Source organism: Staphylococcus sp. ACRSN, from assembly GCF_022346615.1.
GTDB lineage: Bacteria > Bacillota > Bacilli > Staphylococcales > Staphylococcaceae > Staphylococcus.
Genome location: NZ_JAKRNS010000008.1, coordinates 115,344 through 163,929, shown reverse-complemented (window position 1 = coordinate 163,929; position 48,586 = coordinate 115,344). Strand labels below are relative to the sequence as shown.

Below are 48,586 nucleotides of genomic sequence, written 5' to 3'. Positions count from 1 at the left end.
ATACTTCTCTGGATAGGTAACAATTAATTAAAATGTTATATAACTAAATTATGAAATTATATATGAAAAAAATTATTCATATTAATTGGTATTATGTTATTGATACCAGTCATATTCGTAGTTTATTCAATCTATAGTCTGAGTAAAGAAGAAGTATACTATGGTATCGTAAAAAATAATGGACTAATTAAGAAGTTGGTTAGTGAAGATAAAGAAGTGGTATATGATTATCAGTTGCCAAACGATGGCCGAAATATTAAAAAGAATGATTGGATAAAAATTACATTTACTGAGCGAAGACGTACTATTTTGAAGCAAGAAATAGTTAAAGAAGATGAAGTTCCAAATATGATAAAAAGAGATTAAACAGTAGTGTTGTAAAATTTTTAATATCATAACTATTATAATCAAGTTTAGTTAGTATAAATATAGTAGGTTAAAGATTGGAGTTTAATGTATGAAGAATAATGTAAAAGGTATCAATCATGTGGGGCTTACGGTTCCAAATATTGATCAAGCAACTGAATTTTTCAAAAATGCATTTGGTGCGAAGATTGCGTATGATGGTTTGAGTTATGATGATGATCCAAGACAAGGTTCAGAAGTAGAAAGAATGTTGGGATTATCGCAAGGCAGTAAAATTATAAAACAACGAATGATTGTAATTGGCAATAGTGCAAACATTGAAATGTTTGAAATCAAAAGTAACTCGCAAAGTGAACCATTAAGGTTAGAAGATTTAGGATTTAATCATATTTCACTGTTTGTTGAGAATATGGATCAGGCAATTAATGATGCAGTGGAAGCAGGTGCTATGCCTTTATCAGAAAAACATGATAATTCAAAGTATGAGGATAGTACGAATAGTAGTAGTGTATATTTAAAGACGAGTTGGAAATTACTGATAGAACTACAATCAATTCCAAATGGATACTATTATCCAAAGTATAGTGAACAAGATGTATTTATACCCAAAGATTAATTAAAGATATTTAAATTTTACAGCTAAAACTTACTTATTTATAAGTAAGTTTTTTATATTTAATAAAGAGATATTCTTTCTTGAAAATATATGAATTGGCTCATAAATAGAAATTAGTATTATGTTCAATAATTACATTTTTTGTTTAACTATAATATTTTGTTCACAGAATGTTCACTTACGAAGCAAAATTTCAATAACTATACTGAATACATGTGATTAAGAAAGGATGATAATTTTGCCAACTACAAAAAAAGAGAGTTTACAGTTTGGCTTTATAATGTGTTTTGGTATGGTTCTTGTGATGACAATTTATAATCTATGTCTAAATGGATCAATTACAGAAATTACTTTTATTGAAGGACTTTACAACTTTGTAATAGCTTTTGTGATAGCTTTTATATTAGATATGTTTATTGTGGGACCTAATGCAAAAAAAGTAGCTCTGAAAATAACAGCTAACACTGATAAAGGAATATATAAAATATTATCAATTTCAGTTTGCATGGTCTTCGGCATGGCATTTTGTATGTCAATTTATGGTTTAGTTTCTGGTTATTTGCATAATGGTTTTAATTCAAATTCACCGATTATCGATTTTTTAACAGTATTTGGAAAAAATATAATTGTTGCATTACCGCTACAAATTATAGTTATGGGGCCATTAGTGCGTTATATATTTATGAATTTTATTAAAATAGACAAAATGAGAACAGAGCAATAAGGGCTATTGATCCGACTTGGTAACGTACTGTCTCCCAGCAGATAGTAGGATTGAGAGACTACAGGATCGAAACATACCTCAGGCAAGCTTGAATATTCAAAATCGTAAGACTTACTTAAAAAAAAGAGAGTTAATCTTTTAAAGATTAACTCTCTTTTTTTTAAGTATAGAGATTTAGTTTGTTCAAGGTCATGAAAATAATAATTTCCTTCTTTAGCGGTTTATTTAAGCAAATATCACAAGTATAAAACCAATTGCAAATACTAAAAGGTTTAAATTTTTATTTTTTATTAATTCACTTAATAGTACCATTGCAGCACCTACAATTAACAATGGTTTATCATAGGGTGGCCAACCGAAATATTGCATTACCATACGTACAACACCTTGTATAAGTAAGCATGTTAAGGCTACAATCGCAATTCTTCTAATCCATAATCCGAATTTATCCATATTCACCAACCTTTATTACAATTAATCTTTAATATATGATAACACTTTTCTTTATGAATAGAAGAAATTATCCAAAAGTAAAAATACTTATTAATAGAAACAAATAGTGTAAGTATAAGTTTATTCACATTAAAATTATATAAAAAAATACTAGAGTAATTAACTCTAGCGATAATATTGATTATAAGGGTTGCCTCTAGATAAATACTAGAGGCAGGTGTTATGTTATAGGCTTTTGACGAGCCTAAATTTAATATATACCATGACATATTGATATGCAACTTAATTTTTCACAATATAAAAAATGTTATTAAAACACGTTGTTAGTTTATGTCTATAAAAGCATATTTAATGATTGTTTTGCATTTAAACATCAATTTGACAGTATGTTATTATATTTATAAAATAACTAAAATATTAGGGGCTTATAAACATGACAAAGGAAAATGTCTTTTCTAATACAATAGATACATTATATGAAACATCTAGACTACTAAATGAATATGAGAGTAAGCCTAGAAAATACGGCACGGAAGATGACCTATATATGGTTGAAGCGCATATCATAAATCTAATTGGTGATAAAAAGCATATTAATATATCAGATATTGCAAAATACATGAATCGGACAAAAAGCGCTGCTTCCCAAAATATTTCTCGATTGGTTAAGAAAGGTCTGGTTGAAAAACGAAAAAGTACTAATAGTTCAAGAGAAGTTGTAATCATGTTGAGCTCAAAAGGGTACACTGTTTATCAATATCACAAGAATTTAGATAAAACTGAATATGAAGCGTATTTAGCTAAATTAGAGCATTTTTCAACGGATGATTTTGAAAAAATAGAACAATTTCTATCTATTGTTAATGATAATTTAATGTATTTATTAAAAAATAATAATGATAAATAATGTAACTAAAGTATTTTGACTAAATTAAACCACTCTTGCCCGCCATGAGTTGATTCTGATAAACCATGATTTATATAACCATATTTTTCATAGAAAGCAATTAATGTAGCTTTGCAAGTTAAAGTAACGCCTAGACGTTTATTTTTTTTAGCTATAAGATCAAGTTGATTTAATAATTTTCCAGCTAAACCTTGGTTCCTGTGAGACTCGGAAACGACAAGTCCTAAAACTGCAATATAACCACCTTCTGTTCTATTCTTATCAATATTTTCAAATAAATCGTCTGTAATATACATTTGATTTATTACAGGTCCATTGATATATCCAGCAATTTCTCCATTATTTTCAGCTTCTGCCACTATAAATGTATCATTGATAGTGTTGATTCTATCAATCAGTGCATTTTTAGTTGCAGCTTCATCAGGTGTAAAACCATTATTCTCGATAATTAATAAATCATTTAAGTCGCTATTCTTAACATTTCTAAATTTATACACTTCAATCCCTCGCAGTTCATTATTATAATCGAAAATAGTTTAGCACCTTAACTATTTATGGTCAATATATTTAAGAATTAGATTAGTGTATTAAAGTAATTATTAGTAAAGCTGAAAAAATAATTTTAGACGTCAATATAGTGAATTAGGGTTATATAATATTTGGCTAATATAACTTCTGAAGTCACGTCTTCGTCTGAAATCAGAATAAATACAGTTACAATTATTAAGTTTCAATAATAAATAATATTAAAATGTAACAATAATTTAATTAAAGAATTTGTTTTTATAAATGTTTTTAATTATAAAAAAATCGGTATTGATTAGATAAAAAAATTAGTGTAATATTTGTATATATCATTTCAGGAGTAGAAACACATGAAGAAAAAATTTATTATTATTACAATGTTGATTGGATTAATTTTTACTATTGTTCCTAATGAAAGCCATAATGCTAAAGCGAGTGTGCAGCACAATCCAGTTGTCTTTGTACATGGAATTGGTGGTGGAGCTAATAATTTTAGTAAAATTGAAAATTATCTCATCGCTAATGGCTGGGATAGACATCAGTTTTATGGTATCAATTTTCAAAATAAGGAAGGATATATTTCTAAAGATAGTCCTCAGTTAAAGCAATATATAGATCAAGTATTACAAGAATCTGGATCACAAAAAGTAGATATTGTAGCCCATAGTATGGGTGGTGCGACAACGCTAAACTACATAAAGAATTTAGGCGGCGGGAGTAAAGTGAATAATGTAGTAACTTTAGGTGGTGCCAATGGTTTAACAACTAATACGGCATATACCGGAACAGATCCTAGTCATAAAATTTTATATACTTCTATTTATAGTTCGGAAGACTGTGTTGTTGATTCGCATTTATCATATTTAGCAGGTGGAAAAAATGTGCAAGTATCTGGTGTAAGTCATATAGGTTTACTCAATAATTATAAAGTTAAAAAATATATAAAGCGGGCACTAGATGGTGGTAGTTATAATACTAATCTAAAAGTGGATAGTAAAAGCACAAAGAAAAGTATAATTTCCTTTTTTAATTTTATTAGTTTTAATATAAGCACACATTAAGAACCTAAGTCTGAAAAATTTTGATTTTGTATGTTCCATGCTATTGATTCTTGGAGGATGAATAAAGTAGTTAAAACTGTTAAAAATATTTTTAGCTAGCGTATTTTTACTTATATAGTCCACTATGTAAGTACCTAAATTTTTATAAATTATTAATGCTTGCTCGATAAATGATTAGGTACTATACAAACAATATTCATAAAAGCGTGAATCTTTTAATATAAAAGGATTCGCGTTTTTATTTTTTTAGCTACTATTAATAATTAATCGTTAATAAGCATTGAAAAACAATAAATATAATTAATAGTATTTTACAAATTATATTACATTAATATAAAAATAATTAAAATTAAATTCATATCAATGTAATACTTTAGAAAAATACATATGATATATTATTGTCGGATTGAAAATATTATATTATCTAAGAATTTATAATGTTTTTGTGGTTATTAATACATTTTAATTTCTAATTATGAAAGGAAAACGGATGACAAAATATATTTTGAAATTTTTCACATTTTTTATTTTTGCGATGACGATATTTTTCTTACACAATATACATACAGTATCTGCAGCAACAACGATGTCACATGATGAATCAATGAACTTTACTTCATCTCTTGAAGGTAAAGGATGGGATTATGATAATGAATACGGTTGGCAATGTTTCGATTTAGTTAATGAGCAATGGGATTATTTGTTCGGACATGGATTGAAAGGGGATTACGCTAAGGATATACCAAAAGAAAATAATTTTGATGGTGAAGCAACAGTTTATAAAAATACTTATGATTTTAAGGCTAAACCAGGGGATATTGTTGTGTTTAATGAAAATTATGGTAATGGAGCAGGGCATACTGCGATTGTTACAGATGCAAATTACGATGGCAATTACACAGAATTTGAATCACTAGATCAAAATTGGGAAGGCGGCGGAGCTGAAAAGAAAGAAGTTGCGCATAAAGTAGTTCATAATTATGAATCTGAAATGTGGTTTATTAGGCCACATTATAAAAAATAATAAAGTAATTAAATACGTAATATATAAAAAAGAACCAAGTGAAATAATATAATTTCACTTGGTTTTTTTGAAATAAAATAATTAATCATGTTTTAATATACCTAGAAGGGGTATTTTATGTATTGTATATTAAGCGTATTATATAATAATTTTAAATAAAGAAGGTGGGATATTTTGGTAAAAAAATTAATAACAATAGCTATCACTTCAGGACTACTATTAACAGCATGTTCAAATGATAATGAGCAAATGAATGATTCACAACACCAATCACATAACGATAATCAAAGTACTATCCCAGAAGATATGCAAAAATCAACAAATGGTAAATTCCAAAAAGGGGATAAGATTCAAATTATCACTGATCATATGTCAGGCATGAAAAATGCAAAAGGAATCGTTAAACAAGCTTATAAAACACATGTTTACGAAGTGAACTATAAACCTAAAAATGGAGATAAAGAAGTTAAAAATCATAAATGGGTGGTAAATGAGGAAATTGAAAATGCAAAGCAACATGGTTTTGAAAAAGGAGATTCAGTAAAACTTGAAGCAGATCACATGCCAGGTATGAAAGGTGCTATTGCAGAGATTGATAAAGTGAAAGATACAACCGTATATGTTGTAGATTATAAAAATACTAAGAATGATAAATGGGTGAAAAATCATAAATGGATGACTGATGAGGAATTAAAGGATAGATAGTATAATATATACTATTAAAATTGAAATGAATTTTAAAAACTTTGCAAAAAATACAGACTAGGCATACATTATGTCTTAGTCTGTATTTTAATTTATTGCATTATTTTTATATTGGATTAATCCTGTAGTGTACTTGAATTTATGTGATTATCTATAAGTTAGTTTTTAATAAAATTGAATTGTTTTTTTCCAATTATAAGAAAGGGCAATAGCGATGTTCATAATAAGCAATGTGATTACAAATTCTGAAGCCATATATCCTTGTGATAAGTGAACTGTAAATAATGCACCTAACATAATTATAATAAATCCAAGTGCGATATAGTTTGTTAAGATTCCTAAAATCATTAAAATACCGCCTATAAATTCAAATAGTGCTAATAAAATACCTAAAAATGCTGGCATTCCTAAACTTTGCATCATATGCATTGGTTCACCAAAGCCGCTAAATACTTTTTGGCTTCCATGTATAATAAATGTTAATCCTAACATTAATCTAATTAATAACATACCAGTCCTCATTTTATATTTACCTCCTTTTTATAATTTATTATTATATGATAAATTATATAGAAATAGTAGGCTTTTGATTAATGAAAACGATTTTATTTATAAATTTTTATAATAAAAAACACAGGTTATGATGTTTATTGTGACTCAACCTGTGCTAATTTAAGTAATATATTTAATTTGAATTTCTATCAAGGTTACTATGCAATGCTTAGATTTAAATTTATTAAATAATTATTTCCAACCAATAAGTTGTGCGATGATTAATGTGATAATTGAAATGATGCCCCATATTATAAATAAAGGGAAAAAGAAACGAATCCATTTTGTGTAAGAAACGCCGCCTATTGCTAATGCAGCCATGAAATAACCACTAGTTGGATAAAATACATGCGTAAATCCATCTCCCAATTGAAAAGCTAACACGGCAGTTTGTCTTGTAATACCTAACATATCTGCAAGTGGTGCCATAATAGGCATCGTTACGAGTGCCTGGCCACTACCAGAGGAAATAATAAAGTTTATTGCAACTTGTACGGCATACATACCTACTACAGCAACTGTGGGTGTTGCACCGTCTATAGCTGAACCTAAACCGTGAACGATTGTATCCATTATCTTACCATCTTCAAGTACTACTGCGATAGAACGTGCTAATCCAACGATTATAGCACCCATTAAGACATCTTTGAATCCTTCATTGAAAGCTTCGCAGACTTCTTGAGTTGAGAGTCCTGTTACTAATCCGACAATAATTCCCATCAATATGAACAAGCCGGCCATTTCTACCATAAACCAACCTTGAGTTGTAACACCGTAAACTAAAATTATAAAAAATACAAGTACAATAGCAATACCCCATTTTTGTTTTTTAGTTGCTATTATAGGTGCTTGGTTTGTAATTTGTTGATAAAGTGCTCTTTTTTCTTGATCTTCTACATAAACAGAACTTAAAGTTGGATTTTTTTTAATTTTTTGTGCATAGCGCATGATGAAAATTATAGTGAAAATCAACACTATAATAAATAAAACAATACGTAAACCAATACCTGAAAAAACTTCGATTCCAGAAAGTTTTTGTGCTAATCCTGTATTAATTGGATTTAATACGCCGACAGTAAAACCAACAACTGTTCCACATAGTGCAATAGCAGTTGCCGTAATTGAATCATAACCAAGAGCAATAATCAGTGGTATGATGACTGGTATGTAAACAAGTGAGAGTTCAGCTGTTCCAATCAATGTAGCAACGATAGCAAATACTGTAGTAAGAACCGGGATTATAAAAATACTTTGATTGATAAATTGTCTTGCTAATTTATCTACAGCTATTTCTATAATGCCTGTTTTTCTAAGTACCATGAACATGCCACCAATAATTAATGTAAAAAATACAATTTCTCCAGCTTCAATCAGTCCCTTTGGTATTATTGATATAAAATCTACAATGCCAACAGGTGCAGATTTTATATAATGAAATGAATCTGCATCGACCATTTCTCTGCCTTCAGGACCTTTAATACGCTTAAATTCACCAGAAGGTATAAAGTATGTTGCTAGTGTAGCTATAGCCCCAAATATAAATAAAATGACATAAATATGTGGCATTTTAAATTTTTTCGCTTCATTTGGTGAACGTTTCTTATCATTAGTGGAATTAACCAATAAATACACAACCCCTTTGTATATATATATAAAATAAATTTATTGTAGCATGGAATAGAGTAAAATAAATTGTAAATTTCTGAAAATTTAGAATTATTTTTTGTATATATATACAATGTAATATAACAATATTAATTTTAATAAAATGAATATTAGTTTTTTGAGAAATGTAAGTTTCTGTAATTGTTGTAAGTTATAAAAAGAAGATTATTTAAGAGAGGGTGGTCATTTGAAAGTATACTGTATTCACTGAGGCCAATGAATACAGTATTTTTATAACAGTTTTACTGCCAACGTTCTAATTTTTTCATGAATTTTTTAGTATACATCTTATTAAGAATAAATTTTTGGAATTTATTCATGTCAGATTCCTGAAACTTTTTTAAGTTATGTGCATACATTTCATCAAAACTTAAATCTAAAGTCCATTCGCCATTTTGATAACAATGATAACAATATTTTTCTGACAAAGTACCATCTTTTTCTGTTCCTAAAGGTGTTTTATCATCTAAGGGTATACCACAACTTTGGCACAATTTAACTTTAGCCATTTTATCACTCCTTTTGAATTTTAAATTATTTTATTGTTATAAACCATATAAATATAGAAACTATTCAAAGTCAACTATTTATTAGGCTATGGTAAATATAAAAAAGGGTAATAGAAGAATAGTAAAGTTAAGGATTCATTATACTCAATTGAATGGAGTGATTTTATGAATTATATTAAATACTTGAAATCTCAAGATGGTACAAGTATATATACAAAAATTAATGATGTTGAAATAGCAAAAGCAAATATTATAATTGTTCATGGATTGGCGGAGCATTTAGACAGATATGATGTTTTAACAGAATTTTTAAATAGAAATTCATTTAATGTAATTCGTTATGATCAACGAGGTCATGGGAGATCCGGTGGCAAAACTACTTTTTTTAGTCGTATTGACGAAATTGTTGAAGATTTAATAGCAGTTATTGATTTTGTTCAACAAAATTTTCAAGGGAAAGTATATTTAATAGGCCATAGTATGGGCGGATATACCGTTACTTTATTTGGGAGTAAATTTGAAAATAGAGTTGATGGTATCATTACTTCTGGTGCTTTGACGTGGTATAATTTACCGCTTTTTGGTTATCCAAAACGGGATAGAGCATCAGATGTTTATATTGAAAATGAATTAGGAGAAGGTGTTTGTTCAGACGAAACAGTTATTAGAAAATATGAAGAAGATGATTTAAACGCTAAGCAAATTTCAATGGGGTTGATTTATACGTTGTTAGACGGTGTTACGTATTTGAAAGAAAATGCACATAAATTTAAATATCCAATATTAATTTTGCATGGAATGGAAGATGGTTTAGTTAGTTATAAAGATTCAATAGAATTGTTTGAAGAAATAGCATCAAAAGAAAAATCCCTTCATATTTATGAAGGGTTACAACACGAAATATTGAATGAAAGCAGTTATAATCAAAGTATATTTGCTGAAATTGATGCTTGGTTAAATAGTAAGTTATAAGCAATAATTGAAATGTGTAAAGGAGTCTATGAATATGAAAATTAAGACACTGTATAATCGATATGAGGAAAGCTTCGAAGTATTTGACGACCGCGTAAATCAATTTATGCAAGAAATCTTAGCAAAAGAAACTGGAGAAATCATAAGTGTGACTCCATTAGTGACAAACAGTGTTGAAGGCATAGATTATTTTATTAATATTGTATATAAATCATAAGTACAAGTTTTGAAAAGAGTTTATAAATTTTAAAAAAGATGACAATAGTATGTAGCTAAAATTGGCATATTGATCAATCATCAAAATATTGTTTATGATGTAAAGAATTTGAAGATAAAGATAATAGGAGGCGAATGAAAATGAAAATTATAGCAACAAGTATATTTGTTGAAGACCAAAATCACGCAAAAAATTTCTATACTGAAAAATTAGGATTTGAACTCGTACATGATATGGAAATAGGAGGAGGGTTTAGATGGTTAACTGTTAAAGAAGTTAATTCATCAAATCCAGTGGAGATTGTATTAGAGCCTAATGAAAGTCCTATTGCAAAGAATTATCAAGAAGGTTTATTTAATGCTGGTATACCAGTTACTATGTTTGGTGTTGATGATATAGAGGAAGCTCAAAAGAATTTGAAAGCGTCTGGAGTTGAATTTCATACGGATGTAAAAGAAGTAGATCACATAAAAATGGCTATTTTTAATGACACTTGTGGAAATCTGATTCAAATTGTTGAACAGTAAAAGAAAATGAAATGTTAATATGTAAGTAAAATATATTAAGCACACTAAGTTTATTTTTCTAGAATAAGCTTAGTGTGCTTTCATTAGGAGTACATATATGGAGTTTAAAATTGAAAAAACAAAAAATCTTTCCAATATCGAGCTAATTGATATTATGAGAGAAAGAATAAAAGTGTTTGTCGTTGAACAAAATTGTCCATATCAAGAAGTAGACACAGAAGATAATGATGCATTACATGTATTGATTAAAGAAGATAAGTCAATCGTAGCATATACCAGAATTATAGAAAAAGAAGACTATATCAGTTTTGGAAGAGTATTAGTAACGGAAACAAACCGTAATAAAAATTATGGGCGCAAGATCGTTCAAAAAACAATAGAAGTGATTAAAAATCAATATAATACCCGATTAATTAGGATCTCTGGACAATCGCATTTACAAGCTTTTTATGAGTCTTTCGGATTTGAATGTGTGTCTGAAGTATATTTAGAAGATAACATACCACATGTAACCTTAGATTTGAATTTATAAAATATAAAAAACCGCCTAGTATGATTTGCATAATTGATTAGCACTAGGTGGTTGCATTAAATATAGTTTTAAAATAAAAAACATATCATAGAAAAAATAGTAAGACTAAATTGTATATATATTTGATAAAGTAAAAACTTTATCCCCCTTAAATGTAAAAGACGCTGCTTGAGACGTATTATTTGTTCAGATTTATATGATTTAATAAATTGCAATATAATATAAGCAAGCTATTTAGTCATTTTATCAATGTCTTGAGAAACGAGCATTAATAACTCTTGAGTTTCTTCTTGTGTTAAATCATCTGAGCCCTTAATTCTAATTACAGATCCTTTATCTGTCTTAACGTGGTAAATTGGTTCTTCATCTTTATAAACTTTACGTAATATTTCCATTCCATCATCCCTTTTTTTATCGAAATCCTCAAGTATGTGAATAACACAAAGCTAAATGAGGATAGTAATACGAATTGCTTAAAGTATGCATTAAATAAAACAAATGATTAATGCCTCTCTTATAGGATAACTTTTTAGTAAATTGATTTCCAACAGTATGAATTGATTTATTTGTTTTTTTGAATAAAAAAATAAAAGCTTAACAAATTTAATGAAGTTTTAAACTTCTTTCAGATTTAAAAAATAATTATTAGAAGGTTAAATATATAAGTGTTTTTATAGAATGAAAAGGGGTAAATAATAATTAAGCACTAGAAGTCCTCCAAACTTTTGTGTGAATTATATTTTCTAGAAGCCACTTCTTTAAGAGGTTTTTTTGCTTTTGTAATAAGGTAATATTTGGTTAACACAGTACTGGGATTGTTAACAAGTAATATATTTAACAACTAGAGTCAGGACGTTAAAAATAGGTACGATAGACTTATTAATATAATAAAATATAATCTTACATATTATATAGTGTGAAATTACTATGATTTGCAAAATATTTTGAGTAAGTAATGACGGTCGAAGACCAAGGATGAAAAGGTATTCTGAGGTAACTAAGCAAATATATGTGAAGTTACGAAGTATTGTAAAAAATAGCAAGTAAATGAATTTAAAACTCATTTACTTGCTATTTTTCTAGGATTTATATCCCAAGACCTTCTGGTATCCATAAAGTTTATAATGAACTAATAATTATTATAATTAACTTTTAGTAAGTGACTTAAAAAATAAGTAAGTGATAATTACTCAATATTATTTTTTAATTTATCATCCATATTCAATGCTACATCTTCTAATAGTTTCTCTGTTTCTTCAGGCGTTAAATTAGTATGAGATTTAACTTTTATAATAAGACCTAAATCCGTTTGTATATAAAAAATTGGCGTTTCATCTTCATATATTTTTCTTAAAATATGCATAATATCACCTCATTTTACTTTCAAACTTCATACAAAACTTGGCGCAATAAGTGTTCTTTTGTCTAGTGTAAAATTTCATCTTTGTACTATTTTAAAGCATATTAATAAAAAATGATAATCATACGTTCTAACTGTTGGAAATATAAAGTGTGAAATGTAGATAGAATTAAGAGAAAATGGGCTATAAAGAAGTGAAAAATGGGGATAAAGTAATTTAAAAAGTAGTTAAAAAATAAAAAAACAAAGCACATGTAATAACATCATACAAAGCATAGCAATGAAAAATGGATTATATGGTGTTATTACATTTTAACTAAGTGATTTTTGGTTAATATTAATGTAAATAGATATAGTTAACTAAACAGATTATAAAATAAAATTTACAGATTAGTGTTGCTTTCGATTTCATCTTCCTCTAATTCCTCTTCTGATATGAAACTTATAGTGACTGATAATTTAATTAAAAATAGGATTAAACTGATACCAAATATAATAAATAAAAAGCGCTTCATGAAAGTAATCTCCTTTATTTCGTATGCGTTTACATAATTATATCAAAAAGATTGTAGTAGGTGTAATATTTTTGTATGAATATATAATAAATATTAAATGGTGTTTGCTAACGAATGAATTTCGGAATGAGTTTTATATATATGAGTTCTCCTAATAATTCAATTAGTGTTTGTGTAACAATTACGATTGCTGAAATTGCAGCTATTTTATCAGGTAATGCAAAAGTTATTGGTAAAACTACTAGTGCGTTTCTAGTACTAGTGCTAAAAGATAATGTTCGAATAGATGTGGTTTCTAAAGATAATAATTTACCACTAAAATAACCTATTATTGGTGCAATAATTAAATATATTATGTATAAAGGGATAACCATATAGACTAAAGACACATTAGAAATAACGTTGTGAATTTGTGATCCAACAACAGAAAATAAGACCAGTGCCATAAATAATTCAGGTAACCAAGTTGTGGCTTTTAATGTTGTTTTGGCAATTTTTGAGTTTTGGCTCATTGATTGTAAGAAAATGGCCAAAGTAAAAGGTATGATGATATATATTATAAAAGTTTGTATAAATGGTAATAGTTCTATTGTAGGTATATTCATATGTTGTAAAAATAAGGTTAAGTAAACTGGTAGTAAGACAATTTGTAAGAGTAATAATATAGGTGTAACCATTGCCATATATTGTGCATTGCCTTTTCCCATAGCAGTAAAAACAATGACATAATCAATACAAGGAGCTAGCAAAACAAGATAAACTCCAATAAGTATACCTGGATGTGAAATTTGGAAAATATGAACCAAAATATAGACAAATATTGGAATAAATATGAAATTGGATAGAATTAATCCCAGTATAAACTTCATAGAAATTATGGGGCTATTTTTTTGAAAAAAAGGTAGTTGTGAAAACATAATAAACATAAGAAATACCAATAGAACAGAAATTATATTTTCTAAAAAATGAGCTGATTTGGGTATAGTTAAACCAACGATTGTTGCCAATATGAGCGATATTAAGTAAATTGATATTTGATGATGTTCAATAAATTGTTTTTTCTTGTTCATGTAAACCTCCTTGTACGTTATTATCTTATACTATATAAATACACACAACTTTCTATATTAAGAAAATTGTGTGCGGTTAATTATTGTTTTTGTTTATCTTGAACCATAACTTTATTTTCAATTGAATCGTTATTTGAACTATCAATACTTAACAATAATGCTCGAATAATTAAAATACCTGTGAATAGTAAGAATAAATTTTTTAAGATTTTCATTATCATCACACACCTGTCTAAGTTATGGAACGAAAAATAAATTCTAAACAATATATTTTTGTGACTTTAACTAATTAAATAGGACTATCATTTCACTACTGATCGTTAATCGTAATTAATGCGTTTGCTTCATCTACACTAACATGAATTGCAGGACTATTGTTTTCAACAACAGCTTGTTTAACTTCTCCATTAATAATGGTAAATGTGACTTGGCTTAGAATTCCCATTGCATATTCATTGATAGGACTAACCAGTGAAACAGACTGTTCATCTTCTTGAATGACAAACTGCTTTGTACTATTGTTCTTAATTTGCCACTGTGGTAAGTAAGTTAATTTCAAGTAAATGCCTCCTTATCGACATTGATATGGCTTTAATTTTATTATAAACGAAATGATATTGATGTACGAATTTGCAGTCTTATTATTAGTGTTTTATAAGTTTTTAACTATAAAAAACGTTCCAAAGTATTTCATCTCAATATTGAAAAATAACAGAGACAATTACTTTAGAACGTTAATTTAACTTTGCATTAGTGACCAAAGATCAGTACAAATAAAATACCTACAACACCAAAAACAATTAGTATTACAGTCAATCCTAACAATGATTCTTTTGCTTGTTTAGAACCTCGAACTTTATAAGTAATAAGTGAAGCTACACCTGATACTAGGAAAATGATAGAAAGCCATAAAACAATCATGAAATGAAGACTCAAAACGAAAACCTCCTCTATTTATATTTATTTAAGTTTTGAAAGACGATGATAATTAAAATAAAAGCGACTAATAATAGATAATTAATAATTTTTAACAGATTTATCTTATCATTAAATAGGGCGTTACAATAGGGGGATTGTAAAATGTTCACTGTATTATAATATATAGATATGTTGAAAGTATATATGAACAATCAGCTTTATTTTTGTTTATAGAAAACAATCGTGAATTATATAATACGATGTTAAATATTTAATTAAATAAGCAGGATGATATATAATATGATTATAAAATATTATGATAGGAGCATTTATTATGAATGAAGTGAATAAAGTAATCTATATTGTATTGGCATTATTTCTAGGTGGATTCGGAGTTCATAAATTTTATGCTAGAAAAACAGGAATGGGTCTATTATTTTTAGTGTTTTGTTGGACAGGAGTTCCACATGTTCTTGCAATTATAGGAGCAATTATTACAGTGTTCAAGCCGGCAGACCAACATGGTAATGTCTTAGTATAAAAAATGATCACACCGAGAATATATAAATAATTAAAGTAGAGTTCGGAAGATAAATATCCATTCTCAAAATAAGCGAGCTAATTCATTATAGATTAGCTCGCTTTTATATTTAATATCCTATGATTTTGAACGTGTATACTTGCCTAAAATATTGTTCGAACTGGTAGTTTCTCACTCATTTACTGATTATTTTTCTAGGATTTATGTCCTAGGTTCTTAGTGTGATCAACGTCAGTAAAAATTTGATTAATCAAATTTGGATTAACTAAAATCATAAGTAAACTTAATAAAGTTAACAGTTGTTAAAATAATGCTGTCACAAAGGGATTTTAGAACGTTTAATTTATTAATATCTAATTTTTAGCACATAGACAAATATTTTCAATTTGTTATGATTAATAAAAGATTTATACAAAAGTGACAAACAAAATTTAAAGATTGATGAGGTAAAGCATATGACATTCTATGATTTTGTAATTAGTTTTGAAGAAGATAATACGCCATTAGGTTTTTTAGCACACAATATTATTGGAGATAAAAACTTTCCAAAACACGCGACTTGTTACAATGAATTGTATGCATATTTTTATCGTAACTATATCGATCAACAATTGTTAGCTTCTGCAAATCGAGCATTAAGTTTATATAATACTAATGCTAATCTAGCATAATCAATATTTAGTACACTGCATAATACCAATTTTGTTTATATAAAGCATCTTTGATATCAGTTGTTTTGAAATTTATTTCATTATTTCTAATAGAAAATGGTTTAATTATATTTTGTGCCATCCAACTGTTGATAAGTTCTTTAGGCAATCCGTCTAATTCCATATCACTTTTACTTAAAACAAAGCATTCCCAATCAAGTGAAATAGCAGAAGGGTTAATATAATTACATTCACCAAGCGGTTTCATAAATAAACACTCCTTAATAATGTAAATTGTACGTTAAGTTTTACCCATATGCTTACAAATTAAAACTGTTTTTATAATAGAATTATTATTAAAAGTATTTTTCATCCATATCATCAAACAATTATATTTTTATAGATAACACATTATCTTTATTAATTATATTTCCATAGATAACAAAACTAAAACCTGAAACAACTATTTAAAGTTGTTTCAGGTTTTTATATTTAAATTATTTTTTTATTTACCAAGGTATAATACCTAAAATACATGCAACTAGAATCATAAATAAACTAGAACCAATGGCCCATTTAATAACAATTCGTTGGTTTTGTCCATATTCAATATCTAACATACCAACAAGTAAATATCCTGCTGCGTATAATGGACTTAATACATGAAGCGGTTGGCCTAAAACGGATGCTCTTGCCATTGCTACTTTAGAAATACCAAATTGTTGTGCAGATTCTGCAAGTATTGGTAATACGCCATAATAGAATGGATCGTTGGCCATAAAGTATGTAAATGGCCCACTTAAGATTGCAGTGATAAGTGCAAAGTGATTGCCCATCGCATCAGGTATGATATGTACTAAAGCATTTGCCATTTCGTTTACCATTTTTGTACCATTCATGACACCTGTGAAAATACCTGAAGCAAAAACTAGACTGATTACGGCAAGCACATCACCAGCATGTTTTTTAACTACTGAATTTTGAATACTTAAATTTGGATAATTGATTAATAATGCTACGCCAAACCATAACATAAATAGTACTGGAATCGGTAATAAACCGATAATTAAACAGACAATTAATGAAATCGTTAGGATCGCATTTGGAATAATCATTTTTGGTCTTTTTAATAACGATTCTTCTTTAGTATCATTTTTAGTGACTTCATCTAAATCAATGTTTGTGTAAGATGTAATGTATTTTCTAGCACGCTTACCTAAAATATATGCGACAATAAATGCAAAGACAATGCCGGCTACCATCGCTGGTATGATAGGTATAAATACTTCTTCCGTAGTGACTTGTAATGATGAAATTGCTCTCGCGGTTGGTCCACCCCATGGCAACATATTCATTACACCAATAGAAAGTAGTGCTAAAGTAGAAAGTGTGTAGAGACTCATGCCAATTTTTTTATATAATGGCATCATTGCAGTTACCGTAATAATAAATGTTGTAGTACCATCTCCATCTAATGCAACCATGGAAGCAAGTATAACAGTTCCGAATGCAATTTTGACTGGATCCCCTTTAACAACTTTTATTATTTGATTAATCACAGGTTCGAACAAACCGGCATCAATCATAACACCAAAGTATAAAATCGCAAAAGTAAGCATAATACCAGTTGGTGCTACTGTTTCTATACCTTCAAGCATGAACTTGCCTATGCCCGCATAGAACCCACCTATAAGTGCAAAGATTGTCGGAATGACAATTAGAGCAATTAAGGCAGACATTTTACGTGTCATGATTAGAATCATAAAGATTACAATCATGATGAACCCTAAAATAGCTAAATTCATATTTTAATCCCCCTTATTTTTATTATTATAGCGCTTTCAGAATATTTTTAAAATTAAAAATAGTGTAAAAATGAAAAAATTTATTTTGCAAAAGCAAAAAGCCTAACATAATGATATCTTTGAATAAAATAAAAGCATGATAAAGAAAGCGAAATAATAGGGAAGGGGGGTTTTTAGGTATATGAAAAAGACGAATTGAAAAAAATTAAAGTTTTGTCAAAGAAAAATTAGGGTGATGAAAGCAAAATGTTCATAAAAAAGCCTAAATGAATTTTATATAATTCGTTTAGGCTTTTTAAAATCCATATCTCTGGTTTTGGGTATTGATTTTATACTAAGTATGTAACTGATTTAAATCATAAGGAGTCATGCTTTAAAGTAATGAATGCCATAGAGGAAATGATAATAAAATAAAAGAGAAAATACTTACGCACATAGCAAATATATTTGCTATTCGATCCCCGCGTAAACAAGCATATATATTAATTAGTAAAACACCTAATATAAATAATCCGCCAGCAAGAATTGCTATGTTTCCTTCTAAAATTTTATTAACTACTAATAGTGGTGTTGCAAGCGTAATAAGCGATAAAAACAAGGATAATAAGGTTGTTGCATATTTCAACTTGTTCAGTCCTCTCTGATTTTGAAAGATGAATTAAACTATCTACCAAGATATAACTTAAATAAATGTATTATACGTCTTTACTAAAATAATATTTGCTTCCAAATATTATTGCAAGTAATTAAAGGATTATTTATAAAAGTACTGTACTTCACTAATAGTAGATGAGTACTAATACATATTTTCAAACAAGCAGGTTAAAATTTATGTAATAACTAATTATAAAAGACTTTAACTTATGAAGTGATATTCTATAATTAACCTAAATCATTTTCCAAAAAATTATATATTAGCCAATGTTCATCAACGTAACGATCACCATATTTTCTGGCATGATGTTCTAACACAAGTGTTTCAAAGTTTAATTGACTGAAAAAGACCTTTCCGCTTATATTATTTGAGATTAAAGAAGTTAACAATATTTCAATTTCTTTTTCTTTACATATTTGAAATAAGCGTTGCATAAGCAAATTAGCAATTTGATCCCTTTCAGAATGATCTATGCCTTTAGCACATAAATTTTCAATAATTGCTTTGTGTGTTAATCCATAAGACTGATCATGAATTAAAGTGGCTGACCCTACTAATTCATTATTTTCAAAAACGCCGATTACAGTATAATGGTTGTTATGAATATCAAGAATGTATTTGATTAATTGTTGAGAAATACTTTGCTCATTTTGATATTTCCATGCGTATACTTCAAGTTTTTGTTGGACGCCTTGCAATAAAAGCGAATAATACATCGATAAATCTTCAACTGTTAAATAGCGAATATGTCTCATTAAAGGCCCCCTAAATATTTGAAGGAAAAATTATTATTAATATTTTGATAATTTTATTATAATATTAAAGGAAAAAATTTATTTGAGCAATACTATTTTTGATTTTTTATGAAAAGTTAGTAGTAGGTTTTATATGATAATGAAATTAATCTCGATTTATAAATTATATAATAATACTTAATTGAATTAATTTAGAACTTATTTAAATATGAATTACATGATATAATATAGTGGGATACATAATTGGAAGAGGGGGCAAACTTTGTGACTTTGTTTATCACAATTGTTGTTTCACTATTGGTTCTTGTCCTGATTGCTTTTTTAATTTTAATTACTTATTTTATCATTCAAGATAGTGATGAAAGGCAGTAAAATACATATCAAATATAAACGAAAAGACATCATGATTTGAACAGAAAATTAGAATTAAGTTTCTATGAAAAGTCCTTATAATGATTAATTGAATATATTATAAGGGCTTTTTCATGTATTGAGAATGTAACTTCAATCTTTCTACAGTGGAGTAAAAGATAATAACCAAACAGTTATTTATAATATCAAACATTTAGACGTACTATGATTTAAAATTATGTTTAACAAAAAAGGCAATTTCTGTAGTGTTTCAACAGAAATTGCCTTTTAATTTAACTATTAAGATTGATATCTCAATTTAGATATTTACTTACAATTTTTATTTTACAACTTCAACATTTAAGTCAACATCAATGTTGCCACGTGTTGCTTTTGAGTATGGGCAGAAGTCATGAGCATCTTGTAAATATTTTTCAGCTTCCTCTTGAGACAATACGTCTTTAACTTTTGCAGAGATAGATACACTTAATTTTGGGCTTTCTGCATCAGGATCATCTTCTAAACGGACTGTTAAAGTTACTTCGGGTTCTGCACCTCGAACTTTATTTTGTTTTAAAATTAAATCAAACGCACCATTAAAGCATGACGCATAACCAGCTGCAAATAATTGTTCTGGGTTTGTTCCTTTTTCAGCATCAGCTTGAGCTGGAGGAATAACTGCTACGTCAATTGCTTTGTCATCAGTTTGAACGTGTCCATTACGTCCACCTGTATTAGTTGCTTTAGTTTCATATTTTACTGCCATTTAAAATACCTCCTTAAGGTCTTTACTCATATGTCTACCCATTGTATAAAATTTAAATCATTGTAAATCGTTTTCATTTAAAAAATTCTTCTGATAGTTACAGAAAGTTTTTAACAGATTGATTTAAGTAATCGTATTTTATTAAATGGGAAAATTTAACATGTGATAAATATAATTTAATTTTAAATTATGAGAAAGTTAAGTAGATCATATTAAAAATAGTTACTTAAGGTAACTTCATATGATTAAAATGCGTTTTTAACATTGTGTTATTTTCAAATATTGTTATACAATAATTTTAATTATCTTATAAATAAAAGGAGTATAAAGGATGACAAAAGTCGATATTGCAGTGACGATAGCTCCAGAAAAAAATATAACAGATGAAACACTACAACAATTAACTAAATATAGTGATTCATTTGAACTGATCGAACTCAGAATTGATCAATGGTTAGACTATGATGAAAAGTTATTAAAGCAAGCGATTCAATCGATTAAATCAATCAATGTCAATAAGCGATTATTGGTAACTTATCGTACCGAATCACAAGGGGGGTTCGGTCCATTAAATTTTGATAAATATGCAGAATTGCTTTCAGAGATTGTGAAAAATGATGGTGTAGATATGATTGATATTGAATTTGATAAGACTAGAAATAGAGAAGATTTACAACAATTTATTAATGAGGCAAACAATAAGGCTGTAGAAGTTGTGCTTTCGTATCATGATTTTAAACAGACACCGGCTATAGAGGAATTAAAGCATTTGTACTTTAAGATGCATCAGTTATCACCAAGTTATATTAAAGTTGCAGTGATGCCACATGATAAATTGGATGTATTGAAATTATTAGAAGCTGTTTCGGAAACTGCAGATACTGTTTCCGAAAAAGTTATCGGTATATCTATGTCAAAATTAGGTATCGTTTCCCGTACAGCTCAAGGCATATTTGGTGGTACGGTTTCGTATGGTTGTTTAGATACTCCGAAAGCACCAGGACAAATTCATGTTGAGACGTTAAAAAAACAATTAAGTCTTTACGAGTAATTTGAAAATAAATACGTTCTATTTTATAATTGATAATAGTTATCATTAGAGGAAGGGCGATTTAATTATGGAACTGCAAGAAGCTATTTCACAACGTAGAAGTATAAAAGTCTTTAAAAGAGATATGAATATAGATGATGATGCATTATACAGTGCAATAAGAAAGGCTGCAGATGCGCCAAACCATGGACATAGGGAACCATGGAGAGTAATCCATGTTGCTAAAGATAGATTAGGCAATATGAGCAAACAATTAACGCAAATTGCATTTCATGACCAACCGAAAAAACAAAAAGAACATTACCAAGTGGTTACAAATCTTGGTGGTATGTTGATATTGATTTTAAAAGAAGATCCTAATCAATTAGAAGGATTAGAAGATCATTTAGCCTTCGGAGCATATATGCAAAATTTAATGCTATTATTGCATGAGGCTGGAATCGGTACTTGTTGGAAGACGCCACAATATATATTTAATGAGGAAATTCAAGCACTATTTAATATTCAAGAAAATGAAAGATTACTTGGTTTTCTATATTTAACAGATTTAGAAGATGAAATGAATTATAGACCACGACATACAGAGAATATGATTGAAACGTTTTAATGTTATAGAGATTAATAGTTTGATATGGAACTGGAAAATAATAGACCATTTAATGAATATTTTTAATTCATTAAATGGTCTATTTTAAAATGATATTTTCAATTTATAACATCAATTTACATTTGAGTTACATAAAATTGATACTTCTATAATTTACTTGTTAAAAGTGTCTGCTAAGAAGTTTTCAACTTGTTCAGGTGATTTAGCATTTGCTGAATGTAGATGAGCAAGTTTTTCGCCATTTTTGAATACTAATAAACTTGGAATTCCCATAACTTCATTATCAGCAGCAACGTCTTCTAATTCATCTCTATTAACAGTAAACCATTGATAGTCATTATATTTTTCAGTAATAGGATCAATCCACATATCCATAGCTTTACAGTCTGGGCACCAACCTGCTTCAAATTTCACGATAACGGGTTGGTCGCTTTGGATTGTGTCATTAAATTTATCTGTAGTACTAATTGGTTGCATAAATATTTCTCCTTTTTAGATATATTAGTAATACTATTATAGCGAAATTATAATTCTAATAAAAAAAATCAGCTTAATAATTAGAGCGTTTTCTTAATAAATTTGATATATTAGTGATAACTAGATATAGGAGGTACAGAATAATGATAAAATTTTACCAGTATCCTAATTGTACAACATGCAAAAAAGCTGCAAAATTTTTAAAAGATTACGGAGTTAGCTTTGAACCTATTGATATTGTGCAACATACACCTACTAAAAGTGAGTTCAAAGAGATTTTAGTAGGTACAGATATCGAAATTAACAAACTCTTTAATACACATGGCGCAAAGTATAGAGAGTTAAACCTTAAGGATAAATTGAATGACTTAACTGATGACGAAAAATTAGATTTACTTGCGGCGAATGGAATGTTAGTAAAAAGACCTCTTGCTGTTTCAGGCGATAAAGTAACGGTTGGATTTAAAGAAGAAGAGTATAAACAAGTCTGGCTATAATTTATAGAAGTGAGTGGGATTTTGAAAGTACAAGTATTTTATAAAAAATGAAAACGTTTTACAAATATGTTGGAAAAACGGTTCAAGGTGCAATCTTATCCCACTTTATAGTTGCCCTTATACCGTACATATGGCATCATAATTATGTAATAACATTTAGGAGGGGATACTCGTGGCAGTACCAAACGAATTAAAATATTCTAAAGAACATGAATGGGTAAAAATTGAAGGAAATACAGCAGTTATTGGCATTACAGAATATGCTCAAAACGAATTAGGAGACATCGTATTCGTAGAATTACCTGAGGTTGATGATGAAATCAATGAAGGTGATACTTTTGGAAGTGTTGAATCTGTAAAAACTGTTTCTGAATTATATGCACCATTAACTGGTAAAGTACTGAGCTCTAATGAAGAGTTAGAAGATAGCCCTGAGTTTGTAAATGAATCTCCATATGAAAAAGCTTGGATGATTAAAATTGAATTAAGTGATGAAAGCCAATTAGAAGATTTATTATCAGCAGAACAATATTCTGAAATGATTGGTGAATAATAATGATTTAAACTCCTTGATCGCATGTATCTGGGAGTTTTTATTATATATGTAAACAGATTGCAAAGCACAATAGGTAAACATTAATGTTTAAATAAACGTTTATCATATTTAAAATTGATATACAACAATAGGTAACAATGTTTTAAGTAAACTTCTAATATGAGTTAATCAGGAAAAATAAGTGAATGAATAATAAGCTTAAATTAGAAAAGTGTAAATAATGTTTATGATTGTGAACTAATGTGAAGAACTTAATAGAAGAGAATAACTATCAACTTTTTAGAGGTGGATATCATGACGATACTAAACCAAGTAATCATTGTCGAAGGAAAATCCGACAAGAAGAAGGTAAAGCAAGTTATTGATCAACCGATTGAAATTATTTGTACGAATGGTACAATGGGCGTTGATAAATTAGATGCCATGATTGAATCATTATACGGTAAACAAGTTCATATACTTGTTGATTCAGATAAAGAAGGTGAAAAAATCCGTAAATGGTTTAAACGTTATTTAAGTGAAAGTCATCATATTAGAATAGATAAACAATATTGTGAAGTGGCAAGATGTCCAAAACCATATCTTTCTAGAGTATTAGAAAAACATGGATTTCAAGTTAAAGATGAAGAAATTGTAGCGAAGGCACAAATAGATTATATAGCTGAAAGGGTAAGTTTATTAACATGAATGTAACAAAAGAAAGTCGTGTTGATGTACATGAACACGATGATAAAGAAAAAGCATTAATCTTTGGTTATACACCCACTTGTGGGACATGTAAAATATCTGAACGCATGTTAGATATAGCAAACGATATCTTACAATTGCCAATAATAAAAGTAGATTTAAATTTCCATCCTGAATATAGTCAGGAACATGAGATTCAGTCTGTACCAGTCCTATTAGTAATGTCTAAAGGTAAAGAAATAAAGCGTATTTATGCTTTTCAGTCAGTTCCTTATTTGTTAGAAAATTTAAAATAGTCATTGACGAAACTTTAGTGCAATGGTAGGATTATTGATAATTAAATAAATGATACTCTTATCATGAGAGGTGGAGGGATGTGCCCTACGAAGCCCGGCAACCGTCTGTAACAGAAATGGTGCCAATTCACAAAAAGTCATTTTTGACTTTTGGAGATGAGAGAAGCGGCAAATGCTTTCTCTATTCTTCGGTGAACATAGGGAAAGCATTTTTTAATTGATAGAGCAATACAAGGAGGCAACTATGATGATTGAGTTAAATCAAATAGTGAAAAGGTACAAAACTAAGAAACAAGACGTACTTGCAGTAGATCATGTTGATTTAAGCATACAATCAGGCTCAATCTTTGGAGTAGTTGGTTTTTCTGGTGCAGGAAAGAGTACTTTAATTAGGCTCTTGAATAATCTCGAACAGCCTACTTCAGGAGACGTTATTATTGATGGCGATACCATTGGGAATTTATCAAAATCAGAATTGAGAAAAAAACGTCAAAAAGTGAGCATGATATTTCAACATTTTAACTTACTATGGTCAAGGACAGTTTTAAATAATATTACATTTCCACTAGAAATTGCTGGTGTTTCTAAATCAGAAGCGAAGCAACGTGCACTAGAACTTGTGGAATTGGTTGGATTGAAAGGTAGAGAAGATGCTTATCCTTCAGAATTATCTGGTGGTCAAAAGCAACGTGTTGGAATAGCGCGTGCGTTAGCTAACGAACCACATGTTTTATTATGTGATGAAGCGACCAGTGCACTTGATCCACAGACTACAGATGAGATTCTAGATTTATTATTAAAAATCAAAGAACAACGTAATTTAACAATTGTTATTATTACTCATGAAATGCAAGTGATTCGACGCATATGTGATGAGGTTGCAGTAATGGAAAGTGGCCGTGTCATTGAACAAGGTGCGGTAACAAGCGTATTTGAAAATCCTCAACACGCCGTGACAAAACGATTTGTCAAAGATGATTTAAATGATGATTTTGATGAATCAATTACTGATTTAGTACATATTGATGATAAGTCTTATATCGTACGTTTAAACTTCACAGGAAATAATACGACTGAACCATTAATTTCCTATATTACAAAAACACATGATATTGATGTAAATATTTTGGAAGCCAATATTAAACATTCAAAAGATGGTTCTCTAGGTTTCTTAGTATTACATTTACCGGAATTAGATTCAGAAAAGTTTGAAAAGTTTAAAAATGATTTAGAAGCGCAACATGTTTCGTTGGAGGTGTTAAAGCATGGGTAATTCTTTTAGTGACATACTCCAAGAAATGATTACAATGCCAAATGTTCAGTGGAGTGAGGTTTGGATTGCAACATACGAGACATTGTACATGACGATTGTTTCGACAATATTTGCATTTGTTTTTGGATTAATCTTAGGTGTACTACTATTCTTATCTGCTAAAAGTGAATCAAAAGTAGCTAAAGTATTTTATAATATTGTGTCGTTCATTGTTAACTTATTCAGAGCGATACCATTTATCATCTTGATACTATTATTAATTCCGTTTACAAGTTTAGTGTTAGGTACAATTAGTGGTCCAACAGGTGCATTGCCAGCATTAATCATTGGTGCAGCACCGTTCTATGCTAGATTAGTAGAAATTGCATTTAAAGAAATTGATAAAGGTGTAATTGAAGCAGCATGGTCTATGGGAGCAAACACTTGGACTGTAGTGAAAAAAGTGTTGATTCCAGAAGCAATGCCAGCGCTAATATCAGGTATTACAGTTACTGCTATTGCATTAGTCGGTTCAACAGCAATTGCCGGTGTTATTGGTGCAGGCGGTTTGGGTAACTTAGCATATTTGACAGGTTTTACACGAAATCAAAATGATGTCATTTTAGTTTCAACTATTTTAATACTTATTATTGTCTTCATCATCCAATATATTGGTGATTGGGCTACAAATAAGATTGATAAGAGATAAAATTAATAAGGAGACTTAACGATATGAAAAAAATATTTAGTTTAGCTTCGGTTTTAGTTCTTGCACTAGTTTTAGCAGCTTGTGGTAATGGTGGCGGAAAAGATAAGACGATTACAGTCGGCGCATCTCCAGCACCACATGCAGAGATATTAGAAAAGGCTAAACCGTTACTTGAAGACAAAGGTTATAACTTGAAAATAAAAACAATTAATGATTATACAACGCCAAATAAATTGTTAAATAAAGGTGAATTGGATGCTAACTTTTTCCAACATACACCATATTTAAAAACAGATAAAAAGGATAAAGGATACAAAATCGAGTCAGCTGGTAATGTACACCTTGAACCAATGGCTGTATATTCTAAAAAATATAAAAGCTTAAAAGATTTACCAAAAGGTGCCACAGTTTACGTTTCAAACAACCCTGCTGAAGAAGGTAGATTCTTAAAATTCTTCGTAGATGAAGGTTTAATTAAACTTAAAAAAGGTGTGAAACCTGAAGACGCTACTTTCAAAGACATCGCAGAAAATAAAAAAGATATCAAATTTAACAATAAACAGTCAGCAGAATATTTACCTAAAATTTATCAAAACCAAAAAGCTGATGCTGTAATTATTAATTCAAACTTTGCTATCGATCAAAAACTAAGTCCACAAAAAGATTCAATTGTCGTTGAGAAAGCTAAGAATAATCCATATGCTAACTTGATTGCAGTTAAAGACGGACATAAAGATGATAAGAAAATCAAAGCTTTAATGGATGTATTACATTCTAAAGAAATCAAAGATTACATTAATAAAAAATATGATGGTGCCGTAGTACCAGCAAAATAACATCATATGTAGTTACCCCCTCTAACTGTAATAGTCAGAGGGGGTTTTTGAATGTATAAGTACATAAATACAAAAAGAGCAAACACTCAAAAAATGAGATGTTTGCTCCTTAAAAATAATATTCAATTACTTAAATAATTAATTAAACACGATCGTGTTCGTCTTTAATATCGCCGACGATTTTTTCTAAGATGTTTTCCATAGTTACGATACCAAGTGGCTGTTGATTATCATCTTCGATTAACGCAATATGAATTTGATGTGCTTTCATTTGTTCTAAAGCAAGGTGGGCCTTAGTTTCCGGTTTTAATTTAAGTATTGAGTTTGTAATTGTTTCAAGTGAAGTAATATTATCCTTTAATAAATCTTTAGCATGAATATAGCCTATAATATTACTTTTTTGTCCTTTATACACAGGGAATCTAGTGTAATGTGCATTGCTAATATAAGACTTTGTTTCATTATAACTATCTTCTACATTAATTAGTGCTACATCATTGATAGCAACAAAACCATCTTGAATTTTCATTTCGTCAAAAGCAAATGCTCTATTAATATGCGTTAACTCATTTTGCGAAATTTCTCCACCAGCATGACTCTCTTTCAAAAGTAATTTGATTTCTTCTTCTGAATGATAAATTTCACTTTCCTTTGCAGGTGTCATACCAAACAATTTTAGTATCAATGTCGCTGAACCATTAAGTATAAATATAAATGGATAAAATAATTTAGAAAACAAGATGATAGGTTTAGCGATGATCAATGTTATCTGTTCGGCCTTTTGAATGGCAATTGTTTTTGGTGCCATCTCACCAATAGCAACATGTAAATAGGTTGCAATGACAAAAGCACCTATAAGTGTGAAGACGTGAATCAATGTATCTGAAAGACCTATACTACTAAATAAAGGATGCAGTATAAATTCAAATGTCGATTCTCCGACCATACCAATTCCGAGCGCTGTTATGGTTATACCTAGCTGACAGGCAGCTAAATATTCATCGAGATTAGAAACAACTTTTTGCGCTGCAAGTGCGCGCTTGTTGTTTTGTTGAGCAAGGGTGTTAATGCGTGAAGTTCTCACTTTCACGATAGCGAATTCTGTTGCCACAAAAAATGCAGTTAATACTAGTAAAATAATAAAAGTCAATAAACTAAATAAGGTTCCCAATAAAGAATTAATTCCTCCTAAATGATCAAGTTCAATCAAATTGATTGAATCATTATTATAAATAATCAAAAATCAAATGTCGAATGTAAAGATTGAATTTTATAGTTAAAATACACATCATAAACCATATAAAAAGTAAAAGATATACTTGAAAGCTTGAATGAATCTTCTATGCTAGCAGCATATTTAATCGATATATGAATAAAAAATAGTATTGAGAACATTACTTCATATTTTATCAGTTAATCAATGCTTAGTATCATTATCAAAAATCATTGTGTTTTAAGAACTATTTTAATTTAGCGCTTGAAAAGGTTTATATTCGAATGTAACTACGTTATAATTATTAGTTGTAATATGATTTTAGTCTTTTGACTGTAGATTAAAATTATTATAAACTAGTAAGGAAAAACATATCATATATTACGGAGGGAATATGTATGCCATCTACATTAGAAATTAAAGACCTACATGTGTCTATTGAAGATAAAGAGATTTTAAAAGGTGTTAACTTAACAATCAACACTGGTGAAATACATGCGATTATGGGACCAAATGGTACTGGTAAATCAACGTTATCATCAGCTATTATGGGTCACCCAAGCTATGAAGTAACTCAAGGTGAAGTATTATTAGACGGCGTTAATATTTTAGAATTAGAAGTTGACGAGCGTGCGAAAGCTGGATTATTCCTAGCTATGCAATATCCATCTGAAATCACTGGTGTGACAAATGCAGATTTCATGCGTTCAGCAATTAATGCTAAACGTGAAGAAGGCGAAGAAATCAACTTAATGCAATTCATCAAGAAATTAGATAAAGAAATGGATTTCTTAGATATCGACCAAGATATGGCACAACGTTATCTTAATGAAGGTTTCTCTGGTGGGGAGAAAAAACGTAATGAAATCCTACAATTAATGATGTTAGAACCTAAATTTGCTATCTTAGATGAAATTGATTCAGGTTTAGATATCGATGCGCTTAAAGTTGTATCGAAAGGTATAAACCAAATGCGTGGAGATGAGTTTGGTTCATTAATTATCACTCACTATCAACGTCTATTAAACTACATCACACCTGATCACGTGCACGTTATGTTCGGTGGTAAAGTTGTAACTTCAGGCGGGCCAGAATTAGCGAAACGTCTTGAAGAAGAAGGCTATGAATGGGTTAAAGAAGAGTACGGTGCTACAGAATAAATCTGAACTTTTTGCAACATAAATAAGATGAAGATTTGAGGCAATTATTGTTGTCTAAAGATATAAATCATACGATCATCAAATGGGAGGAAAAATGTATGACGACTGAAACTTTAAACATTTCTGAAGCGCAACTTGTTGAGTATTCACAAGCCCATAATGAACCAGCTTGGATGACAGAATTACGTAAAGAAGCGTTGAAATTAACTGAAACTTTAGAAATGCCAAAACCAGATAAAACTAAAATAAATAGATGGGACTTCGACTCATTTAAACAACATGAAACTACTGGTAATGTATTCCAATCATTAGAGGAACTACCAGAAGCTGTTAAAGAAATTATCGATGTAGAAAACTCTGATAATTTAATTATTCAACATAACAACACGTTAGCTTTTTCAAAAGTATCTGATTCAGCTACAAAAGATGGTGTGATTGTTGAAGGTTTATCAGAAGCATTAATCAATCATCCAGAACTTGTTAAACAATATTTAATGACAGAAACAGTTGCTTTGGATGAACACAGATTAACTGCATTGCATACTGCATTAATCAACGGTGGTATATTTGTATATGTACCGAAAAATGTTGTAGTAGACAATCCAATTCAATACGTTGTATTACATGATGACGACAATACAAGTCTTTACAACCATGTAATTATTGCGACTGAAGAAAGTGCTGAAGTAACTTACGTAGAGAACTATTTATCTACTGCAAGTGGTGAAGGCAATCAAATCAACATTATATCTGAAGTGAATGCTGGAACAAATTCAACAATTACTTACGGTTCTGTTGATTATTTAGACAAGGGATTCACTGGTCACATTATTCGCCGTGGTATCACTGCTGAAGATGCGACAATTAATTGGGCACTAGGTTTGATGAATGAAGGTAGCCAAATTATAGATAATTCAACGAATTTAATTGGTGACCGTTCTGAAAGTGCCTTAAAATCAGTAGTTGTTGGTACAGGAGATCAAAAAATAAACTTAACTTCTAAAATTGTTCAATATGGTCAGGACACAAATGGTTATATCTTAAAACATGGTGTTATGAAAGAAAATGCTTCTACTGTATTTAATGGTATTGGCTATATCAAACATGGTGGAACAAGATCTATTGCTAACCAAGAGTCACGTGTATTAATGCTTTCAGAAAATGCACGCGGTGATGCAAATCCTATTCTATTAATTGATGAAGATGATGTAGAAGCAGGTCACGCAGCATCTGTTGGTAGAGTTGATCCTGAACAACTTTACTACTTAATGAGCCGTGGTATTTCAAAAGAAGAAGCTGAACGTTTAGTAATTCACGGTTTCTTAGACCCTGTAGTACGTGAATTACCTATCGAAGATGTTAAACGTCAATTACGTGAAGTTATTGAATTAAAAGTAAACAAATAATAAATTGTTATGAAATCTTTGAAAAGTTTGGACAATAGTAATTAAAGTGAAAACAAGTGTTGAGTGTACAACACTCATCACGTTGAAACTTTAACTAAGGTCTAATTATAGATTCTTAATAGAGAAAGGTCTGTGGGTAATTTGACCGAATTATTAAATGTGAATGAAATTATAAAAGACTTTCCAATTCTTGACCAACAAGTAAATGGTAAACGATTGGCCTACTTAGATTCTACAGCAACGAGCCAAACGCCAATTCAAGTCATTGAAGCGATAGATGATTACTATAAGCGTTATAATTCGAATGTACATCGTGGTGTTCATACACTAGGTTCATTAGCAACTGATGGATATGAAAATGCACGCGAAACAGTTAGAAATTTCATTAATGCAAAATATTTTGAGGAAATTATTTTTACAAGAGGTACAACTGCAAGTATTAACTTGGTAGCGCATAGTTACGGAGATGCCAATGTTTCTGAAGGCGATGAAATCGTTGTTACAGAAATGGAACACCATGCAAACATCGTACCATGGCAACAGTTGGCTAAACGTAAAAATGCTTCGTTAAAATTTATACCAATGACAGAAACTGGTGAATTAAACATTGAAGATGTTAAAGCTACAATTAATGACAATACTAAAATTGTAGCAATTGCTCATATTTCTAATGTTCTTGGTACGATTAATGATATTAAAGCAATCACTGAAGTAGCACATGCACATGGTGCAATTATTAGTGTAGATGGTGCACAAGCGGCACCGCATATGAATTTAGATATGCAAGACTTAGATGTTGATTTCTATAGCTTTAGTGGTCATAAGATGCTTGGTCCTACAGGTATAGGTGTACTGTATGGCAAAAGAAAATTATTAAACAACATGGAGCCTACTGAATTTGGCGGTGACATGATTGATTTCGTTAGTAAATATGATGCTTCTTGGGCGGATTTACCAACAAAATTTGAAGCAGGTACACCATTAATAGCTCAAGCAATTGGATTAGCTGAAGCAATTCGTTATATCGAAAGTATAGGTTTTGAGGCAATTCATCAACATGAAACAATGTTGACGCAATATGCATACGACAGAATGCTAGAAGTAGATAATATTGAAATTTACGGACCTCCCAAAGAACGTCGTGCCGGCGTGATTACGTTTAATATGCGTGATGTACATGCACATGATGTTGCTACAGCAGTAGATACGGAAGGTGTTGCAGTAAGAGCAGGACATCATTGTGCGCAACCATTAATGAAATGGTTGAATCAATCGTCAACTGCCCGTGCGAGTTTCTATATTTATAATACGAAAGAAGACGTTGATCAAATGGTTGAAGCTTTGAAACAGACGAAGGAGTTTTTCTCGTATGAATTTTAATAATTTAAATCAATTGTATCGTTCAGTAATAATGGATCATTATAAAAGTCCTAGAAATAAAGGGAAACTAGATAATGGTTCAATGACGGTAGATATGAATAATCCTACGTGTGGTGACCGTATTCATTTGACGTTTGATATTGAAGATGGCTTTATTAAAGATGCTAAATTCGATGGTGAAGGTTGTTCGATTTCAATGTCTAGTGCTTCGATGATGACTGAAGCTGTTAAAGGTCATTCATTGGCTGAAGCAATGAAGATGAGTCAAGAATTCACAAAGATGATGCTTGGTGAAGACTATGAAATTACAGAAGATATGGGAGACATTGAAGCGTTGCAAGGCGTGTCTCAATTCCCAGCAAGAATCAAATGTGCCACATTAGCTTGGAAAGCATTAGAAAAAGGTACAATTGAAAAAGAAGGTAATGAAGAATAAGTAAACACTACACATTGACATTGTGTAATTTTCCATTCACACTATAAGTACAACAAGATTCAAAATTAAACTTTTAACAGTTAAAATAGTAATAAATGGATTGAACAAAGAAGCGCTTGCAATAGAAGTCGTTTTAAATATATAAAAGGAGTGATTGAAATGGCTAAAAAAGCACCTGATGTTGGAGATTATCAATATGGTTTCCATGACGAAGATGTTTCCATTTTTAGATCAGAACGAGGATTAACAGAAAATATCGTTCGAGAAATCTCAAATATGAAAGATGAACCAGAATGGATGCTTAATTACAGATTGAAATCATTGAAACAATTCTATAAGATGCCAATGCCACAGTGGGGTGGAGATTTATCAGAATTAGACTTTGATGATATCACTTACTATGTTAAGCCATCAGAAAATACTGAGCGTTCTTGGGATGAAGTACCTGAAGAAATTAAACGTACGTTTGATAAATTAGGTATTCCTGAAGCAGAACAAAAGTATTTAGCTGGTGTATCTGCACAATATGAATCAGAAGTTGTTTACCACAATATGGAAAAAGAACTTGAAGATAAAGGAATTATTTTCAAAGATACTGACAGTGCATTAAGAGAAAATGAAGAATTATTTAGACAATATTTCTCAACAGTTGTACCTGCTGCAGATAATAAATTCTCTGCATTAAACTCTGCTGTATGGTCTGGTGGATCATTTATTTATGTACCAAAAAATATTAAATTGGATACACCGTTACAAGCTTATTTCCGTATTAATTCTGAAAATATGGGACAATTTGAACGTACTTTAATCATTGCGGATGAAGGTGCTTCAGTAAACTATGTTGAAGGTTGTACTGCACCTGTATATACAACGAGTTCATTACACTCAGCAGTTGTAGAAATCATTGTTCACAAAGATGCGCATGTTCGTTATACTACAATCCAAAACTGGGCAAACAATGTTTATAACCTAGTTACTAAACGTACACTAGTTTATGAAAACGGAAATATGGAATGGGTAGATGGTAACTTAGGTTCTAAGTTAACTATGAAATATCCAAACTGTGTATTGATGGGTGAAGGTGCAAAAGGTAGTACGTTATCTATCGCATTCGCTGGTAAAGGACAAGTTCAAGATGCCGGTGCGAAAATGATTCACAAAGCGCCTAATACTTCATCTACAATTGTTTCTAAATCCATCTCAAAAGATGGCGGTAAAGTTGTTTACAGAGGTATTGTTCACTTTGGTCGTAAAGCTAAAGGTGCACGTTCAAATATCGAATGTGACACATTAATCTTAGATAATGAATCAACATCTGATACAATTCCATATAATGAAGTATTTAACGATAATATTTCATTAGAACACGAAGCAAAAGTTTCTAAAGTTTCTGAAGAACAATTATTCTACCTAATGAGTAGAGGTATTTCAGAAGAAGAAGCTACAGAAATGATTGTAATGGGCTTCATAGAACCATTTACAAAAGAGCTTCCAATGGAATACGCAGTTGAAATGAACCGTCTAATCAAGTTCGAAATGGAAGGTTCAATTGGATAAGATAAAGTCTTGTCATTGAATTAATATAATATAATTTAAAGCACGGTCAATACGATTTTGATACCATTTTTAAAATGTTGTCAAAGATTGTATTAGACCGTGCTTTTTTTATGAGTAAACTTGAAAATTGGATATTTATTTATAGTTAAAAGTGATTGAAAAGGGCAATGAGACATCCGTTTATAAAAGTCATTTGTTGGGAATAAATGTTTAAACATGAATATATTTTTTGAAACCAAAAGGGGAAATTCAATGATGATTGTTGCTATAATCATACTTTTGTTTGCGTCCTTCTTCTTTTCAAACAGTGAAACAGCTTTATCTGCAGTGAACAGGATGAGATTACAAACAAAAGCTGAGCAAGGGGAAAGTAAAGCAAAGAAAATTTATGAATTTTTAAATAAACCGAGTGACTATCTTACATCTATTGTCATCGGAAAGAATATTACTAATATTATCTTAATAGCACTTATTACGCTATGGTCGGAAAATCGTGGTCTCAATATGTTTTTGGCTATAATTATAACAATTATAGGGGTTATTATAATATGTGAAATCATTCCCAGAGCTTTTGCAGAGGCATATCCAGAAAAAACAACGAATTGGATTTATCCAATTTTGCTTGGATTTATATTTATTATTAAACCTTGTATTATCATTCTAAATAAGCTAACAACATGGATTAAACATATCCTTCCAAACAGTAATCAAGAAGAACAACGTTTTTCTAAAGAAGAAATTAGACAGATTGTGACGATAGCTGAAAGCCAGGGTGCTTTTAATGAAATTGAAAAAAATCGTATTCAAGGTGTAATGAACTTTGAAAAACTTAAAATTACAGATATCGCTACAACACCGCGTATTAACGTAACAGCTTTCCCTTCAGATATTTCCTATTATGATGCATATGAGACTGTAGTATCTAAACCTTATACGCGTTATCCTGTTTATGACGAAGATATTGATCATATCATTGGTGTATTCCATTCTAAATATTTGCTAGCATGGAGTAGAAAGACAACAGATGATATTTCTAATTACATTTCAGAACCTTTATTTGTAAATGAACATAACAGAGCGGAATGGGTATTAAGGAAAATGACAGTTTCTCGAAAGCATTTAGCCATTGTGTTAGATGAATATGGTGGGACAGATGCAATAGTTTCACATGAAGACTTAATAGAAGAAATGTTGGGTATGGATATCGAAGATGAAATGGATGAAGAGGAAAGAGAAAAAGTACAACAACAACTTAAATCATTTTATAAGTCATAATGGTTTTTATATTATAATGTGGAAACATTTTAAAGGGGTGCTTTGAATGGATTTAACAAATGATGTTACGAAAACGTTGGGTATACGTTATCCAATTATTCAAGCGGGAATGGCTGGAAGTACGACACCAGAATTAGTGGCAACGGTAAGTAATTCTGGTGGTTTAGGTACGATTGGTGCTGGTTACTTTACAACAGAAAAATTAGATCAAGAAATAACTTTAGTCGAAGAATTGACAGATTTATCATTTGCAGTTAATTTATTTGTTCCGAGTGATAAGCTTTATTTACCTGAAAAAGTTGAAAAAATGAATGCGTGGTTAAGACCGTATCGTAGGGCCTTAAATTTGGAAGAGCCGACCGTAAATATAAGTGAAGAAGCACAATTTAATGCTGCGATTGATTTGTTAATTGAAAAGCAAATAGCAATCGTTTCTTTTACATTCGGTATACCAAATTATAAAGCGATAGATAAATTGAAAGCGAACGGTGTCACTTTGATTGGTACTGCAACTTCAGTTGAAGAAGCGATTGCAAATGAGCAAGCTGGTATGGATCTGATAATAGCACAAGGAAGTGAAGCAGGTGGGCACAGAGGTTCGTTTACATACGTCACGGGTTCTCAAGTGCCATTAGTTGGTACAATGTCATTAGTACCTCAAGTTGTAGACGCAGTTGATATACCAGTAATTGCAGCGGGAGGCATTATGGATGCTCGAGGTTTGATTGCAAGTATGGTCCTAGGTGCAAAAGGAGCACAATTGGGTACTGCGTTTTTAACAACTGAGGAAAGTGGAGCTTCAAAACTTTATAAAAGTGCAATTCAGGATAGTAAAGAAACTGATACGGTAGTTACCAAAGTGTTTAGCGGTAAGCCTGCACGTGGAATTGATAATGATTTTATTCATAATATGAACAGGTATGATGATGATATACCTGATTATCCAATTCAAAATCAGCTTACTAATTCTATTCGCAAAGCATCTGCGAAAAATGGTGATACGAAATGGACGCATCTATGGAGTGGACAGTCACCACGTTTGGCACAAAGTATTTCAGCAGCGACATTAATGCAACAAATTATTAATCAGACTAAAGCGTTAATTTAAGACAAATGATTAGATGTTGTAAAATGAAAACATTATTTGATAGAGCAATACACTATAATACGAGTTATGTTTTTAGAGTTAATATTATTATTTAATCAAAAGCTTTAAACTTCGTATGAAATGTTTAGAATGGTAGAGAGAACCTAAACTATGGTGTGTTGCTCTTTTTTGGTTTGAACTATCGACAATTGATATGAAATCTATAGTATAAAGTTTATTTTGTTTAGAATTTATCGAGTGAATACATGAATTCAGTTATGGTATCATTAATGTGGTGATATTATGATAAATATAGGTTTAACAGGATGGGGAGATCATGATTCACTATATGAAGATTTGCAAAGAAAATCAGATAAATTAATTACATATGCAAGTCATTTTCCTATAGTCGAATTAGATGCTTCCTATTACGCTATTCAACCCGAAAGAAATATTAATAAGTGGATTAGAGAAACGCCAAAACGATTTGAATTTATTGTTAAAATTCATCAAGCATTGACACTTCATGCTGATTATCATGAGTTTACTGAAACAAGACAAGAATTATTCGAACAGTTTACGGCTATGATTGAACCATTGCAAGCCGTAGGAAAATTAGCGATGGTTTTGGTCCAATTTCCACCATGGTTTGATTGTACTGCAAAGAATATTGCGTACATACGTTATGTTAGAGAACAACTTAAAGCTTTTCCAATGTGTGTAGAATTCAGACATCAGTCTTGGTTTAACGAGACATATAAAGAAGAAACCTTAAGGTTTTTAACAGCTCATCAAATCATACATGCAGTTTGCGATGAACCACAAGTAGGACAAGGTTCTATTCCGTTAGTTAATAGGATTACTAATGAAATAGCATTTGTACGTTACCATGGACGTAATACAAATGGTTGGACGAAAAAAGATATGACAGATGAAGCATGGAGAGATGTTAGGTATTTATATGATTATAATGATAGAGAATTAATGGATTTAGTAAATAAAGTAAAGATTCTAGAACATAAAGCTAAAAAGGTATATGTCGTTTTCAATAACAATTCGGGAGGGCATGCTGCAAAAAACGCAAAAACGTATCAACAAATGCTTGGTATTGATTATCAAGGATTAGCACCAAAACAGTTAAAATTATTTTAGGAGAGATTGGATGTTAACAATTATATTATTGGTTTTAATTGGTGCATTATCAGCCATTTTAGGTTCGCTTGTAGGAATCGGTGGCGGTATTATCATTGTTCCTACACTGGTTTATCTCGGTGTAGATAATGACATACTTCATGGTATAACACCGCAAATTGCAATCGGAACTTCTTCTGTTATTCTGATTGTAACTGGATTATCTTCTACGCTAGGATATCTAAAAACGAAGCAGGTTGATGTGAAAAATGGATCTATATTTTTATTTGGCTTATTACCTGGCTCATTAATTGGTTCAATTTTAAGTCGCTATTTAACATTAGAATCATTTAATTTGTATTTTGGTATATTTTTAATCTTTGTATCTATTTTGTTAATGATTCGAAATAAAATTAAACCATTAAAAATATTTAATAAACCGAAATATCAAAAGACTTATGTTGATGGAACTGGTAAAACTTATCATTACAGTGTGCCACCTTTCGTTGCATTTATTGCAACATTATTAATTGGTGTACTAACGGGGCTATTTGGAATCGGTGGTGGTGCATTGATGACACCATTAATGTTGATTGTATTTAGATTTCCACCCCATGTTGCTGTGGGTACAAGTATGATGATGATTTTCTTTTCTAGTGTAATGAGTTCAGCAGGGCATATCGCATTAGGACACGTTGCTTGGATATATTCCATTGTATTAATTATTTCTAGTTACTTTGGCGCTAAACTTGGTGTTAGAATTAACCACTCAATAAAATCGGATACAGTTGTGACATTATTGCGTACAGTTATGTTAATAATGGGTATATATTTAATAATTAAATCGTTTTTATAAAATTTGAGGAGGGAATTAACCAATGCAGTTAACAATTTATCATACAAATGATATACATAGTCACCTTCAAGAATACGCTAGAATTTCAGCTTATTTGAATGAAGAAAGACCTAAATTAAATCATCCCTCACTCTATCTAGATATTGGTGATCATGTTGATTTGTCTGCACCTGTTACTGAAGCTACAATGGGAACAAAAAATATTGAACTATTAAATCACGCACATTGTGATTTAGCTACTATTGGTAATAATGAAGGCATGACAATTTCACATGACGCGTTAAATCATTTATATAATAATGCTGATTTTCCAGTAACTTGTGCAAATGTTTTCGATGAAGAAGGTCATTTGCCTAACAAGATTAAGTCATCTTATATTAAAGAAATAGAAGGTGTGCGTATATTATTTGTTGCAGCAACTGCACAATTCACCCCATTTTATCGTGCGTTAGATTGGGTTGTAACTGATCCAATTGAAGCAATCAAAGATGAAATCAGTGCAAATGAAGGTGCCTATGATATACTTATAATTATGAGTCACGTTGGCGTGTTTTTTGATGAGAAATTATGCCAAGAAATACCGGAGATTGATTTAATTTTAGGTAGTCATACACATCATTTCTTTTTAAATGGAGAGATGAATAATGGTGTGTTGATGGCAGCAGCAGGTAAATATGGTTATTATCTCGGTGAGGTAACATTAGATATTCAAGATAAAAAAGTTGTAACTAAACAAGCAACATTATATCCAGTGACTCAACTACCGGAAGTTGATACGAATTTTGAAGAAGAAGGGCGCTTGTTATTAAGTGACCCTGTTGTCAATCATCCAGTCAAGCTACCGAGAAGAACAGATGTTATTACGCGGTCAGCATACTTATTAGCTGAAAGTGTGTTTGAGTTTACCAATGCAGATTGTACGATAATTAACGCAGGCTTAATAGTAAAAGGTTTAGAGGCTGATAAAGTAACTGAGTATGATATTCATCAAATGCTACCACATCCGATTAATCTTGTACGTATTAGGCTAACCGGTCAAGAATTAAAGCAAGTTATCATCAAGAGTCAAAAGCAAGAATATATTAATGAACATGCGCAAGGATTAGGTTTTAGAGGAGACATATTTGGAGGCTATATTTTATATAATATTGGACTAATTCAATCAGAATCTAAGTACTTTATAAATGGTGAAGCAATAGATGATGAATCTACGTATATATTAGGTACTGTAGATATGTATACATTTGGTCGATACTTCCCAACATTAAAGGAACATGCGATTGAATATTTAATGCCTGAGTTTTTACGAGATATTTTTAAAGAGAAACTACTAGAATATTAAAAGATGTCCAATATACATTTAAATTTGCCCCGAATTTCGTTATAATATATACAGATTTCAATTCAGGAGGATTGTGCGTTTATGGCTACTAAAAATGAAGAAATTTTACGTAAACCGGATTGGTTGAAGATAAAGTTAAACACTAACGAAAACTACACTGGTCTTAAAAAGATGATGCGTGAAAAGAATTTACACACAGTTTGCGAAGAAGCAAAATGTCCGAATATACATGAATGTTGGGGAGAAAGACGTACTGCTACTTTTATGATTTTAGGTGCAGTTTGTACACGAGCTTGTCGATTTTGTGCAGTTAAAACGGGTTTACCAAACGAACTAGATTTGGAAGAGCCAGAACGCGTGGCAGAATCAGTGGAATTAATGAACTTAAAACACGTTGTAATAACTGCAGTTGCGCGTGATGATTTAAGAGATGCTGGTTCAAATGTATATGCAGAAACAGTCCGTAAAGTTAGAGAACGTAACCCATTCACATCAATTGAAATATTACCTTCAGATATGGGTGGCGACTATGAGGCATTAGAAACACTTATGGCATCTAAGCCCGATATCTTAAACCATAATATCGAAACAGTCCGTCGTTTAACGCCAAGAGTTCGTGCACGTGCAACATATGATCGTACATTAGAATTCTTACGTCGTTCTAAGGAATTACAACCAGAAATTCCTACAAAATCAAGTTTAATGGTAGGTTTAGGTGAAACGCATGAAGAAATACTTGAAACGATGGATGATTTACGTGCAAATGATGTAGATATCTTAACAATTGGTCAATATTTACAACCTTCACGTAAACATTTGAAAGTTGAAAAGTATTACACACCATTAGAATTTGGTAAATTAAGAAAAATTGCAATGGATAAAGGCTTTAAGCATTGTCAGGCTGGTCCGCTTGTACGTAGTTCTTATCATGCTGATGAACAAGTAAATGAAGCAGCAAAAGAAAGACAACGTTTAGGTGAAGAACAGCTTAAACAAGATACAACTACAAATTAATTAAATATTTAAGATAAAGACTTAGTTCAAGTTTAATAATTTATTAAATGGGCTAGGTCTTTATTAAAACTTAAATTCTTCCTGTATAATGATTTTGCTCAGTTGATTCTGTAGGAAGAAATATAGATTAGGTGAGCGTAATGATAAAAGTAAACGAACAATATTTTGAAATAGTAGAGGATTATAGAGAATGTTTTGACGAGGAACTATTTGCAAATCGTTATTCAGATATTTTAGATAAATATGATTATGTTGTAGGAGACTTTGGTTATGAACAATTAAGACTAAAAGGTTTTTATAGTGATCATAATAAAAAAGCTGAATTAAGCAAACGATTTTCTACAATTCAAGACTATTTATTAGAATATTGTAATTTTGGTTGTCCATATTTTATATTAAGACATCTGTCTGAACAAGAAGTTAAAAAACAAATAAGTGAACTACAAAGTGAAGCAGATATTATTGAAGGCAATAAATTACAAGATGTAAAAATTCAACCAAGTATCCAACAATCTGAAAATGAATAAAACTCAAAGCAATGATTTTGGCAAATAAAAAGCGGCAATTCTATTAGTTTAAATAGAGTTACCGCTTTTTTGTCGTCACACAACTTATTATATATTATTGAATGACTTCATTTAAATATTCGGATATTTCATTACCTTCATCTTCTGAAACACCAAGGATGTGTGCAATATAGCCGGGTTCCTCGATATCGTCTGAACCTATAATACCAAATTTATTTGTTTGCATATTTAAAACAATAGTCTTTCCATAATGGCGATCTGTTTGTACTAGCATTAGATCATAACGACTATGTTCGCCAACAAAGCCAACAAATTGGACTTGTGCTGATTCATCATCATCATATAAATACATATCTATCATTTTTGAAAAACGCTCCCTAGTTCATTTTTATTAATTACCTATTTTTTAAGTTAACTAAAGTGTTAATAATTAGTATAACTGGAAATGAATTAGACTGTAAAGTTATGGTATGATGAATTAGATAGGGGTGACTAAAATGTATTTCGTAAATAAAGAACAGTTAAATGCAAAATTAAATTACTTACAACAATTACTTGCAGACTATCCTCAACAAAAGCAGAATCATTACGCATTTGAACGTATTGCTCAAATGTTAATTGAATCATCGGTAGACATAGGGAATATGATAATTGATGGTTTTATTTTGAGGGATCCCGGAAATTATAAAGATGTCATTGATATCCTAGAATTGGAAGGTGTTATTTCTAAAGAAACACAAGAAAACATCAATGAAACAGTAGACGTTAGAAAACAATTTGTGCATTACTATGATGAACTTAATACGATAGAACTTATTCCAATTTTTGATAAGTCAGTACAATACTATCAGCAATTTATAACTGAAGTATTACAATTTTTAAAGAATGAGAATGTGCCAATTACTGCGTTTGGTCAAAAAGGAGAATAATAAATGATGAAAAACTACAAAGCTTACCTTATCGACTTAGACGGTACTTTATACAAAGGTAATGAAACGATTGACGGGGCAAAGAATTTTATTTCGTATCTGAATCAAAATCAAATTGCTCATTTATATGTAACAAATAACTCAACAAAAGAACCAGAAGAGGTTGCGACAAAATTGACTTCAATGGAATTAGATGCAAAAGCGAGTGAAGTAGTGACTTCTGCGCTTGCAACAGCAGAGTATATTTCTGAAGCATCTCCAGGTGCAACTGTATATATGTTAGGTGGCACAGGATTAGCAAAAGCATTGACGAGTCATGGCTTACAATTGAAGAACGATGAATTTGTAGATTATGTAGTTATTGGATTAGACGAAGCTGTTACATATGAAAAATTAGCGACTGCAACATTAGCTGTACGAAATGGTGCAACATTTATTTCGACAAATAAAGATGTGTCTATTCCTAAAGAAAGAGGATTTCTACCAGGTAATGGAGCAATAACAAGTGTAGTATCGGTGTCGACAGGCGTACAACCAACATTTATTGGTAAACCAGAACCAATTATTATGACGAAAGCATTGGAGCAATTGCAACAAATGGGTATTAAACCGTCAGAAGTTGCCATGGTTGGTGATTTATATGATACAGATATATTATCCGGAATTAATGTAAATATTGATACACTCCATGTTCAAACAGGAGTTACTACTAAAGATGAAATTGAACTCAAAGACGTTCCACCAACACATAGCTTTAAAGATTTAAATGAGGTTATTACAGAGCTAGAAAAATAGGAGTGATTGAATGGAAAAAGTAATCGTAACTAGAAAGATACCGCAACCATTTATTGATCAATTAGAACTATTTGCAGAAGTAGAAGTTTGGAATGAATCATTTACGCCAATGCCAAGAGATAAGTTTTTGAATGCATTGAAAGACGCGTCGGCATGCTTTATAACATTAAGTGAAACGATAGACGAAGAAGTTGTAGCGCATGCACCAAATTTAAAGGTAATTGCAAATATGGCAGTTGGTTTTGATAATATAGATGTGAAACTTGTTCAAAGTAAAGGAATAGTGGCTACAAACACACCTGAAGTATTAACTGAAACAACAGCTGAATTAGGTTTTACCTTAATGCTTAGTGTGGCAAGACGTATCGTTGAAGCGGAACAATATGTTCAAAAAGGCGAGTGGCAAAGTTGGAGTCCATATTTGCTTGCAGGAAAAGATTTGCATAATGCTAAAGTAGGTATTTTTGGTATGGGTGATATTGGTAAAGCCTTTGCACGCCGTTTAAAGGGATTTAATGCTAATATCATGTATCATAATCGTAGTAGAAAAATGGATGCTGAAAAAACTTTAGGTGCACTTTATGTATCATTTGAAACGTTATTAGAGCATAGTGATTTTATAATTTGTACTGCACCGCTGACTGAAGAAACACGTGATAAATTTGACGCCACAGCATTTAAAAAAATGAAAAATGATGCAATATTTATTAATATTGGTAGAGGTGCTGTTGTAGATGAAAATGCTTTAGTATCTGCATTGCAAAATGGAGAAATTGCGGCGTGTGGTTTGGATGTTTTGCGCAAAGAACCAATTGATATGTCACATCCATTATTATCCATGAAAAATGCGATAATTGTTCCACATATAGGAAGTGCTTCGGTTATTACACGAAATCGAATGATACAGTTGTGTGTCGATAATATTAGACTTGTATTAAATGGAAAATCCGCTAAGACGCCAATCAGTTAAAAATTAAAAACTATAAATGCTAAGTTATAATTAATTATTAGAAAGAATATTCATCATGTACTTGCTTGTGTCAAAATGTGAGAAATATTTTATCCAAATGATTAATTTATAATTAAGTATCTAGGATGTAAATCCTAGAAAAATTGCCAGTAAATGAATCTTTATATTCATTTACTGGTTTTTTTATATACCATATTTCGTATTGTTGACTCGATTTCGAATTAATATATTCTCGATCTTACTCTTCGACTGACAATGCTTTTTCAGAAGTCTCACCAAAATACGCCATAAATACATGTGTTGTTACATAAACAGAAACTACTTTATTTTAAATTTGTACTTTATTATGCGAAAGGAAGTTATTTTCTATATTGATAAGTATATTATACCAATTTGATAATGTACTAACGATTGAGGTGAAACAAAGGGGAACGAGTGGTTTGTGTGAAGATTATTTGAACGAATCATACTACAAGAATGTTTACATGTTCAAAATCGTAAGATTTTAAAAATAAAAGAGAATTAATCTCTATTTTTTTACATTAATTTTGGTGAAAGTTTCAAAAGTATGAAATTATTTATGTATATATATCCATGAATAATTCATATTTATGATTTTTGGTATTTCAAATCATAGCTATATAATATTAATTTAAACATTGGAAATTATTGCAACGTATTTGATATAACATTTTTGTTAGATGAAGAAATATGGATTTAATTGTAAAGATGGGACTTTGATTGTATAATTATGAACAGTAAATAAAAAATAACTTAATTATATATGTGTTAAAATAAATTAAGAAACAGATAATTTAACCATAGTATTTTGCACGTGTTACAAAGGAGGCTCAAGAATATGAATCATGATTACAAACAAACCTTCGAAAAAGTAAAACCCTGGCTACTTACTTTTTTGTATGTAGCGATTTTTATTGCACTTTATTTGATTTATGGAACTGGAGATACGCAAAATAACTTTATTTATAATGAGTTTTAATGAAGGAGACAACAATGAAAGACATTATTCAATCATTAATTGATATTGAAAAAAACGACGCGAATCAAATAGCAATTAAGCATAATGATGAAACATTAACTTATAGTGATTTAAGCCGTTATTCAAATAAATGTGCTGACATGATATCAAATACTACAAAACCTGTAGTGATTTATGGTCATATGTCGCCTTTTATGATTGTAGGTATGATAGGTGCAATTAAGGCAGGTTGTGGTTATGTGCCAATTGATACATCGATACCACAAGATAGAATTGATGCAATTATTCGAAAAGTAAATCCTGAGTATATTATTAACACGACTAATCAAGATGATATGTTTCAAAACCTCAATTTGATAAATGTAAAAGCAATAGTCAATTATAAAGAAGTTGATTATTTTGAAAGTCGAATGAGAGCGAAAGATATCGCTTATATTATTTTTACATCAGGTTCTACGGGAGAGCCGAAAGGTGTGCAAATTGCATATGATAGCTTAAATGAATTTATAGATTGGATGGTTAAACTTAATCAGTTGGGTGATAAACAACAATGGTTAAATCAAGCACCATTTTCATTTGATTTATCAGTTATGGCAATTTATCCATGTTTAGCTACTTCGGGTACATTAAATTTAGTAGATAAAGCAATGATTAATAAGCCAAAACTTTTGAATGAAATGCTGCTCGAATCATCTATAAATGTATGGGTGTCTACACCTTCCTTTATGGAGATGTGCTTAATGTTACCAACGTTAGAAGAAAATAAATATTCGAGTCTGAAGGAATTCTTTTTCTGTGGAGAAGTGCTCGCACATAGGACGGCTAAAATGTTGAAACAAAAATTCCCATCTGCGTATATCTATAATACATATGGGCCAACAGAAGCAACAGTCGCAGTTACAAGTATTCTCATCAATGATGAAATATTAAATACTTACAATCCATTACCAGTTGGTGAGGCTAGACCTGAAACAGTATTGAGTTTATCTGATAATCAAGAACTCATTATTACAGGAAATGCAATAAGTAAAGGTTATTTATCTGATCCGGAAAAAACAAATGAAGTGTTTAAAATAATTAATGATAGACGAAATTATTATACAGGAGACAAAGCTTCTTATAGAGATGGATATTGGTTTATCAATGGACGTTTAGATTTTCAAATTAAACTAAATGGTTATCGAATGGAAATTGAAGAAATTGAATTCCAATTGAGACAATCACAATTGATTAGAGATGCAGTCGTTATACCAAATTATCGGGAGAATAAAGTCACACATATTAATGCTGTGGTTATTAAAGCTGATCATATTGTTGGAAATGAAGATGAGCAACAATTAATTCATGATATTAAAAGTGAGTTAAAACAACACTTGCCAGATTATATGATACCAAAAAGGTTGATGTTTACCGACCGATTACCTCTAACAAATAATGGCAAACTAGATCGTAAACAGATTGCAGAGGATTTTGCATAATGACACCATATGGCACATTTACATTTTTTCTCATAGCAATCATTGTATTATTACCAGTGATTATTTTAGGTTTTTTAGGTAAAAGAAGTCATATTTACAATGGTTTAAGTACATTGTTTATGATACAGCTAATTTTTTCGTCGACAAAACATAACTTCTTTGATCAATCATTTTTAAGTGTAGCGTTTGTCAATCTTGTCATTTACGTGGTGTGGCAACTATTAATTATTATGTTTTATTGGAAGTCACGATCAATAAAGAATACATTTAGCAAATTTTTCATGGTTATTACACTCTCAATTTTGCCACTAATCTTAGTAAAGGTGATGCAAAGTACGCTATTAGGAACAGCACAAATTAAGTTTCATGAAAGTAAAGTTGTTGAACTCATAGGATTTTTAGGAATTTCTTATGTGACGTTTAAAAGTGTGCAATTATTAATGGAAATTCGAGATGGTTCAATAAAAGAAATTGATTTTTGGAAAATAGTGCAATTTATTACTTTCTTTCCAACAATTTCGTCAGGACCAATTGATCGATACAAACGTTTTGTAAAAGATGAACATGTAGCTCCTAGTAGCAATGAATATAAATTATTAGTAGAAAAAGCAATACATTATATCATGCTAGGATTTTTATATAAATTTATTATTGCGCATATACTTCATGTCTATGCGATTACACCATTATTAATGGACCTTCATGGATTTACTGCGAAATGGTTATATATGTATGCCTACAGTCTATATTTATTCTTTGACTTTGCAGGATATTCGCTATTTGCGATTGCTTTTAGTTATTTATATGGCATAAAAACACCACAAAACTTTAATAAACCATTTAAAGCTAAAAATATAAAAGACTTTTGGAATAGATGGCATATGTCTTTATCTTTTTGGTTTAGAGACTGTATATATATGAGAGCTTTATTCTTTATGTCTAAGAAACGATTGTTAAAAAGTCAATTTGCCATGTCAAATATCGCATTTTCATTGAACTTTATCATAATGGGAGTCTGGCATGGGATAGAAAGTTACTATATTTTATATGGTATTTACCATGCAGCATTATTTATTGGTTACGGTTATTACGAAAGGTGGAGAAAACAGCATCCACCACGTTGGCAAAATCAATTTACTACAATTTTAAGCATTATAGTAACGTTTCATTTCGTTGCATTTGGTTTTCTAATCTTTTCTGGAAAACTTTATTAAAAAATAGGAGGAATTTAAAACATGGAATTTAAAGCGCAAGTATTAAATTTATTAGAAGAAGTAACTGAAAATAAGATTGTGAAGGAAAATCCTGATGTCGCGCTTTT

General features: G+C 30.3%; 60 protein-coding genes, 1 pseudogene and 1 riboswitch (1 of these 62 running past the window's edge). Of the genes and pseudogenes, 41 read left to right on the top strand and 20 right to left on the bottom strand.

The genetic code is table 11. The annotated features are described in order from the left end of the window. Nucleotides 1-99: 99 nt before the first annotated feature. From MHZ36_RS09395 to MHZ36_RS09385, 3 genes are all read left to right on the top strand, one after another. Complete coding sequence (locus MHZ36_RS09395) at nucleotides 100-366, top strand: hypothetical protein (protein WP_239231225.1); 267 nt, start codon at nucleotides 100-102, stop codon at nucleotides 364-366. A gap of 91 nt (nucleotides 367-457) precedes the next feature. After that, entirely contained in the window at nucleotides 458-982 is a 525-nt protein-coding gene (locus MHZ36_RS09390; RefSeq protein ID WP_239231224.1) for a VOC family protein, read from the top strand. 238 nt (nucleotides 983-1,220) lie between these two features. Then, nucleotides 1,221-1,706: a DUF2798 domain-containing protein gene (locus MHZ36_RS09385; protein WP_239231223.1), complete on the top strand. Its 486-nt coding sequence runs from the start codon at nucleotides 1,221-1,223 to the stop codon at nucleotides 1,704-1,706. A gap of 225 nt (nucleotides 1,707-1,931) precedes the next feature. On the opposite strand, the gene MHZ36_RS09380 is transcribed toward MHZ36_RS09385, so the two are convergent. Beyond that, complete coding sequence (locus MHZ36_RS09380; RefSeq protein ID WP_239231222.1) at nucleotides 1,932-2,159, bottom strand: hypothetical protein; 228 nt, start codon at nucleotides 2,157-2,159, stop codon at nucleotides 1,932-1,934. 433 nt (nucleotides 2,160-2,592) lie between these two features. Between MHZ36_RS09380 and MHZ36_RS09375 the strand changes: the two genes are divergently transcribed. Next, on the top strand, nucleotides 2,593-3,066 hold the full coding sequence (locus MHZ36_RS09375; RefSeq protein ID WP_239231221.1) for a MarR family winged helix-turn-helix transcriptional regulator: 474 nt from the start codon (nucleotides 2,593-2,595) through the stop codon (nucleotides 3,064-3,066). Nucleotides 3,067-3,071: 5 nt separating this feature from the next. On the opposite strand, the gene MHZ36_RS09370 is transcribed toward MHZ36_RS09375, so the two are convergent. After that, entirely contained in the window at nucleotides 3,072-3,563 is a 492-nt protein-coding gene (locus MHZ36_RS09370; protein WP_239231220.1) for a GNAT family N-acetyltransferase, read from the bottom strand. A 378-nt stretch (nucleotides 3,564-3,941) separates the two neighbouring features. On the opposite strand from MHZ36_RS09370, the pseudogene MHZ36_RS09365 reads away from it, so the two are divergent. The 3 genes and pseudogenes from MHZ36_RS09365 to MHZ36_RS09355 form a co-directional block, all read left to right on the top strand. Then, nucleotides 3,942-4,571 (top strand): annotated as a pseudogene (locus tag MHZ36_RS09365) (esterase/lipase family protein); the annotation flags it as partial. A 571-nt stretch (nucleotides 4,572-5,142) separates the two neighbouring features. Continuing rightward, a complete protein-coding gene (locus MHZ36_RS09360) occupies nucleotides 5,143-5,676 on the top strand; it encodes a CHAP domain-containing protein (RefSeq protein ID WP_239231219.1) in 534 nt (177 codons plus the stop codon). Between the two features lie 174 nt (nucleotides 5,677-5,850). Then, nucleotides 5,851-6,381, top strand: coding sequence for a YdhK family protein (locus MHZ36_RS09355; protein ID WP_239231218.1), 531 nt, complete (start codon nucleotides 5,851-5,853; stop codon nucleotides 6,379-6,381). A 165-nt stretch (nucleotides 6,382-6,546) separates the two neighbouring features. Here the strand turns inward: MHZ36_RS09355 and MHZ36_RS09350 are convergent, their stop codons facing one another. From MHZ36_RS09350 to MHZ36_RS09340, 3 genes are all read right to left on the bottom strand, one after another. Next, on the bottom strand, nucleotides 6,547-6,903 hold the full coding sequence (locus tag MHZ36_RS09350) for a DoxX family protein (RefSeq protein ID WP_239231217.1): 357 nt from the start codon (nucleotides 6,901-6,903) through the stop codon (nucleotides 6,547-6,549). A gap of 222 nt (nucleotides 6,904-7,125) precedes the next feature. Then, nucleotides 7,126-8,556, bottom strand: coding sequence for a YfcC family protein (locus tag MHZ36_RS09345; RefSeq protein WP_343237213.1), 1,431 nt, complete (start codon nucleotides 8,554-8,556; stop codon nucleotides 7,126-7,128). A 284-nt stretch (nucleotides 8,557-8,840) separates the two neighbouring features. Further along, on the bottom strand, nucleotides 8,841-9,107 hold the full coding sequence (locus tag MHZ36_RS09340) for a zinc ribbon domain-containing protein (protein ID WP_239231216.1): 267 nt from the start codon (nucleotides 9,105-9,107) through the stop codon (nucleotides 8,841-8,843). A gap of 165 nt (nucleotides 9,108-9,272) precedes the next feature. Here MHZ36_RS09340 and MHZ36_RS09335 point away from each other — a divergent pair, with 165 nt between their 5' ends. The 4 genes from MHZ36_RS09335 (at nucleotide 9,273) to MHZ36_RS09320 (ending at nucleotide 11,355) form a co-directional block, all read left to right on the top strand. Beyond that, nucleotides 9,273-10,079 carry an alpha/beta hydrolase gene (locus MHZ36_RS09335; RefSeq protein WP_239231215.1) on the top strand — a complete coding sequence of 269 codons (807 nt, stop codon included), beginning with the start codon at nucleotides 9,273-9,275 and terminating at the stop codon, nucleotides 10,077-10,079. Between the two features lie 34 nt (nucleotides 10,080-10,113). Further along, entirely contained in the window at nucleotides 10,114-10,296 is a 183-nt protein-coding gene (locus tag MHZ36_RS09330; RefSeq protein ID WP_239231214.1) for a hypothetical protein, read from the top strand. A 140-nt stretch (nucleotides 10,297-10,436) separates the two neighbouring features. Further along, entirely contained in the window at nucleotides 10,437-10,823 is a 387-nt protein-coding gene (locus MHZ36_RS09325; protein WP_239231213.1) for a VOC family protein, read from the top strand. 97 nt (nucleotides 10,824-10,920) lie between these two features. Continuing rightward, entirely contained in the window at nucleotides 10,921-11,355 is a 435-nt protein-coding gene (locus tag MHZ36_RS09320) for a GNAT family N-acetyltransferase (RefSeq protein WP_239231212.1), read from the top strand. 230 nt (nucleotides 11,356-11,585) lie between these two features. Here MHZ36_RS09320 and vraX read toward each other — a convergent pair whose 3' ends face one another. The 7 genes from vraX to tsaT all read right to left on the bottom strand — a co-directional run bounded on the left by vraX (nucleotide 11,586) and on the right by tsaT (nucleotide 15,236). Beyond that, a complete protein-coding gene (gene vraX, locus MHZ36_RS09315) occupies nucleotides 11,586-11,750 on the bottom strand; it encodes a C1q-binding complement inhibitor VraX (RefSeq protein WP_239231211.1) in 165 nt (54 codons plus the stop codon). Nucleotides 11,751-12,541: 791 nt separating this feature from the next. After that, a complete protein-coding gene (locus tag MHZ36_RS09310; protein WP_239231210.1) occupies nucleotides 12,542-12,718 on the bottom strand; it encodes a hypothetical protein in 177 nt (58 codons plus the stop codon). 380 nt (nucleotides 12,719-13,098) lie between these two features. Beyond that, nucleotides 13,099-13,230 carry a hypothetical protein gene (locus tag MHZ36_RS14335; protein WP_275432189.1) on the bottom strand — a complete coding sequence of 44 codons (132 nt, stop codon included), beginning with the start codon at nucleotides 13,228-13,230 and terminating at the stop codon, nucleotides 13,099-13,101. 107 nt (nucleotides 13,231-13,337) lie between these two features. Then, complete coding sequence (locus tag MHZ36_RS09305; protein ID WP_239231209.1) at nucleotides 13,338-14,300, bottom strand: arsenic resistance protein; 963 nt, start codon at nucleotides 14,298-14,300, stop codon at nucleotides 13,338-13,340. Nucleotides 14,301-14,380: 80 nt separating this feature from the next. Further along, the gene (locus MHZ36_RS14330) at nucleotides 14,381-14,515 is read right to left on the bottom strand and encodes a hypothetical protein (protein WP_275432188.1); all 135 of its coding nucleotides are present in this window, start codon (nucleotides 14,513-14,515) and stop codon (nucleotides 14,381-14,383) included. Between the two features lie 95 nt (nucleotides 14,516-14,610). Further along, nucleotides 14,611-14,859, bottom strand: coding sequence for a hypothetical protein (locus tag MHZ36_RS09300; protein WP_239231208.1), 249 nt, complete (start codon nucleotides 14,857-14,859; stop codon nucleotides 14,611-14,613). 191 nt (nucleotides 14,860-15,050) lie between these two features. After that, nucleotides 15,051-15,236 (bottom strand): type II toxin-antitoxin system toxin TsaT, encoded by a 186-nt coding sequence (gene tsaT / locus MHZ36_RS09295; RefSeq protein WP_239231207.1) that lies wholly within the window; start codon nucleotides 15,234-15,236, stop codon nucleotides 15,051-15,053. Nucleotides 15,237-15,552: 316 nt separating this feature from the next. On the opposite strand from tsaT, the gene MHZ36_RS09290 reads away from it, so the two are divergent. Beyond that, nucleotides 15,553-15,759, top strand: a complete 207-nt coding sequence (locus MHZ36_RS09290) for a TM2 domain-containing protein (RefSeq protein WP_239231206.1) — start codon at nucleotides 15,553-15,555, stop codon at nucleotides 15,757-15,759. A gap of 455 nt (nucleotides 15,760-16,214) precedes the next feature. Next, nucleotides 16,215-16,430, top strand: coding sequence for a YozE family protein (locus tag MHZ36_RS09285; protein WP_239231205.1), 216 nt, complete (start codon nucleotides 16,215-16,217; stop codon nucleotides 16,428-16,430). A 7-nt stretch (nucleotides 16,431-16,437) separates the two neighbouring features. Here the strand turns inward: MHZ36_RS09285 and MHZ36_RS09280 are convergent, their stop codons facing one another. The 5 genes from MHZ36_RS09280 to MHZ36_RS09260 all read right to left on the bottom strand — a co-directional run bounded on the left by MHZ36_RS09280 (nucleotide 16,438) and on the right by MHZ36_RS09260 (nucleotide 20,741). Further along, nucleotides 16,438-16,677, bottom strand: a complete 240-nt coding sequence (locus MHZ36_RS09280; protein ID WP_239231204.1) for a hypothetical protein — start codon at nucleotides 16,675-16,677, stop codon at nucleotides 16,438-16,440. Between the two features lie 241 nt (nucleotides 16,678-16,918). After that, nucleotides 16,919-18,214: a CitMHS family transporter gene (locus tag MHZ36_RS09275; RefSeq protein ID WP_239231203.1), complete on the bottom strand. Its 1,296-nt coding sequence runs from the start codon at nucleotides 18,212-18,214 to the stop codon at nucleotides 16,919-16,921. Between the two features lie 373 nt (nucleotides 18,215-18,587). Then, nucleotides 18,588-18,839, bottom strand: a complete 252-nt coding sequence (locus MHZ36_RS09270) for a hypothetical protein (RefSeq protein WP_239231202.1) — start codon at nucleotides 18,837-18,839, stop codon at nucleotides 18,588-18,590. Nucleotides 18,840-19,096: 257 nt separating this feature from the next. Further along, nucleotides 19,097-19,624 carry a GNAT family N-acetyltransferase gene (locus MHZ36_RS09265; protein WP_239231201.1) on the bottom strand — a complete coding sequence of 176 codons (528 nt, stop codon included), beginning with the start codon at nucleotides 19,622-19,624 and terminating at the stop codon, nucleotides 19,097-19,099. Between the two features lie 691 nt (nucleotides 19,625-20,315). Beyond that, the gene (locus tag MHZ36_RS09260; RefSeq protein WP_239231200.1) at nucleotides 20,316-20,741 is read right to left on the bottom strand and encodes an organic hydroperoxide resistance protein; all 426 of its coding nucleotides are present in this window, start codon (nucleotides 20,739-20,741) and stop codon (nucleotides 20,316-20,318) included. Nucleotides 20,742-21,072: 331 nt separating this feature from the next. On the opposite strand from MHZ36_RS09260, the gene aroD reads away from it, so the two are divergent. Next, nucleotides 21,073-21,792, top strand: a complete 720-nt coding sequence (gene aroD, locus MHZ36_RS09255) for a type I 3-dehydroquinate dehydratase (protein ID WP_239231199.1) — start codon at nucleotides 21,073-21,075, stop codon at nucleotides 21,790-21,792. 67 nt (nucleotides 21,793-21,859) lie between these two features. Further along, on the top strand, nucleotides 21,860-22,399 hold the full coding sequence (locus MHZ36_RS09250; protein ID WP_239231198.1) for a nitroreductase family protein: 540 nt from the start codon (nucleotides 21,860-21,862) through the stop codon (nucleotides 22,397-22,399). A gap of 153 nt (nucleotides 22,400-22,552) precedes the next feature. Here the strand turns inward: MHZ36_RS09250 and MHZ36_RS09245 are convergent, their stop codons facing one another. Next, a complete protein-coding gene (locus tag MHZ36_RS09245) occupies nucleotides 22,553-22,876 on the bottom strand; it encodes a thioredoxin family protein (RefSeq protein ID WP_239231197.1) in 324 nt (107 codons plus the stop codon). Between the two features lie 143 nt (nucleotides 22,877-23,019). On the opposite strand from MHZ36_RS09245, the gene MHZ36_RS09240 reads away from it, so the two are divergent. The 7 genes from MHZ36_RS09240 (at nucleotide 23,020) to MHZ36_RS09210 (ending at nucleotide 27,709) form a co-directional block, all read left to right on the top strand. Then, nucleotides 23,020-23,373 carry an arsenate reductase family protein gene (locus MHZ36_RS09240; RefSeq protein ID WP_239231196.1) on the top strand — a complete coding sequence of 118 codons (354 nt, stop codon included), beginning with the start codon at nucleotides 23,020-23,022 and terminating at the stop codon, nucleotides 23,371-23,373. 172 nt (nucleotides 23,374-23,545) lie between these two features. Further along, nucleotides 23,546-23,926 (top strand): glycine cleavage system protein GcvH, encoded by a 381-nt coding sequence (gene gcvH, locus MHZ36_RS09235; protein WP_239231195.1) that lies wholly within the window; start codon nucleotides 23,546-23,548, stop codon nucleotides 23,924-23,926. A gap of 297 nt (nucleotides 23,927-24,223) precedes the next feature. Further along, a complete protein-coding gene (locus MHZ36_RS09230; RefSeq protein WP_239231194.1) occupies nucleotides 24,224-24,616 on the top strand; it encodes a toprim domain-containing protein in 393 nt (130 codons plus the stop codon). Further along, nucleotides 24,613-24,912 carry a thioredoxin family protein gene (locus tag MHZ36_RS09225; RefSeq protein WP_239231193.1) on the top strand — a complete coding sequence of 100 codons (300 nt, stop codon included), beginning with the start codon at nucleotides 24,613-24,615 and terminating at the stop codon, nucleotides 24,910-24,912. Before MHZ36_RS09230 ends, MHZ36_RS09225 begins: the two co-directional genes overlap by 4 nt. 55 nt (nucleotides 24,913-24,967) lie before the next feature. Continuing rightward, nucleotides 24,968-25,075: riboswitch (SAM riboswitch) on the top strand. Nucleotides 25,076-25,159: 84 nt separating this feature from the next. After that, nucleotides 25,160-26,185 carry a methionine ABC transporter ATP-binding protein gene (locus tag MHZ36_RS09220; protein WP_239231232.1) on the top strand — a complete coding sequence of 342 codons (1,026 nt, stop codon included), beginning with the start codon at nucleotides 25,160-25,162 and terminating at the stop codon, nucleotides 26,183-26,185. Continuing rightward, complete coding sequence (locus tag MHZ36_RS09215; protein WP_239231192.1) at nucleotides 26,178-26,873, top strand: methionine ABC transporter permease; 696 nt, start codon at nucleotides 26,178-26,180, stop codon at nucleotides 26,871-26,873. The genes MHZ36_RS09220 and MHZ36_RS09215 overlap by 8 nt, the downstream gene beginning before the upstream one ends. 23 nt (nucleotides 26,874-26,896) lie before the next feature. Beyond that, entirely contained in the window at nucleotides 26,897-27,709 is an 813-nt protein-coding gene (locus MHZ36_RS09210) for a MetQ/NlpA family ABC transporter substrate-binding protein (protein ID WP_239231191.1), read from the top strand. A 142-nt stretch (nucleotides 27,710-27,851) separates the two neighbouring features. Here the strand turns inward: MHZ36_RS09210 and MHZ36_RS09205 are convergent, their stop codons facing one another. After that, the gene (locus MHZ36_RS09205; protein ID WP_239231190.1) at nucleotides 27,852-28,880 is read right to left on the bottom strand and encodes a hemolysin family protein; all 1,029 of its coding nucleotides are present in this window, start codon (nucleotides 28,878-28,880) and stop codon (nucleotides 27,852-27,854) included. 440 nt (nucleotides 28,881-29,320) lie between these two features. Between MHZ36_RS09205 and sufC the strand changes: the two genes are divergently transcribed. The 12 genes from sufC (at nucleotide 29,321) to MHZ36_RS09145 (ending at nucleotide 42,093) form a co-directional block, all read left to right on the top strand. Continuing rightward, the gene (gene sufC, locus MHZ36_RS09200) at nucleotides 29,321-30,082 is read left to right on the top strand and encodes a Fe-S cluster assembly ATPase SufC (protein ID WP_042739742.1); all 762 of its coding nucleotides are present in this window, start codon (nucleotides 29,321-29,323) and stop codon (nucleotides 30,080-30,082) included. Nucleotides 30,083-30,180: 98 nt separating this feature from the next. Continuing rightward, the gene (gene sufD / locus MHZ36_RS09195) at nucleotides 30,181-31,488 is read left to right on the top strand and encodes a Fe-S cluster assembly protein SufD (protein ID WP_239231189.1); all 1,308 of its coding nucleotides are present in this window, start codon (nucleotides 30,181-30,183) and stop codon (nucleotides 31,486-31,488) included. A gap of 141 nt (nucleotides 31,489-31,629) precedes the next feature. Then, the gene (locus MHZ36_RS09190; protein WP_239231231.1) at nucleotides 31,630-32,868 is read left to right on the top strand and encodes a cysteine desulfurase; all 1,239 of its coding nucleotides are present in this window, start codon (nucleotides 31,630-31,632) and stop codon (nucleotides 32,866-32,868) included. Beyond that, on the top strand, nucleotides 32,858-33,304 hold the full coding sequence (gene sufU, locus MHZ36_RS09185; protein ID WP_239231188.1) for a Fe-S cluster assembly sulfur transfer protein SufU: 447 nt from the start codon (nucleotides 32,858-32,860) through the stop codon (nucleotides 33,302-33,304). Before MHZ36_RS09190 ends, sufU begins: the two co-directional genes overlap by 11 nt. Before the next feature lie 159 nt (nucleotides 33,305-33,463). After that, complete coding sequence (gene sufB, locus MHZ36_RS09180; RefSeq protein WP_239231187.1) at nucleotides 33,464-34,861, top strand: Fe-S cluster assembly protein SufB; 1,398 nt, start codon at nucleotides 33,464-33,466, stop codon at nucleotides 34,859-34,861. Between the two features lie 255 nt (nucleotides 34,862-35,116). Then, nucleotides 35,117-36,136, top strand: coding sequence for a hemolysin family protein (locus MHZ36_RS09175; RefSeq protein ID WP_239231230.1), 1,020 nt, complete (start codon nucleotides 35,117-35,119; stop codon nucleotides 36,134-36,136). Nucleotides 36,137-36,182: 46 nt separating this feature from the next. Beyond that, nucleotides 36,183-37,244 carry an NAD(P)H-dependent flavin oxidoreductase gene (locus MHZ36_RS09170; protein WP_239231186.1) on the top strand — a complete coding sequence of 354 codons (1,062 nt, stop codon included), beginning with the start codon at nucleotides 36,183-36,185 and terminating at the stop codon, nucleotides 37,242-37,244. 282 nt (nucleotides 37,245-37,526) lie between these two features. Further along, nucleotides 37,527-38,375, top strand: a complete 849-nt coding sequence (locus MHZ36_RS09165; RefSeq protein ID WP_239231185.1) for a DUF72 domain-containing protein — start codon at nucleotides 37,527-37,529, stop codon at nucleotides 38,373-38,375. 10 nt (nucleotides 38,376-38,385) lie between these two features. Beyond that, a complete protein-coding gene (locus MHZ36_RS09160) occupies nucleotides 38,386-39,210 on the top strand; it encodes a sulfite exporter TauE/SafE family protein (RefSeq protein WP_239231184.1) in 825 nt (274 codons plus the stop codon). 22 nt (nucleotides 39,211-39,232) lie between these two features. Then, complete coding sequence (locus MHZ36_RS09155) at nucleotides 39,233-40,552, top strand: bifunctional metallophosphatase/5'-nucleotidase (protein WP_239231183.1); 1,320 nt, start codon at nucleotides 39,233-39,235, stop codon at nucleotides 40,550-40,552. Nucleotides 40,553-40,633: 81 nt separating this feature from the next. Then, nucleotides 40,634-41,566 (top strand): lipoyl synthase, encoded by a 933-nt coding sequence (lipA, locus tag MHZ36_RS09150; protein WP_239231182.1) that lies wholly within the window; start codon nucleotides 40,634-40,636, stop codon nucleotides 41,564-41,566. Between the two features lie 140 nt (nucleotides 41,567-41,706). Next, nucleotides 41,707-42,093, top strand: a complete 387-nt coding sequence (locus MHZ36_RS09145) for a YutD family protein (RefSeq protein ID WP_239231181.1) — start codon at nucleotides 41,707-41,709, stop codon at nucleotides 42,091-42,093. Nucleotides 42,094-42,187: 94 nt separating this feature from the next. On the opposite strand, the gene MHZ36_RS09140 is transcribed toward MHZ36_RS09145, so the two are convergent. Further along, complete coding sequence (locus tag MHZ36_RS09140) at nucleotides 42,188-42,454, bottom strand: DUF3055 domain-containing protein (protein WP_239231180.1); 267 nt, start codon at nucleotides 42,452-42,454, stop codon at nucleotides 42,188-42,190. Nucleotides 42,455-42,590: 136 nt separating this feature from the next. Between MHZ36_RS09140 and MHZ36_RS09135 the strand changes: the two genes are divergently transcribed. The 7 genes from MHZ36_RS09135 to dltC form a co-directional block, all read left to right on the top strand. Continuing rightward, nucleotides 42,591-43,022 (top strand): DUF86 domain-containing protein, encoded by a 432-nt coding sequence (locus tag MHZ36_RS09135; protein WP_239231179.1) that lies wholly within the window; start codon nucleotides 42,591-42,593, stop codon nucleotides 43,020-43,022. A gap of 6 nt (nucleotides 43,023-43,028) precedes the next feature. Then, nucleotides 43,029-43,817: a TIGR01457 family HAD-type hydrolase gene (locus MHZ36_RS09130; protein WP_239231229.1), complete on the top strand. Its 789-nt coding sequence runs from the start codon at nucleotides 43,029-43,031 to the stop codon at nucleotides 43,815-43,817. A gap of 10 nt (nucleotides 43,818-43,827) precedes the next feature. Then, on the top strand, nucleotides 43,828-44,787 hold the full coding sequence (locus MHZ36_RS09125) for a 2-hydroxyacid dehydrogenase (RefSeq protein ID WP_239231178.1): 960 nt from the start codon (nucleotides 43,828-43,830) through the stop codon (nucleotides 44,785-44,787). An 859-nt stretch (nucleotides 44,788-45,646) separates the two neighbouring features. Beyond that, nucleotides 45,647-45,787 carry a teichoic acid D-Ala incorporation-associated protein DltX gene (locus MHZ36_RS09120; RefSeq protein WP_239231177.1) on the top strand — a complete coding sequence of 47 codons (141 nt, stop codon included), beginning with the start codon at nucleotides 45,647-45,649 and terminating at the stop codon, nucleotides 45,785-45,787. A gap of 14 nt (nucleotides 45,788-45,801) precedes the next feature. Beyond that, entirely contained in the window at nucleotides 45,802-47,265 is a 1,464-nt protein-coding gene (dltA, locus tag MHZ36_RS09115) for a D-alanine--poly(phosphoribitol) ligase subunit DltA (protein WP_239231176.1), read from the top strand. Further along, nucleotides 47,265-48,479 carry a D-alanyl-lipoteichoic acid biosynthesis protein DltB gene (dltB, locus tag MHZ36_RS09110; protein ID WP_239231175.1) on the top strand — a complete coding sequence of 405 codons (1,215 nt, stop codon included), beginning with the start codon at nucleotides 47,265-47,267 and terminating at the stop codon, nucleotides 48,477-48,479. Before dltA ends, dltB begins: the two co-directional genes overlap by 1 nt. A gap of 21 nt (nucleotides 48,480-48,500) precedes the next feature. Continuing rightward, a protein-coding gene (gene dltC, locus MHZ36_RS09105) for a D-alanine--poly(phosphoribitol) ligase subunit 2 (RefSeq protein WP_239231174.1) crosses the window boundary here: on the top strand, nucleotides 48,501-48,586 show its 5' portion. 151 nt of this gene lie beyond the right edge of the window; 86 of the gene's 237 nt are visible here — the first part of the coding sequence; its start codon is at nucleotides 48,501-48,503; its stop codon lies beyond the right edge, outside the window.

Excerpts from the sequence above, each read along its gene's own strand:
- MHZ36_RS09390 (WP_239231224.1), top strand. The coding sequence starts at position 458 with ATGAAGAATAATGTAAAAGGTATCAATCATGTGGGGCTTACGGTTCCA.
- MHZ36_RS09380 (WP_239231222.1), bottom strand. The coding sequence starts at position 2,159 with ATGGATAAATTCGGATTATGGATTAGAAGAATTGCGATTGTAGCCTTA.
- MHZ36_RS09375 (WP_239231221.1), top strand. The coding sequence starts at position 2,593 with ATGACAAAGGAAAATGTCTTTTCTAATACAATAGATACATTATATGAA.
- MHZ36_RS09360 (WP_239231219.1), top strand. The coding sequence starts at position 5,143 with ATGACAAAATATATTTTGAAATTTTTCACATTTTTTATTTTTGCGATG.
- MHZ36_RS09350 (WP_239231217.1), bottom strand. The coding sequence starts at position 6,903 with ATGAGGACTGGTATGTTATTAATTAGATTAATGTTAGGATTAACATTT.
- MHZ36_RS09340 (WP_239231216.1), bottom strand. The coding sequence starts at position 9,107 with ATGGCTAAAGTTAAATTGTGCCAAAGTTGTGGTATACCCTTAGATGAT.
- MHZ36_RS09335 (WP_239231215.1), top strand. The coding sequence starts at position 9,273 with ATGAATTATATTAAATACTTGAAATCTCAAGATGGTACAAGTATATAT.
- MHZ36_RS09330 (WP_239231214.1), top strand. The coding sequence starts at position 10,114 with ATGAAAATTAAGACACTGTATAATCGATATGAGGAAAGCTTCGAAGTA.
- MHZ36_RS09325 (WP_239231213.1), top strand. The coding sequence starts at position 10,437 with ATGAAAATTATAGCAACAAGTATATTTGTTGAAGACCAAAATCACGCA.
- MHZ36_RS09320 (WP_239231212.1), top strand. The coding sequence starts at position 10,921 with ATGGAGTTTAAAATTGAAAAAACAAAAAATCTTTCCAATATCGAGCTA.
- vraX (WP_239231211.1), bottom strand. The coding sequence starts at position 11,750 with ATGGAAATATTACGTAAAGTTTATAAAGATGAAGAACCAATTTACCAC.
- MHZ36_RS09310 (WP_239231210.1), bottom strand. The coding sequence starts at position 12,718 with ATGCATATTTTAAGAAAAATATATGAAGATGAAACGCCAATTTTTTAT.
- MHZ36_RS14335 (WP_275432189.1), bottom strand. The coding sequence starts at position 13,230 with ATGAAGCGCTTTTTATTTATTATATTTGGTATCAGTTTAATCCTATTT.
- MHZ36_RS09305 (WP_239231209.1), bottom strand. The coding sequence starts at position 14,300 with ATGAACAAGAAAAAACAATTTATTGAACATCATCAAATATCAATTTAC.
- MHZ36_RS14330 (WP_275432188.1), bottom strand. The coding sequence starts at position 14,515 with ATGAAAATCTTAAAAAATTTATTCTTACTATTCACAGGTATTTTAATT.
- MHZ36_RS09290 (WP_239231206.1), top strand. The coding sequence starts at position 15,553 with ATGAATGAAGTGAATAAAGTAATCTATATTGTATTGGCATTATTTCTA.
- MHZ36_RS09285 (WP_239231205.1), top strand. The coding sequence starts at position 16,215 with ATGACATTCTATGATTTTGTAATTAGTTTTGAAGAAGATAATACGCCA.
- MHZ36_RS09280 (WP_239231204.1), bottom strand. The coding sequence starts at position 16,677 with ATGAAACCGCTTGGTGAATGTAATTATATTAACCCTTCTGCTATTTCA.
- MHZ36_RS09275 (WP_239231203.1), bottom strand. The coding sequence starts at position 18,214 with ATGAATTTAGCTATTTTAGGGTTCATCATGATTGTAATCTTTATGATT.
- MHZ36_RS09265 (WP_239231201.1), bottom strand. The coding sequence starts at position 19,624 with ATGAGACATATTCGCTATTTAACAGTTGAAGATTTATCGATGTATTAT.
- MHZ36_RS09260 (WP_239231200.1), bottom strand. The coding sequence starts at position 20,741 with ATGGCAGTAAAATATGAAACTAAAGCAACTAATACAGGTGGACGTAAT.
- aroD (WP_239231199.1), top strand. The coding sequence starts at position 21,073 with ATGACAAAAGTCGATATTGCAGTGACGATAGCTCCAGAAAAAAATATA.
- MHZ36_RS09250 (WP_239231198.1), top strand. The coding sequence starts at position 21,860 with ATGGAACTGCAAGAAGCTATTTCACAACGTAGAAGTATAAAAGTCTTT.
- MHZ36_RS09245 (WP_239231197.1), bottom strand. The coding sequence starts at position 22,876 with ATGCAACCAATTAGTACTACAGATAAATTTAATGACACAATCCAAAGC.
- MHZ36_RS09240 (WP_239231196.1), top strand. The coding sequence starts at position 23,020 with ATGATAAAATTTTACCAGTATCCTAATTGTACAACATGCAAAAAAGCT.
- MHZ36_RS09230 (WP_239231194.1), top strand. The coding sequence starts at position 24,224 with ATGACGATACTAAACCAAGTAATCATTGTCGAAGGAAAATCCGACAAG.
- MHZ36_RS09225 (WP_239231193.1), top strand. The coding sequence starts at position 24,613 with ATGAATGTAACAAAAGAAAGTCGTGTTGATGTACATGAACACGATGAT.
- MHZ36_RS09220 (WP_239231232.1), top strand. The coding sequence starts at position 25,160 with ATGATTGAGTTAAATCAAATAGTGAAAAGGTACAAAACTAAGAAACAA.
- MHZ36_RS09215 (WP_239231192.1), top strand. The coding sequence starts at position 26,178 with ATGGGTAATTCTTTTAGTGACATACTCCAAGAAATGATTACAATGCCA.
- MHZ36_RS09210 (WP_239231191.1), top strand. The coding sequence starts at position 26,897 with ATGAAAAAAATATTTAGTTTAGCTTCGGTTTTAGTTCTTGCACTAGTT.
- sufC (WP_042739742.1), top strand. The coding sequence starts at position 29,321 with ATGCCATCTACATTAGAAATTAAAGACCTACATGTGTCTATTGAAGAT.
- sufD (WP_239231189.1), top strand. The coding sequence starts at position 30,181 with ATGACGACTGAAACTTTAAACATTTCTGAAGCGCAACTTGTTGAGTAT.
- sufU (WP_239231188.1), top strand. The coding sequence starts at position 32,858 with ATGAATTTTAATAATTTAAATCAATTGTATCGTTCAGTAATAATGGAT.
- sufB (WP_239231187.1), top strand. The coding sequence starts at position 33,464 with ATGGCTAAAAAAGCACCTGATGTTGGAGATTATCAATATGGTTTCCAT.
- MHZ36_RS09175 (WP_239231230.1), top strand. The coding sequence starts at position 35,117 with ATGATTGTTGCTATAATCATACTTTTGTTTGCGTCCTTCTTCTTTTCA.
- MHZ36_RS09170 (WP_239231186.1), top strand. The coding sequence starts at position 36,183 with ATGGATTTAACAAATGATGTTACGAAAACGTTGGGTATACGTTATCCA.
- MHZ36_RS09165 (WP_239231185.1), top strand. The coding sequence starts at position 37,527 with ATGATAAATATAGGTTTAACAGGATGGGGAGATCATGATTCACTATAT.
- MHZ36_RS09160 (WP_239231184.1), top strand. The coding sequence starts at position 38,386 with ATGTTAACAATTATATTATTGGTTTTAATTGGTGCATTATCAGCCATT.
- MHZ36_RS09155 (WP_239231183.1), top strand. The coding sequence starts at position 39,233 with ATGCAGTTAACAATTTATCATACAAATGATATACATAGTCACCTTCAA.
- lipA (WP_239231182.1), top strand. The coding sequence starts at position 40,634 with ATGGCTACTAAAAATGAAGAAATTTTACGTAAACCGGATTGGTTGAAG.
- MHZ36_RS09145 (WP_239231181.1), top strand. The coding sequence starts at position 41,707 with ATGATAAAAGTAAACGAACAATATTTTGAAATAGTAGAGGATTATAGA.
- MHZ36_RS09140 (WP_239231180.1), bottom strand. The coding sequence starts at position 42,454 with ATGATAGATATGTATTTATATGATGATGATGAATCAGCACAAGTCCAA.
- MHZ36_RS09135 (WP_239231179.1), top strand. The coding sequence starts at position 42,591 with ATGTATTTCGTAAATAAAGAACAGTTAAATGCAAAATTAAATTACTTA.
- MHZ36_RS09130 (WP_239231229.1), top strand. The coding sequence starts at position 43,029 with ATGAAAAACTACAAAGCTTACCTTATCGACTTAGACGGTACTTTATAC.
- MHZ36_RS09125 (WP_239231178.1), top strand. The coding sequence starts at position 43,828 with ATGGAAAAAGTAATCGTAACTAGAAAGATACCGCAACCATTTATTGAT.
- MHZ36_RS09120 (WP_239231177.1), top strand. The coding sequence starts at position 45,647 with ATGAATCATGATTACAAACAAACCTTCGAAAAAGTAAAACCCTGGCTA.
- dltA (WP_239231176.1), top strand. The coding sequence starts at position 45,802 with ATGAAAGACATTATTCAATCATTAATTGATATTGAAAAAAACGACGCG.
- dltB (WP_239231175.1), top strand. The coding sequence starts at position 47,265 with ATGACACCATATGGCACATTTACATTTTTTCTCATAGCAATCATTGTA.